The organism is Paenibacillus sp. JT31N17 (assembly GCF_056269255.1).
Genome location: NZ_JBWDNP010000026.1, coordinates 1 through 55,121, shown reverse-complemented (window position 1 = coordinate 55,121; position 55,121 = coordinate 1). Strand labels below are relative to the sequence as shown.

The following is a 55,121-nucleotide window of genomic DNA, read 5'->3' as shown; positions in this document are numbered from 1 at the left end:
AGAGGGGGAAGATGATGAAGGAGCCGAATCAACTAGAAGTTATGAATCAACTGCTGCAAATGGTCGCACCAGGCACGGCTTTTCGGGAAGGACTGGACAATGTGCTGCGGGCAAAAACGGGCGCGCTGATCGTTGTCGGATACAGTCCTGAGGTTATGGAGGTCGTTGATGGCGGATTTTCGATCAATTGCGACTTCTCCCCTTATTATCTGTATGAGCTTGCCAAAATGGACGGCGCCATTATTTTGAGTGAGGACCGCAAGCGGGTTTTGTATGCCAATACTCAGCTGATTCCCAACAGTTCCATTTCATCGGTTGAGACGGGAATCCGGCACCGGACGGCCGAACGGGTCGCGAAGCAGACCGGCAAGCTGGTGGTTTCCATTTCGCAAAGGCGCAATATTATTACTTTGTATCAGGGTCAGCTTCGCTATTCGCTCAAAGAGATGGGCGTTATTCTGACCAAGGCGAACCAAGCCATACAAACGCTGGAAAAATATAAAACGGTGCTCAATCAGGCGTTTACGAATTTATCAGCTCTTGAGTTTGAAGAATTGGTTACGCTGCATGAGGTGGCTCATGTCGTCAAACGGATGGAGATGCTCATTCGTGTGAAGATGGAGATTAAACGATACGTCAATGAGCTGGGGACAGAAGGCCGGCTTATCAGCATGCAGATGGAAGAATTGGTTGGCGGCGTTGAGGAAGAAGCCTGGTTTTTAATAAAGGATTATGCGAAAAATCCCCATGAGGACAAGATTCGGGAAATTCGCGCAGGCATCCATAAATTGAATTCAGAGGAATTGTTTGATAATAGTTCAATTATTAAACTGCTGGGATACACGGGTACCAGTGTGGCCTCTGAAGAAATGATAGCCCCTCGGGGCTATAGGCTGCTCAGCCGTATCCCGCGCCTGCCTACCGTTATTATGAATAATCTGGTGGACCGTTTCGAGCGGCTGCCCCATATTTTGATGGCCACTATTGAGGAATTGGACTCCGTGGATGGCATTGGGGAAGTGCGGGCGCGCGCGATTAAAGAAGGGCTGAAGCGGATTCAGGAACAGATGTTCATTGACAGACATATTTAAATCACATACAATGTTAGAATGTGGATAACCATGTAAATCGCTAATAACTGTAAAAAATGGTTTTGGGGCATAGTAAAGATGAGGTGGAACAAAATGATCACGAAGTCGATACCGAGTCTTTTTACGGTGGCGAATTTATTTTTGGGTATCGTCGCCATTATTCTCGTTTTTCCAGAAAATTCAAAACCGGAAATCGCTGCGATGATGGTTATCATTGCGATGCTGATGGATGGCGTGGATGGCCGGGTGGCCCGCGCCCTGAATGCACAAAGTGAATTCGGCAAGGAGCTGGATTCCCTTTCGGATGTGATCTCGTTCGGCGTTGCTCCGGCTTTTATTATGTATAGTGTAGCCTTCCAGGAGCTGAGCTCGGCGGCCGCGTGGATTATTACCGCGCTGTTTCCCATATGCGGTGCTCTGCGGTTGGCCAGATTTAATGTCATATCCAGCATGCCCGGATATTTTATCGGATTGCCCATTCCGGCGGCAGGAGGCGTGCTTGCAACACTCGCGCTGTTTCACAAGGATATATCGGTTGCAGTATTGATGGGAAGCACGCTGGTGCTTTCCTTTCTCATGGTGAGTACGATTAAATACCCCAGCTTCAAAAAAATGGGCATTCCCAAAAGTGCGATTTGGGTCGTCCCTATCATCATTGTCGTCACGGTTGTTCTGGGCATCCTGTTTCATAACCAGTTGTCCAAGATCCTCTTTATACCTTTGGTTCTTTACGCGCTGTATGGCCTAAAAAAAAACGTTGACCGGCGTCTCCCTTTTTCAGGGCGAAATCGCAAGCGCCGGAAACAAGCCGAATTGCTTGAAGAGATCATACCTACTGAGCATGGTGCTTAGAGCTGCCTGTAAAAACAAACCGCCTGCTCATCCCGCAAAGGATGAGTCAGGCGGTTTGTTTTTATATGATCCTGTTCGCTGCTCTGCGATGCGATTACTTTAGGTCAGGTTGAAGAGTCCTAATGTCGAGCACTTGTCAGATTCCTGGGCAACTACATCGTCAAGCTGAATGTCGAGGAGATTGCACATGGCTGACATATAGAACAGGTTCCGGCCAAGTTCGCCTTTAATGGCATCTCTGCAATGCTCGCACAATTCACCGCTGACGTGGTAATGAAGAGTGTTTTTGGCTTGTTCCAAATTGATTTCATCTGTGTATTCTTGCCTTTTAGCATTTAACTCGATACAACCGCATTCCGTCACCGATTTAGCAACAGCTCGATTAACGGAGGCACCGGATTGGCCGTATTTCGATAAAACATCAAGCAAACTGCGATGACGCAAAAGCAGTTCAGACACTTGTTGCTGAAATTGATCCAATGTTGGGGCGCTCATCGATTCCACCTCGTTTCGGGATTGGCAGTGCTCCTCTTATTATAAGCTTCGACCGCCAGTAATTCAAAACCGATTTGCGTAATTTGTCTGCTTTATCGACCAAGGTTAATAATTTCTAATACTTTCATCCTTCCCTACGATTAACCTCCGAGAAATTGGAACATAATTGTAAAGGAGGTGGAATTATGATGAAACGAATGATTCAATTGTTTGGTTTATGTTTTGGCGGGGTCCTGGGCGCTCAGATGCACAGCTGGATGAATATAGGGACACTGTGGACGGAGTCTTCCTACGGGATGATGCAGCGGTCCGGCAGCTATTATATGAATGTCGGTATTGGAGCTTTGTGCGGCTTGGTGCTGGCCTCGATGCTTGCAGTACCGCTGATCCGGTGGATTCAGCAGGGAGCTGACCGTATATCCTCGATGCCCACCGGGGATCTGTTTTCCGGGGTATTGGGGCTTATGATCGGTCTGGGACTGTCGGCGCTGCTATATCCTGCAGTGGCCGGATTGACGGGCGCCGGGCAATTCATTCCCATAGCAGCCATGCTGGTGCTCGGTTACGCGGGTATGCGGATCGGGCTCAGCAAACGGGAGGAACTGACCGAACGGATGAGTTTGATTATGGAACGCGGCAAAAGTAACAATGGCGAAGATGACAGCAGCTATGAAGAGCATAAAATTTTGGATACAAGTGTCATTATCGACGGCCGAATCGCCGATATTTGCAAAACCGGATTTATTGAAGGGACACTCGTAATTCCAGAGTTTGTGCTTGAAGAGCTGCAGCATATTGCCGATTCCTCGGATCTGCTCAAACGAAACCGCGGTCGACGCGGACTCGACATTCTGAATAAAATTCAGAAGGAACTGGATGTGAGAGTCCTTATTTATGAAGGGGACATGGAAGAGGGAGAAGTGGACAGCAAATTGGTCAAGCTCGCCAAGGTGCTTCATGGCAAGGTGGTCACGAATGATTTTAACCTGAACAAGGTATGCGAGCTTCAAGGTGTTTCTGTACTTAATATTAATGATTTGGCCAACGCGGTGAAGCCGGTCGTTCTTCCCGGCGAAGAAATTGTGGTTCAGGTGATCAAGGATGGCAAGGAGCATGGTCAGGGAGTCGCCTATTTGGACGATGGAACCATGATCGTGGTAGAGGGCGGCCGGGAATACATCGGAACAACGATGGAGGTGCTCGTGACGAGCGTTCTTCAAACCTCGGCGGGCCGGATGATTTTTGCCAAGCCAAAGCTGTTGGAAAAAGCGCAGTAACACGTTATGATAGTAAACGGATGATGTCCCCATCAAGCGGGAGCATCGAGGTTTACAGTTTATAGCGAGGCGGTTGAAGGGCATGCAGGCAGGACAGGCAAATTGGGGCGTCGTCGTCGTGGCGGCTGGACGCGGAACACGGATGGGAACGAAGGAGAGCAAGCAGTATTTGCTCTTGCAGGACAAGCCTATCATTGTCCATACGCTGGAACGATTTGAGATGTTGGATGAGGTCAGCGAGGTTGTCCTGGTTGTAGGCCCTGATGATACGGCCCGCGTCGAATCGATTGTACGGGATAACTTGCTGGTTAAGGTCAAGGCCGTGCTGGCTGGCGGCAGTGAGCGTCAGCACTCGGTTCGGACCGGACTGCAGTCGCTGAGCAAGGAATTGGAATGGGTCATGGTGCATGATGGTGTGCGTCCATTGGTAACTGCCGAAGCCGTACGCTCTTGTATGGCTCAAGCTGTAAAAACCGGGGCCGCTGTGCTTGCTGTGCCCGTTAAAGATACAATCAAGCAGGTTGGTGAAGCCGGTGTGATCGTGGCGACACCAGACCGCCGGAGCTTGTGGGCGATACAAACGCCGCAGGCTTTTCGGCGTTCCCTGCTTCTGGAAGCGCATGAGAGGGCGGCGGCGGACGGCTTTGTCGGAACGGATGATGCCATGGTCGTAGAACGTCTTGGTGTACCCGTTGCAGTTGCAGAAGGCGATTACACCAATATAAAAATTACGACACCTGACGATTTGCCATGGGCGGAATTTCTGCTTGCGGCCCATTTGAACAAAGACAATCAGGGAAATGAATAGAGGGGGAAAGCGGGAATGATTCGAGTTGGACAAGGCTTTGATGTGCATCAACTGGTGGAAGGGCGGCCATGTATTATCGGCGGAGTGACGATTCCCTATGAGAAGGGACTGCTCGGCCATTCCGATGCCGACGTGCTGCTGCATGCAATCAGCGATGCAGTACTGGGCGCCCTTGGACTCGGTGATATCGGCAAGCATTTCCCCGATACTGATCCAGCCTTTAAGGACGCGGACAGCCTGAAGCTTCTGGAGCATATCTGGCAGCTCGTGAAAGAGCGCGGCTATAAATTGGGCAATATTGATTCGACTATTATTGCGCAGCGTCCCAAGATGGCGTCTTTTATTCCTCAGATGGTAGAAGTCATTGCACGTGCCCTGGAGGCGGATGAGCTGTCTCAGGTAAATGTGAAGGCAACCACAACGGAGCAGCTTGGTTTTACCGGACGAGGCGAAGGGATTGCTGCCCAATCAGTTGTCTGCCTTGTCAAGATTATGCTATGATCTGTTGAAAACGGAACATCATGGAAGGAGTATTGGATACCATGTCAGAGAATATTCGGGTGCGGTATGCGCCATCACCTACAGGGCATCTGCATATCGGCAACGCGAGAACGGCCTTATTCAACTATTTGTTCGCACGCAGTCTGGGCGGGAAGTTTATTATACGTATCGAAGATACTGACCTGAAACGGAATATCGAGGGCGGCGAGGAAAGTCAGCTTACCTATCTCAAGTGGCTGGGCATCGACTGGGACGAGAGCGTGGATGTCGGTGGTGGATACGGGCCTTACCGCCAGACGGAGAGACTCGACATTTACCGGGAATATTGGCAGGATTTGATTGCCAAAGGCCTGGCCTACAAGTGCTACTGCACGGAGGAAGAGCTGGAAGCGGAGCGGGAAGAGCAAACAGCGCGCGGAGAAATGCCGCGTTATTCCGGCAAGCATCGCGATTTAACCGAAGAGCAGCGGCAGTCATTTGAGGCGGAAGGCCGTGTACCCAGTATCCGCTTTCGCGTTCCGGAAGGCCGAACCTTGGCGTTCAGTGACATCGTAAAGGGAGAAATCAGCTTTGAATCCGATGGAATCGGCGATTTCGTTATTGTGAAGAAGGACGGCATTCCCACTTATAATTTCGCGGTTGCCCTTGATGATCATCTGATGGCAATCAGTCATGTGCTCCGCGGAGAAGACCATATCTCAAATACGCCAAGGCAGCTGCTGATTTATGAGGCATTCGGCTGGACGCCGCCAGTATTCGGACATATGACGCTTATTGTGAATGAACAGCGCAAGAAGCTGAGCAAACGCGACGAATCCATTATTCAATTTATTGAGCAATATGATAAGTTGGGCTACCTGCCGGAGGCCATGTTCAACTTTATTACACTGCTCGGCTGGTCTCCGGAGGGCGAGCAGGAGATTTTCACACGCGATGAGCTTATTGAAGCCTTTGATTCCGCCAGACTGAGCAAAAGCCCGGCCTTCTTCGATACAGCCAAACTGAGCTGGATGAACAATGAGTACCTGAAAAAGACGGAGCTGACTCGCGTAGTTGATCTTTGTCTCCCTCATTTACAGAATGCCGGCCGGCTCCCGGAGGTTCTTGATGAGAGCGGGAGGGAATGGGCAAGCGACCTGATTGGGCTGTATCAGGATAAACTGCACTGCGCTGCAGATATCGTTCCGCTGACAAGCTTATTCTTTGAGGATGAAATGAACGATGAAGAGGAAGCGAAGCTTGTGCTTGCCGAGGAGCAGGTCCCCGCGGTGCTGCAGGGCTTCGCCGGGCAGTTAGCGCCAATGGGGACCCTGGATGCTGATGGCATCAAGGCGGCAATCAAAGCGGTACAGCAGGCTACAGGCTTCAAAGGAAAGCAGCTGTTTATGCCTATACGTGCCGCGCTGACCGGACAGACCCATGGACCGGATCTTAATCGTACAATCGCTCTGCTGGGCAAAGTCAAAGTGGAGAAACGTTTGCGCTTCCGGTTAAATTAATTCATCTTTTGCCGATAACCGGGCTCGTCTTGAATGCAAGGGCACTTGTCAGTTAATCGGCAGTCCGCTATACTTGTAGTACCTAATTATCAAGTTGTATCGGTTTAAAGGCTTGGAACAGGATTGTTCATTTCCGAGAGGAATCCAGAGAGAGCGACCTTTCAAATTGGAACAGCTGCACATGAATGCAGGATGTCTGCCATTTTGAATAGGCTGGGAGTCGTTCATTCCTTGAAATGCAGCATTGCGCCTGGGAGCCGCTCTTTCGATCCGCGCATGCGGGAGGAATTTCTTTTGTTGTCCGTAACAGGTGCAGCAGGAGAATTTAGCTTGCAGAGTGCGGGGTAGAACGTGACGATTTGTCCGCGTTATGGACTTTAAGATGGGGGTCTTTATACGGATCTCCAAGCAGAGTGGAACCGCGTCCACACGCCTCTGCAGCCCTCGGGCTGCAGGGGCTTTTCTTTATGCCCAGGGTTGCACGGCCAATTCATGCGATCGGTACAGTTTTGATGGCAATGCCTTTCCGAGAGGAGTCTTGACCATGTTTCGCCATATAAAATCCGATATAGATACGGTGCTTTATAATGATCCGGCAGCACGCAGCAAATTCGAGGTCGTATTCACCTATTCGGGTTTGCATGCCATATGGTCTCATCGTATTGCCCATCGCCTGTATAAGCTGCGCTGGTATACGGTTGCGCGCCTGATCTCTCAAATCTGCCGTTTCTTTACGGGCATTGAAATCCATCCGGGTGCAACGATCGGAGACCGCTTGTTCATTGACCACGGTATGGGCGTCGTAATTGGCGAAACATGCGAGATTGGCGATAATGTCGTCATTTATCAGGGTGTGACTCTTGGGGGAACCGGTAAGGAAAAAGGAAAACGGCATCCGACAATCGGCAATAATGTAGTCATCGCATCGGGGGCCAAAGTGCTTGGATCGTTCAAGGTCGGGGATAATGTAAATATTGGCGCTAATTCGGTTGTACTCCGGGAGGTGCCGTCTAACAGTACTGTTGTCGGAATTCCCGGAAGAATAGTCAGGAAGAACGGCGAGCGGGTGAAGGACCGGCTGGATCATGCCCAGCTGCCTGACCCGGTCATTGAAATGCTTCGGGAGATGCACAAGGAAATTGAGAATTTAAGGTCCGAGCTTGAGCGCGAGAGGCAAAAGCAACCTATTGCTGGAGGAGATCCGAGAATATGACTTTGCAAATTTATAATACGATGCATCGAAACAAGGAAGACTTCATACCCCAGGAGCCTGGGCAGGTGAAAATGTATGTATGCGGTCCGACCGTGTATGATTATATTCATATCGGCAACGCACGGCCTGTGATCTTTTTTGATGTAGTAAGACGGTATTTGGAAGCTGTTGGATATCAGGTGAATTATGTCGTTAATTTTACCGATGTGGATGATAAGCTGATACGCAAGGCCGAACAGCTCGATATGACCGTTGCGGAAGTGGCGGAGAAATTTATCCATGCATTCAACAGCAATATCGAAGGACTGGGCGTGCATAGGGCGACCATTAATCCGCGTGTGACCGATCATATTCCGGAAATATTGGCTTTAATTGAGGGTTTGGTCAACACCGGCTACGCTTATGAAAGTGGCGGTGATGTTTTCTTCCGTACGAGCAAATTCCAGGATTATGGGAAGTTGTCGCATCAAAATATGCAGGAGCTGCAACTGGGTATCCGGATCGAAGTGGACCGCCGCAAGGAGAACGGCCAGGACTTCGTCCTGTGGAAAGCGGCGAAGCCAGGAGAAGTGTATTGGGAAAGCCCTTGGGGAGCAGGGCGCCCGGGATGGCATATTGAATGCTCCGCAATGGCACGCAAATATCTGGGCGATACGCTGGATATTCACGGCGGCGGCCACGATTTGCAATTTCCGCATCATGAGTGCGAAATTGCGCAGTCTGAGTCCTTCACAGGGAAGCCGCTCGCCAGGTATTGGATGCATAATGGATATATTCACATTAATAATGAAAAAATGTCGAAATCCCTCGGCAATGGAATTACGGTCAATGAGCTGTTGAACCGGGTAAAACCGGAAGCAATCCGCTATTTCATGCTGTCGGCCCATTACCGCAGTCCCCTGAACTTTAGCGATGAGACGCTTGCGCAGGCAGAGAACAGCGTGGAGCGGATTGCCAACTGCTACAGCAACCTGCATCACCGTTTGGCTATCGCGGTAAGCGAGAAGGATGAAGAGGCAGCTGCGCTTCAAATCCGAATAGAGGCTATTCAGAACGAGTTTCACGCAAAAATGGATGATGATTTTAATACCCCGGATGCAATAACGGCTGTATTTGAGCTTGTCAGTGAGGCGAATCAATATTTGCAGCGTCCGGTTGCATCAACTGAAGGCTTGCAGCTGCTGATCAAGGCGTTTGAATCCTTTGACCGCGTTCTTGGGCTGTTGTCGGCTTCAGGTGCTGCAGAATTGCTCGATTCGGATATTGATGCGTTAATTGTCGAACGGACGAACGCGAGATCGGCGAAAAATTGGAAGCGTGCGGATGAGATCCGCGATTTGCTGGCGGATCAAGGGATTATTCTGGAGGATACCCCTCAGGGCATTCGCTGGCGGCGCAAATGATGGAGGATCGAAATCAGGGACTTTGGTTCCATCCCCCGGCTAAACAGCCCGATCAAATAAATCCGGTCGTACTGGCCTATTTGGGAGACGCGGTTTTTGAGATGATGGTTCGACAATATTTGATTGCACAGCCGAATCACAAGTCGAATCATCTGCATCGCCTGGCAACCGGCTTCGTTTCTGCAAAAGCGCAGTGCGCGCTTCTTGAGCGGTGGCAGCCGCTGCTCACGGAGCAGGAAGCGGACATCGTCCGCCGCGGCAGGAACGCCAAATCGGGTGCCCCCCCGAAAAATGCCAATCTTGCAGATTACCGTCAGGCGACGGCGTTGGAATGTTTGGTCGGCTATTTGTATTATGAGAAACAGACAGAGCGGCTTCGTGAGCTAATGGCAGTTGCCTTTGACGAACCAGCTGCAGCGATCGGCAAATTCGAGGAGGACAACAGATGACTGAGCAAGAATCGCAACAGGATTCACAAGAAGAATGGATTGCAGGCAAGCATCCGGTCATGGAGGCGCTGCGCTCCGGGCGGGAAATCAATAAAATATGGATTGCCGAGCAATCTCAGAAAAATGCGGCGCCTATCATAGCCGAGGCGAAAAAGGCGGGAATTATCGTTCAGTTTGCCGATAAACGCAAGCTTGATCAAATGGCCGAAGGCACTACCCATCAAGGCGTTGTCGCGCAAGCCGCTGCCTACCGCTATTTTGAGCTGGATGAGCTGCTGGAGAGGGCTCGTTCAAGCGGAGAAATGCCCTTTCTGCTGCTGCTTGATGAAATCGAGGATCCCCACAATTTGGGGTCGATTCTCAGGACGGCGGAGTGTACGGGAGTGCATGGCGTGATTATTCCCAAACGCCGGTCCGCATCGCTTACGGCAACAGTGTCGAAAACCTCCGCGGGTGCTGTGGAATACGTTGCCGTTTCCCGGGTCACCAATATTGCACAAACGATCGATAAGCTGAAAGAAGCGGGAATTTGGGTTGCGGGTGCGGACGTTGGCGCACATCAGGATGTGTATGCCTCGTCCACAAAGTTTGATATGCCGCTCGCGCTTGTCATTGGCAATGAGAGCAAAGGCATCGGCAGGCTGATCCGTGAAAAATGCGATTTTCTGATCAAGCTGCCGATGAACGGGCATCTGAATTCTTTGAATGCTTCGGTGGCTGCTGGTGTGCTGATGTACGAAGTGCTGCGGCAGCGCCGGAGCCTCTAGGCAATGCGACGGCGTGATGATGTACTGCTTGTGGACGGCTACAACATGATTGGAGCATGGCCGGTACTCGCTGCAATGCGCGACACTGATTTGGAGGGCGCACGCGATAAGCTGCTGGAGATGCTCGCTGACTATCAGGGATTCACAGGCATGTCCGTCACGGTCGTATTTGATGCGCATCAAGTTCCGGGCACAGGATCGGCTTTTAACCAGTTCAGGGTCTCTGTAGTCTATACAAAAGAGAAGGAAACGGCCGATTCATGTATTGAACGGCTGGCTTCCGAGCTTGCGCTGCGCAGCCGCAATCTCTATGTGGCGACTTCCGATCTGGTTGAGCAGCATGTCGCTTTTGGCAAAGGCGCTCTCAGGATATCCGCACGGGAGCTGCTGATCGATATCGAGCAGAACCGCAAGGCGATCGAACGCACGATAGAGGACAAGTCCCATCAGCGTAATGAGCTGGATACCAATCTAAGTCTGGAAGTGCGGACAAAGCTTGAACGTTGGCGCCGAGGGCAGAATTAAGTCTGTTTGCCTTTCATTCACGTTCATTAATGTCATAAAACTTGACGCGAATCTCGCTTAAAACGGGACTAACTTCCAATTTTTCTATTTAATTAAAGTTTTATCGGTAGGAAGTTGATTGACGGCCCAAGGTTACATAATGTATACTGATTCTATGTTTCTGAACGGATCTGGTAGAAGTTAGTTATGGCTTGGTATCGTTTCCTGTAGTGGCATAGTGTTACACGTAACCTAATCAACGAAAATGATTGCGTTCGGTTAAATTTTGCGCAATGCACGCCTTTCGAGCCGGAGGGATTGTTCGTGAGCATCGACCTCAAAGAGTGGAAACCGCTGGACTATGACTGCAGAACGGACGAAGATATTGTAGAAGCGGTTCGTGAGGGTGACGGCGAAGCGCTGGAATATTTAATTAATAAGTATAAGAATTTTGTGCGTGCCAAGGCCAGATCCTACTTTCTGATCGGGGCTGACCGCGAGGATATCGTACAAGAGGGCATGATCGGGCTTTACAAGTCAATCCGCGATTTCAAAGGGGACAAGCTTGCATCCTTCAAGGCGTTTGCGGAGCTTTGCATCACGCGTCAGATCATTACAGCGATCAAGACGGCTACCCGCCAGAAGCATATCCCGCTCAATTCCTATGTCTCGCTGGACAAACCTATCTACGATGAAGATTCCGACCGCACACTGCTTGACGTCATCTGCGGAACCCGTGTTTCCGACCCCGAAGAGCTTATTATCAACCAGGAAGAGTTTGTTGGTTTGGAAGACAAGATGTCCGAGATTTTAAGTGATCTGGAACGCAAGGTGCTGATGCTATATTTGGACGGGCGCTCCTATCAGGAGATCGCTGTGGATTTGGATCGGCATGTAAAGTCAATTGATAATGCTTTGCAGCGTGTCAAGCGTAAGCTGGAGCGGTATCTGGAAATCCGTAACATCAGCAACTGATTGATGGGGTAAATGACTTGCGCCGTCTTGTACGGCGAAGCAGACTTTTTCTGATCGACGTGTCTAGAAAGTGCGGTATGTAGGCTTATAAATTCTAAACGATGGACAGAGGAGCCGGCCAGGCTCTTTTTTTAATTTTTACAGACCCTCTGTCAAACTGGCATCCGTTATATGAAAGTATGGCGGGGAAGGTTTGAAACTCTCACATGCCGCGCATAATGGGAGTAACAGAACATCTTCAATTCAGCTGTGGACGCTTGGGCATTGTATGGGTGTTTCAAGGTTTACTCCCGTTCTGGAGATGCGTTTTTCTTGACACGGCATATTGCATATGATAAAGTATTTCAGGTAGCCCTGAAATAGGTCTTTTTTTTGATGGGCTTTGAATCTTGAATCTTGCTTGTTCCACATACAATCGGGGTTTAATGGATTCGAACTTTTTTTATTTATGGTAATTCGGGAGGTGTACAGCAATGCGGGTAATTATTACGTTGGCTTGCACAAACTGCAAACAAAGAAACTACGCTTCCAGCAAGAACAAACGGAATCACCCCGACCGCATCGAGATGAAGAAGTTTTGTAAGTTCTGTAACGAACATACTCCTCATCGCGAGACAAGATAGGTCAATTGGGAGGTGTGGAAGTGACATTTTTTGCTAAGATGAGGCAAAGTTTCGGGTCGACTTTTTCCTTTTTTTCTGACAGCGTCGCGGAACTGAAGAAGGTTCGTTGGCCAAGCCGTAAAGAGTTGACAAGCTATACTCTCGTTGTAGTAATAACGATTATAGTGGTTACCATTTACTTCTGGGTTCTTGACATCGGCATTTCCGCATTGGTCGAACTGATCGTTTAAGAAGGGGCCAAGGGTGGCTAGTTATGGAAATGGAAAAAAGATGGTATGTTGTGCATACCTACTCAGGGTACGAAAACAAGGTAAAAGCGAACTTGGAGAAGCGTGTTGAATCTATGGGCATGGAAGATAAAATCTTCCGCGTTCTGGTTCCTATGGAAGAAGAAGTGGTAAACAAAGACGGTAAGCAAAAGATCGTCATGCGTAAAGTTTATCCCGGCTACGTTCTTGTGGAAATGGTTCAAACCGATGATTCCTGGTATGTGGTTCGTAATACTCCTGGCGTGACCGGGTTTGTCGGATCCACTGGTTCCGGCTCAAAGCCGACTGCACTTCTGCCTGATGAGGTGGAGCAAATCTTGCGCCACATGGGTATTGATGAGCCTAAACCGAAAATCGAATTCGATTTGAAGGAAACGGTTCGGGTGAAGGTTGGACCTTTTGCCGATTTTGTCGGTACGGTGGAAGAAATTCTGCTGGACAAAAGCAAACTCAAGGTGCACGTCAACATGTTTGGACGGGAAACCCCGCTTGAGCTGGACTATACTCAGGTGGAGAAGATCTGATCTTCGTTTTCCTACGTTGTCTTCAGGCAATACAGGTTGCGTGATGATTCCATCACCGCGGCCAAATGGATTATTTGAGCAAGGAGGTGTGCATCATGGCAAAAAAGGTCATCAAGATGGTAAAATTGCAAGTCCCAGCAGGTAAAGCGAACCCGGCTCCGCCGATCGGTCCTGCACTCGGTCAAGCAGGCGTGAACATCATGGCGTTCTGTAAAGAATTCAACGCCCGCACAGCTGACCAAGCCGGTTTGATTATTCCGGTTGAAATCTCCGTATTTGAAGATCGTTCATTCACTTTTATCACCAAGACTCCACCGGCAGCCGTTTTATTGCGCGTTGCAGCAGGAATCGAAAAAGGTTCAGGTGAACCGAACAAGAAGAAAGTAGCTACCGTTAAACGTTCGAAAGTTCGTGAAATTGCGGAGCAAAAAATGCCTGACCTTAACGCGGCTTCAGTTGAAGCGGCAATGCTCATGGTTGAAGGTACGGCGCGCAGTATGGGCGTTGTCATCGAAGACTAATAGAGCCTGCGATGCTTAAGGAACAGCAAAAGATATTCTTTTGTTGTAAGTGGGAGGATCTCCTACAGGGAGGATTTTCCGTTATAACCACATGAGGAGGAAATTTTCAATGGCTAAGCACGGTAAGAAATACCAAGAAGCTGCCAAGCTGATTGACAGCGAAGCAACCTACGAAGCCTCAGAGGCGATTGAACTCGTTAAAAAGGCGGCGACAGCTAAATTCGATGAGTCTGTTGAAGTTGCTGTTCGTTTGGGTGTAGACCCAAGAAAGCAGGACCAAGCGGTTCGTGGCGTAGTTGTTCTTCCCCACGGTACTGGTAAAACCAAACGTGTGCTTGTTTTCGCAAAAGGCGATAAAGCCAAAGAAGCGGAAGCGGCAGGCGCGGATTTTGTTGGCGATGCTGACATGATCACCAAAATCCAACAAGGCTGGTTCGAATTCGACGTTTGCGTCGCTACTCCGGACATGATGGCTGAGGTTGGTAAACTGGGTCGTATTCTCGGTGGTAAAGGTCTTATGCCTAACCCGAAAGCGGGTACCGTAACGTTTGACGTAACGAAGGCTGTTCAAGAGATCAAAGCCGGTAAAATCGAGTATCGTCTTGATAAAGCAGGTCAAATCCATGCTCCGATCGGTAAAGTATCGTTCGACGCAGAGAAGCTGAACGAGAACTTTCGTGCGCTTATCGACGCGCTGAACCGTGCAAAACCGGCAGCTGCAAAAGGTATTTACCTGAAAAATATTGCTGTTTCCTCGACAATGGGTCCTGGCGCACGCGTTAACGCGTCCGTATACCGCTAAGAGGAGCAACATTTAACAATCGCATACGCATACCGTAGACAGTAGGTGCTGCTGAAGCTTAATTTCCTACCGAGGTGTTATGATAAAAGTGTTTGTTCATTTCAATCTTTTTGGCTGAAATGTTGACGGACCATCATGGCCTTCGCTATAGCTGCGGGGGCTTTTCTCATGCATCGAGGAAGAAATCCTTCGCTGGAAGCGGGATGCCCGAGAACATAACGGGAGGTGTACGAAAATGGCAAACGTTAAGACTATCGAAAGAAAACAACAATCGGTTAACGAAATCTCGTCGAAACTTCGCGAGTCTTCCTGCACGGTGGTTGCAGATTACCGCGGATTGAACGTGAAGCAAATTACCGAGCTCCGCAAACAGCTTCGCGAAGCGAACATCGAGTTTCAAGTGCTGAAAAATTCACTTGTGCGTCGTGCTACCGCCGGTGCGGAATTGTCTGAACTGGATGCAGTTCTTACAGGCCCAACCGCTGTTGCATTTAGCAAAGACGATGCAGTTGCTCCTGCTAAGCTGTTGAATGATTTCGCTAAAAAGAATGACGCTTTGAAACTAAAAGGCGGCGTTGTTGAAGGCCAAGTCATGAATGCTGATCAAATCAAAGCGCTGGCGGATCTTCCATCACGCGAAGGTTTGCTCTCCATGCTCCTCAGCGTCCTGCAGGCTCCTATGCGGAACTTCGCCCTTGCGGTTAAAGCAGTGGCAGAGAAGCAAGAAGCGTAAAAAACGGGTCCGGCTCAGCCGGGCACAGATATAGATATTTTAAAAAAAACAAAAAACATTTGGAGGTTCAACCATGAGTAAAGAGCAAATCCTGGAAGCCATTAAAGGCATGAACGTTCTTGAACTGAACGATCTCGTTAAAGCAATTGAAGAAGAATTCGGCGTAACTGCTGCTGCACCAGTAGCAATGGGCGGCGGAGCTGCGGTTGCAGAAGTTGCAGAACAAACTGAATTCGACGTTATCCTTAACGGTGCTGGCGCATCCAAAATCAACGTTATCAAAGTCGTTCGCGAAATTACAGGTCTTGGCCTGAAAGAAGCGAAAGATCTTGTTGACAATGCACCAAAAGCCGTTAAAGAAAAAGTAGCAAAAGAAGAAGCCGAAGCGGTTAAAGCGAAGCTTGAAGAAGCAGGCGCTTCCGTAGAAGTGAAGTAGTAGCAAGCTTGTTTATAGCGGCGAACCCCTTGAGGCTTTGGCTTCAAGGGGTTCGTTTTATTGATTAGCAGTACATACAAGCTTTAGAGTGGAGGGATATGATGTCGGATCACTACTTCACACAAACCCCCGATGTCAAACATGATCGCCAGTTCCATGAAACCGTGCTGCGCGGACAAAAGCTGAAATTTGTGACAGATGCTGGCGTATTTTCAAAAGGCGCTGTCGATTATGGGAGCCGCGTACTCATTGAGGCGCTTGAACTGGCAAGCAATGCGAGGGTGCTGGATGTAGGCTGCGGTTATGGACCGATTGGATTGTCGGCAGCCAGACTCGCGGATCAGGGACATGTAACAATGGTTGATGTGAATGAACGGGCTGTACAATTGGCAGCAGAGAATGCAAAGCTTAACGCTCTGACCAATGTGACCGTTCTGCAGAGTGATCTGTTCGGGGCGGTCTTGGGGCAAACCTTCGATACCATCATAACCAATCCGCCAATCAGAGCCGGCAAAACGGTAGTTCACCGGATATTCGAGGAAGGTGCGCATCTGCTTGAGCCCGGGGGGGCGATGTGGGTGGTAATTCAAAAAAAACAAGGAGCACCTTCGGCTGAATTGAAGCTGGAATCCATTTTCGGCAATGTTGAAGAGGTAACAAAAGACAAGGGCTACCGGGTATTTCGGGCAGTCAAAAAAACATAACCAGGCAAGGAAGAATTTGTTGACTTCATTTGCTTGATGTGATATCATTATAAAATGTCAGTATTAAAATGGGCTCTTTCTCTTTAGTCAACTAAAATGTCAAGCGCTATTTTATGAGAGTAAAAGAGCGGTTTTGACATAAATTGTTCACATTTTGGGCAAAATTACTTGATATGAGACTTTCCGTTTTTATACCCGGAAAGCGCCTGACGGAAACATGCTCTTTTTTCGAACTTTCGATAAGGGCTTTTCTTTATTCATTCGAGAAAGTTTGGGGAATTCCTTCTTTCTTGAAAGAAAGTATCACAAGATCGGCGTCTCAAACAAGACGAACGGTCGGTTTTTGCTGGTTTCCAACAGAATTTGCCTGCTGAGCACAGTGATTTATTGAAGGGTGTACGTTCACTTTCTGTGAAGCAGACATGAGGGGTGAGGTTAAGTTGGCAGGACAACTTGTTCAGTATGGTCGACGCACGCGCAGAAGCTATGCTCGTATTCGCGAGGTGCTTGAAGTTCCGAACCTGATTGAAATCCAACAAAAATCGTACGAGAAATTTTTGGAGAAAGATCTTCTTGAGCTTTTCCAGGATATCTCGCCGATTCAGGATTTTACAGGTAATTTGATGCTTGAATTCATCGATTACTCGCTGGGCGAGCCGAAATATTCGGTCGATGAATCGAAAGAGCGTGACGTAACCTATGCGGCTCCGCTGCGGGTTAAGGTCCGGCTTATCAACAAGGAAACCGGCGAAGTGAAAGAGCAAGAAGTGTTCATGGGCGATTTTCCGCTGATGACCGAGACAGGAACGTTCATAATCAATGGCGCGGAACGTGTCATCGTCAGTCAATTGGTTCGCTCACCTAGCGTCTACTTCAGCACGAAGGTGGACAAAAACGGTAAGAAAAACTACACGGCTACGGTGATCCCGAACCGCGGAGCATGGCTGGAGCTTGAAACCGACGCGAAGGACATCGTTTATGTCCGTATCGATCGGACCCGGAAGATACCGGTTACGGTTCTTCTTCGCTCGCTGGGCTTTGGAACAGACGCGGAAATCCTGGATTTGCTTGGGCATGACGAATATATTCGCAACACGCTTGATAAAGACAACACCGACTCAACCGAGAAGGCGCTTATTGAAATTTACGAACGTCTTCGTCCAGGTGAGCCGCCGACACTCGATAATGCCAAGAGTTTGCTGGTAGCTCGTTTCTTTGACCCAAAACGTTATGACTTGGCAAATGTCGGACGTTACAAAATCAACAAAAAGCTTCATATCAAAAACCGTTTGTTTAATCAACGTTTGGCTGAAACGCTTGTAGATCCAACAACGGGAGAGATTCTCGCGGAAACCGGACAAATGATTGACCGGCGTTTGCTTGACGAATTGATTCCTCATTTGGAGAAGAATGTTGGCTTCAAGACTTACCATGTCGCTAATGGTGTGCTTGATGCAGATAGTATTCCTCTACAAACTATAAGTGTATTCTCGCCTAATGATGACGGAAAAGTTCTTAAAGTAATTGCCAACGGCTTGATTGACAAAGCCGTCAAGCATATTACGCCGGCCGACATCATTTCGTCGATTAACTATTTTATTGATTTGCTTCACGGAGTCGGCAGCACGGATGATATTGACCATCTGGGTAACCGGCGTTTGCGTTCGGTTGGCGAATTGCTGCAGAATCAGTTCCGCATCGGATTGTCCCGTATGGAACGTGTGGTTCGCGAGCGGATGTCCATCCAGGATGCCAATGCCATTACACCGCAGGCGCTCATCAATATACGTCCTGTCATCGCGTCCATTAAAGAGTTCTTTGGGTCTTCCCAACTGTCGCAATTTATGGATCAGACGAACCCGCTTGCTGAGCTTACGCACAAACGCCGTTTGTCTGCTTTGGGACCCGGCGGTTTGACAAGGGAACGCGCGGGCTTTGAGGTCCGTGACGTTCATAACTCTCACTACGGCCGTATGTGTCCGATCGAGACGCCGGAGGGACCGAACATCGGGTTGATCAACTCCTTGTCGAGCTTTGCCAGAATCAACGAATATGGGTTTATTGAAGCTCCATACCGTTGGGTTGATGCGAAGACGGCCATCGTTACCGAACAGATCGCATATCTGACGGCAGATGAGGAAGACAACTATGTTATCGCTCAGGCGAATGCACAGTTGACCGAAGGCGGTAAATTCGCCGAGGACTCCGTTATTGTGCGCTACAACAAACAGGCTGACAATATCCTGACCATGCCAACCGACCGTGTTGACTATATGGATGTTTCGCCGAAGCAGGTTGTTTCCGTTGCAACGGCTTTGATTCCGTTCCTTGAGAACGATGACTCCAACCGTGCGCTTATGGGATCCAACATGCAGAGGCAAGCCGTTCCGCTTCTCATTCCGAAGTCACCGCTTGTCGGAACAGGAATGGAGCATAAATCCGCCAAGGATTCAGGCGTTTGTATTGTCGCTAAGTATGACGGCGTTATTGAGCGCGTGTCCGCTAACGAGATCTGGCTGCGCCGCGTCGAATTGATTGACGGCAAGCCGGTTACAGGCGATCTGATCAAGCAAAAGCTGCATAAATTTATGCGTTCCAACCAAGGTACCTGCATCAACCAGAGACCGCTTTGCCGCAAAGGCGATATTGTGAAAAAAGGCGATATTCTTGCAGACGGACCTTCTACGGAAATGGGTGAACTTGCGCTTGGACGCAACGTGGTCGTCGCGTTCATGACGTGGGAAGGCTACAACTATGAGGATGCCATCCTGCTCAGCGAGAAGCTGGTTAAAGAAGATGTGTATACTTCGATCCACATTGAAGAATATGAATCGGAAGCCCGCGATACCAAGCTTGGACCGGAAGAAATCACCCGCGATATACCAAACGTAGGGGAAGAAGCGCTCCGCAACCTTGACGAGCGTGGAATCATCCGGGTTGGTGCCGAGATCAGTGCAGGAGACATTCTGGTCGGTAAAGTTACCCCTAAAGGTGTAACGGAGCTTACGGCTGAAGAAAGATTGCTGCACGCGATTTTCGGAGAAAAAGCCCGTGAAGTTCGGGATACCAGCCTTCGGGTGCCGCATGGTACAGATGGTATCGTTGTAGATGTAAAAGTGTTTACCCGTGAAAATGGCGACGAACTGCCGCCTGGCGTTAACCAGCTCGTTCGTGCTTACATTGCCCAGAAACGGAAAATTTCCGAAGGCGATAAAATGGCCGGACGCCATGGTAACAAAGGGGTAATCGCACGTATTCTCCCTGAAGAGGATATGCCGTTCCTGCCGGACGGAACACCGGTAGAGGTTGTTCTTAACCCGCTTGGTGTACCTTCGCGGATGAACATCGGTCAAGTTCTTGAGGTTCATCTTGGCATGGCTTGTAAAATTCTCGGTATGCACGCGGCCACTCCGGTATTTGATGGAGCGCGTGAGGATGATGTATTTAACGCCATGGAAGAAGCCGGCATGCAGCGCAATGGTAAAACCGTGCTTTATGATGGACGCACCGGTGAGGAGTTTGAGCGTGAGGTAACAGTTGGCGTCATGTACATGATCAAGCTGGCTCACATGGTTGACGATAAAATCCATGCCCGTTCAACAGGTCCATACTCGCTGGTTACACAGCAGCCGCTGGGTGGTAAAGCTCAATTCGGCGGACAGCGTTTCGGGGAGATGGAGGTATGGGCGCTTGAGGCTTACGGAGCAGCCTATACGCTTCAAGAGATCTTGACCGTCAAATCCGATGATGTCGTCGGCCGTGTTAAGACTTACGAGTCGATTGTCAAGGGTGAGAATGTGCCGGAGCCGGGTGTTCCGGAATCGTTCAAGGTTCTGATCAAAGAGCTGCAAAGTCTCGGGATGGACGTTAAGATCCTCAGCGAGAACGAAGAAGAGATTGAAATGAAAGAAATGGACGACGAGGATGACGGTCAAAGCGACAAGCTCAATCTCAACCTCGAAGGCACGGAAGTTGGCGTGGAGTAACCGTTGATCGGTACGATCGGATAAGATAACAGGCCATAGCGTCCTCACGGCGTTGCAGAGCCGGGCTGCGCGATCAATGCGTCAGTCCGGCTTGAACGGGCAAATTGATTGCGTAACACACAAGTGAATCATGACGAAGGAGGGTTGCTCCTTGTTGGACGTGAACAACTTCGAGTATATGAAAATTGGTTTGGCATCACCGGATAAAATCCGCTCTTGGTCCCGCGGAGAAGTTAAAAAACCGGAAACAATCAACTACAGAACATTGAAGCCTGAGAAAGAAGGGCTGTTCTGCGAGAAAATTTTCGGGCCAACCAAGGACTGGGAATGTCATTGCGGCAAATACAAACGGGTTCGTTATAAAGGCGTCGTTTGCGATCGCTGCGGCGTTGAAGTAACCCGTGCGAAGGTTCGTCGCGAGCGTATGGGACATATCGAGCTTGCAGCGCCTGTATCGCATATCTGGTATTTCAAAGGAATTCCAAGCCGCATGGGTCTTGCCTTGGATATGTCTCCTCGTTCACTCGAGGAAATTATCTATTTCGCATCTTATGTTGTAACGGATCCAGGGGATACGCCGCTTGAGAAAAAGCAGCTACTTTCCGAGAAAGAATACCGCAGCTACCGTGAGAAGTATGGATATGGATTCCACGCTGGCATGGGTGCGGAAGCTGTCAAAAAGCTGCTTCAGGATATCGATGTCGAACGCGAGCTTGAAACGCTGAAGGAAGATCTTCGTTCGGCACAAGGTCAGCGTCGTAACCGGGCCATTAAACGTCTCGAAGTCATTGAAGCCTTCCGCAACTCCGGCAATATGCCGGAATGGATGATTCTTGATGTTCTTCCGGTTATTCCTCCTGAGCTTCGCCCGATGGTCCAGCTGGATGGCGGACGTTTTGCCACCTCTGACCTTAATGATCTGTACCGTCGCGTTATTAACCGCAACAACCGTCTGAAACGTCTCCTTGATTTGGGCGCGCCCGATATTATCGTGCAAAATGAGAAGAGAATGCTTCAAGAAGCGGTTGATGCACTGATTGATAATGGCCGTCGCGGCCGTCCGGTAACCGGTCCCGGTAACCGTCCTTTGAAATCGCTCAGCCATATGCTTAAAGGTAAACAAGGCCGTTTCCGTCAGAACTTGCTCGGTAAACGTGTCGATTACTCCGGCCGTTCGGTTATTGTTGTCGGACCAAGCCTGAAAATGTTCCAATGCGGACTTCCCAAGGAAATGGCGCTTGAGCTGTTTAAGCCGTTTGTTATGAAAGAGCTGGTCAATAAAGGCCTGGCTCATAATATCAAAAGTGCCAAACGCAAAGTCGAGCGTGTCAGCCCTGAGGTGTGGGATGTTCTTGAAGAAGTCATTAAGGAGCATCCGGTTCTCTTGAACCGTGCCCCTACGCTTCACCGTTTGGGTATCCAAGCGTTTGAACCGATTCTCGTTGAAGGCCGCGCCATCAAGCTTCATCCACTCGTATGTACCGCGTACAATGCGGATTTCGATGGTGACCAAATGGCTGTTCACGTTCCGCTCTCTGCTGAAGCGCAAGCTGAAGCACGGCTGCTTATGCTGGCATCGGGTAACATTTTGAATCCGAAAGACGGAAAACCGGTTGTAACACCTTCACAGGATATGGTTCTTGGCAGCTACTATTTGACTATGGATAATAAAGAAGCCAAAGGAAGCGGTTCGGTTTTCGCTTCTGTGAACGAAGCGATCTCCTCTTATCAACGGGGAATTGTTTCCCTTCATGCGCGGATCTTTATACCGGTTAAAGTGCTGAACAAGACGATCTTCACCGAAGCGCAGCAGAAATCACTGATTTCCACTACGGTCGGTAAGATTATCTTTAATGAAATATTCCCGGACACGTTCCCGTATATCAACGAGCCGACGAAAGTCAACCTGCTGCAGGGAACGCCTGATCGATATTTTGTTTATGAAAAAGGCACCGATCTGCATAAATTCATGGAAGAAGTTCCACAGATGGGCGCAGTCGGTAAAGAGTATCTTGGTTTGATTATTGCTGAATGCTTCAGACAGTATCACACCACCAAAACATCGGTAACGCTTGACCGGATCAAAGAACTCGGATTTACGTATTCAACTCGTGCAGGGATTACGGTTGCGGTATCTGATGTAATCGTTCCTGAAGAGAAGAAAGCGATCCTCGCCGATTCGGAAGAGAAAGTCAAGGTTGTATCGAATCAGTATCGCCGTGGTTTGATTACGAACGAAGAGCGGTATGACAGAGTTATTGAAATTTGGAGCAAAACGAAGGATACCATCACGGATGTTCTCATGAAATCAATGGACCGCTACAATTCCATTATGCTCATGGTGGACTCCAAGGCTCGGGGTAATAAATCGCAAATCACCCAATTGGGCGGGATGCGGGGGCTGATGGCGAATCCATCGGGACGTATCATTGAGTTACCGATCAAATCGAATTTCCGTGAAGGACTTACTGTTCTCGAGTACTTTATCTCGACTCACGGAGCGCGTAAAGGTCTTGCCGATACAGCACTTCGTACGGCTGACTCGGGATACTTGACCCGTCGTTTGGTTGACGTCGCACAGGATGTTATCGTTCGTGAGGATGACTGTGGGACGGATAAAGGATTTACCGTCAGCAAAATTCAAGACGGCAAAGAGGTTATCGAGGATCTGTACGACCGTATTGAAGGACGTTACTCCTTCGAAACTGTCCGCAATCCATCTACAGGCGAAGTCATCCTGAATCGCAACGAATTGATTGATTCCAACAAGGCGGAAGAAATTATTGCCGCTGGAGTTGAAAAGCTGCAAATTCGTTCAGTTCTAAGCTGCCGCGCCCGTCATGGTGTATGCAAAATTTGTTACGGACGCAACCTGGCAACAGGTAAGTTTGTTGAGATCGGGGAAGCTGTAGGGATCATCGCAGCTCAATCTATCGGTGAGCCAGGAACGCAGCTGACGATGCGTACCTTCCATACCGGTGGTGTTGCCGGTGATGATATTACACAAGGTTTGCCGCGTATCCAGGAGTTGTTTGAGGCTCGTAACCCTAAAGGTCAAGCGATTATTTCCGAGCTCGACGGTGTTATCAAAGACATCCGCGAGACAAAAGATCGTCGTGAGATTGAAGTGCAGGGTGAAGCGGAATCCAAAGTCTATGCAGTCACGTATGGTTCCCGTATCCGCGTTGCCAAAGGCAAGCATATTGAAGCGGGAGACGAGCTGACAGATGGTTCGATCGATCCTAAAGATATGCTTCGCATCAAAGGTATCCGCGGCGTGCAGAACTACATTCTGCAAGAGGTTCAACGTGTTTATCGGAATCAGGGTGTTGAGATCAACGATAAACATATTGAAGTTATGATCAAGCAGATGCTGCGTAAAATTCGTATTGTCGATGCAGGCGAGACTACTTTGCTCCCTGGTGCATTCGTCGATATTCACGAATACGAAGCAGCTAACCGTGATGCCTTGCTTTCTGGCCGCGAGCCTGCTGTTGCAAAGCCAGTTCTGCTCGGTATTACCAAAGCGTCGCTTGAGACAGATTCCTTCTTGTCCGCCGCTTCCTTCCAGGAGACTACTCGTGTCCTGACTGATGCCGCGATAAAAGGAAAAGTGGATCAGCTGCTTGGCCTGAAAGAGAATGTTATTATCGGTAAGCTGATTCCGGCAGGTACTGGGATGCAGCGCTATCGGGGCATTCGTCTTAAAGGTTACGATGATGATATCGAAACTGCAATCGAAAAAACCGAGGATGAGATCGTACCGGTTGAGTCGTAATATTCAACCGCTGCGGGATACAAACTACACAAAATAGGTTTGAAGTAGGGCTGACGGTGGCATCGCCGATTGGACGGTGCCACCGTCGCTTTTTGCCCTGTTTTATTCCAAAGGATCGATGTCCGAAGCCTTCTGCGAAATATGCTGCTAGTTGCTTGACATAAAGCAGCTTGAAGTGCTAATATGTCGTAGTGTGCCTACTTGCATAACCCCTGTATTTGAACCATACCGTTTTTGTGTTATCTCTTAATTGAGTATCGCAATTGGGTTTGGCTTGGAAGGACGGGATACGATGCAATTTATAATCGGCAGTAAACAGACGACTAAGATGGTGGAGCAAGGCAAAGCCGTTCTTGTCTATGTTGCGCAAGATACAGATCCACGAATGAAGGATGATATTGTACGGCTTTGTACGACGGCAGGCGTGCCTATCTCATGGGTGGACACGATGAAGGGTCTCGGGGAAACCTGCGGCATTGAAGTCGGCGCTGCAATGGCGGCAGTAATACCAGAAATTGAATAAGGAAATAACGTTTTTGCCCGAAAGCTGTGCGGCAAGAACTTTCATTTGTTTCTTTATGAACCGCCTGGATCTGTGGGCTTAGAATAAGCCGAAATATTCTAATCTGTTTTATTATTTTGGGAAGGAGGTGGCAGCATGCCAACAATTAATCAACTAGTCCGCAAGGGCCGCGAAGCGAAAGTCGTTAAATCGAAATCGCCGGCACTTCAAAGAGGATTCAATGCACTGAAACGTGAAGAAACAAACATAAGCGCGCCTCAAAAACGTGGTGTATGTACACGTGTCGGTACGATGACACCAAAAAAACCGAACTCTGCACTTCGTAAATATGCACGTGTGCGTTTGACGAACCGCGTAGAGATCACGGCTTACATCGGTGGTATCGGTCACAACTTGCAGGAGCATAGCGTCGTATTGGTTCGTGGCGGCCGGGTTAAAGATCTACCGGGGGTACGTTATCATATCGTTCGCGGAGCGCTCGATACTGCAGGGGTTAACAACCGGAAGCAAGCTCGTTCCAAATATGGCACGAAGCGCGCGAAAGTAAAAAAATAAGAATTGATTTATGAATGTTATTTCATGAATACTTGAAGAAAGGGGGATCTGCATATGCCACGCAAAGGTCCAGTTACAAAACGTGACGTTTTACCGGATCCGCTATATAACAGCAAGCTGGTAACTCGTTTAATTAACCGTATTATGCTTGATGGTAAACGTGGGGTTGCCGCAACCATTCTGTATGATGCATTCAAGCTTATCAACGAACGCACAGGCTCGGAACCGATGGAAGTTTTCGAAGCGGCCATCAAAAATATCATGCCTGTTCTTGAAGTTAAAGCCCGCCGTGTTGGTGGTTCTAACTATCAAGTACCGATTGAGGTTAAACCAGAGCGTCGTACAGCGCTTGGTCTCCGTTGGCTCGTGAACTACTCACGCAACCGCGGCGAGAAAACGATGGAAGAACGTCTGGCTGCTGAAATCATCGATGCATCGAACAATACAGGTGCATCCGTGAAGAAGCGCGAAGATACACACAAAATGGCTGAAGCGAATAAAGCATTCGCCCACTACCGTTGGTAGGATTCGCATAATCGGAAGGAGACGAAATCATGGCAAGAGAGTTCTCCTTGAAAAATACGCGTAATATTGGGATCATGGCGCATATTGATGCCGGTAAAACAACCACGACAGAGCGGATCCTGTTCTACACAGGCCGTACCCACAAAATCGGTGAAGTGCACGAAGGTGCAGCAACGATGGACTGGATGGAGCAGGAACAGGAGCGCGGAATTACGATTACTTCCGCTGCTACAACTGCACAATGGAATGGTCACCGCATCAATATTATCGACACCCCGGGACACGTTGACTTCACAGTTGAGGTTGAACGTTCCCTTCGTGTATTGGACGGGGCCGTAGGGGTTTTCAGTGCGAAAGAAGGCGTTGAGCCGCAGTCCGAAACGGTATGGCGTCAAGCTGACCGTTACAATGTACCGCGGATTGCCTATGTGAACAAAATGGATATCATCGGCGCAGACTTTTTGAATGTTATCAGAGATATGCGTCTTCGTCTCAACGCAAATGCCGTCGCTATTCAACTGCCAATCGGTGCGGAGAATGACTTTATCGGCGTAATCGACTTGATTGAACGTGTCGCTTACACATATAAAGACGATCTTGGTAAAGATCCGGAGCAAGTTGAAATACCGGCAGCATACAAGGATCAAGTTGAAGAACTTCGTCTGGAACTCGTTGAGAAAATCGCTGAGCTCGATGAAGAGCTCACGATGAAATACCTCGAGGGTGAGGAAATCAGCGTTGCCGAGCTGAAAACGACATTGCGCAAAGGTGTTTGCGATGTGAAGATCTTCCCGGTAATCTGTGGTTCCTCTTACCGCAACAAAGGCGTTCAATTAATGCTTGATGCCGTTGTCGACTATCTGCCAGCTCCTATCGATGTACCTGATATCAAGGGTCACCTTGAAGATGGAACCGAGACAGTTCGCAGATCTGCAGATGACGAGCCTTTTGCAGCATTGGCGTTCAAAATCATGACTGACCCATTCGTAGGTAAACTGACGTTCTTCCGCGTATATTCCGGTGTCCTTAATTCCGGATCCTATGTTGTGAATGCAACGAAAGGCAAACGCGAACGGATCGGCCGCATTCTTCAGATGCATGCTAATGCCCGTCAAGAGATCAGCGAAGTTTACTCCGGTGACATTGCGGCTGCAGTAGGTCTGAAAGATACAACAACTGGCGATACGCTTTGTGATGAGAAAAACCCTGTTATTCTGGAGTCGATGAACTTCCCTGAGCCGGTTATCCAGCTTGCGGTTGAACCAAAGACAAAGGCTGACCAAGATAAAATGGGTATCGCTCTTCAGAAGCTGTCAGAGGAAGATCCTACGTTCCGTGCACATACGGACGAAGAGACCGGCCAAACGATTATCGCTGGTATGGGTGAGCTTCACCTTGAAATTCTTGTAGACCGTATGCTTCGTGAATTCAAAGTCGAAACGAATGTCGGTAAACCGCAGGTTGCTTACCGTGAAACCTTCAAAACGCCTGCAAGGGTAGAAGGTAAATTCGTTCGTCAATCCGGTGGCCGCGGTCAATACGGACATTGCTGGGTTGAATTCTCGCCGCTTGAGCCAGGAACAGGCTTTATCTTTGAAAACAAAACCGTCGGTGGTTCCATTCCGCGGGAATATATTGGTCCTGTTCAAGCCGGTATCGAAGAAACAATGAAGAGCGGTGTCCTTGCAGGCTTCCCGCTTGTTGACATCAAAGCTGTTGTCGTCGACGGTTCTTACCATGACGTTGACTCCTCGGAGATGGCGTTCAAAATTGCCGGATCGATGGCGCTTAAAGCAGCCAAGGACAAATGTAGTCCTGTTTTGCTTGAGCCAATCATGAAGGTTGAAGTAACCGTTCCTGAAGAATACATGGGCGATGTTATGGGTATGCTTAGCTCCCGTCGTGGCCGTATCGAAGGATCGGACGCCCGTCACGGCGCCCTCATCATCCGTGCCAAGGTGCCTCTATCCGAAATGTTTGGATATTCCACAACATTGCGTTCAGGTACACAAGGCCGTGGTGTTTTCTCCATGGAGCTTTCGCACTATGAAGAAGTGCCAAGATCGATTTCGGAAGAGATCATCTCCAAATCCAAAGGCGCATCCTAGTAGGATCGCTTTTACAACTTAAGTCTTACAAGTTGTACTTTGGCCAAATGATGACCTGCCCAATAGGCTCGCTCATTATGGCCGATCACATATACAATCTTTTCATATTAAGGAGGAATTAGTTCAATGGCTAAGGCAAAATTTGAACGTAATAAACCGCACGTTAATATCGGTACAATCGGTCACGTTGACCATGGTAAAACAACGCTGACAGCAGCCATCACGACCGTTCTTTCCAAAAAATATGGTGGTGCAGCAATTGCATTTGACCAAATCGACAAAGCACCGGAAGAGCGCGAGCGCGGTATCACAATCTCCACAGCTCACGTTGAGTATGAAACGCCAGCTCGTCACTATGCTCACGTTGACTGTCCTGGACATGCCGACTATGTTAAGAACATGATCACAGGTGCTGCACAAATGGATGGAGCGATCCTCGTTGTATCCGCATCTGACGGTCCAATGCCGCAAACGCGCGAGCACATTCTGCTCTCCCGCCAAGTAGGCGTTCCTTACATCGTCGTTTTCCTGAACAAATGCGATATGGTTGAAGACGAAGAGCTGCTGGAGCTTGTTGAGATGGAAGTTCGCGACCTGCTCAATGAATATGAGTTCCCAGGCGACGACACACCGATTATCCGCGGCGCTGCTCGTGAAGCTCTGCAAAACCCAGAAGGTCCTTGGGCTGACAAAATCATCGAACTGTTCGAGCAAGTTGACACGTACATCCCGACTCCTGAGCGTGACGTATCCAAACCGTTCCTTATGCCGGTTGAGGATGTATTCACAATCACAGGCCGTGGTACAGTTGCAACTGGCCGTGTAGAGCGTGGCGTTGTTAAAGTATCTGATGAGGTTGAAATCATCGGACTTGCTGAAGAAAGCCGCAAATGTGTTGTTACGGGCGTAGAAATGTTCCGTAAACTGCTTGATTCTGCTCAAGCTGGTGACAACATCGGCGCATTGCTTCGTGGTGTTGAGCGTAAAGATATCGAGCGCGGACAAGTACTGGCTAAACCGGGTTCGGTTAAGCCACACACAAACTTCACTGCTCAAATCTACGTTCTTACTAAAGAAGAGGGTGGCCGTCACAAACCTTTCTTCACTGGTTACCGTCCACAGTTCTACTTCCGTACAACGGACGTAACTGGCATCATCAACCTGCCAGAAGGAACTGAAATGGTTATGCCTGGCGACAACATCACCGTAACGGTTGAGCTGATTGCTCCAATAGCTCTGGAAGATGGAACTCGCTTCTCGATCCGTGAAGGTGGCCGTACTGTAGGCGCCGGCGCAGTAGCAAGCATCCAAAAATAAGACGATGCGGCATTAGCCGCAAGTCTTGGATCAAGCCCTCACCTCGGTGGGGGCTTTTTTATATCAATTATCCACAGGTGAGTAATTAATGAACTATAGAATATCAAAGAGGCACAATGATGAATGTGTTAGCTTGAAATCAGGAGATTGAATCGTAAATCCCTCCAATTAAGATGTATATTATAGAAGAAACCCAACTGATTGAAATATGTCTGCAATTTACTAAAAATAATGTTGCATTCGCCTAACGATTCAGATATAATAGTGAACGTTGGTCTGCGACGTTGCGATGATGCGAGAGGTTGCCGACACACACGGCTCCTTTGCCATGAGGGGCGTGCCGGGTTTTTCTCGTGGAGTATGTCCGATACTAAATTGGGCGATAGAAGGAGGGACTTATATGGCAAAGCAAAAGATTCGTATACGCTTGAAAGCGTACGATCACAGGATTCTTGACCAGTCTGCGGAGAAAATCGTAGAAACTGCGAAACGTTCCGGGGCAGGTGTATCTGGGCCGATTCCGCTTCCGACAGAGAAGCAAATCATCACCATTCTGCGTGCGGTACACAAGTACAAGGATTCAAGGGAGCAATTCGAAATGCGCACTCACAAGCGTTTGATCGATATTGTTAACCCAACGCCGCAAACGGTCGATGCATTGATGCGCTTAGATCTGCCATCCGGTGTCGATATTGAAATTAAACTGTAATTTTTGCATAACGGAAACAAGAGAGGAAATGAGGTGTCAACATGAAAGGTATCTTAGGTAAAAAACTTGGTATGACGCAAGTGTTTACTCCTGAAGGTAACGTGATCGCGGTTACGGTTATCGAAGCAGGACCTTGTGTTGTTCTACAGAAGAAAGACCAAGAAAATGACGGCTACGAAGCGGTACAACTTGGTTTCTCAGACAAGAAAGAAAAAAGAGCGACTAAGCCGGAAATCGGCCACGCTAAAAAAGCCGATTCGGCTCCTAAGCGCTACGTTCGTGAAATTCGCGGCATTACCATTGGCGAATATGAAGTTGGCCAACAGTTGAAAGCTGACTTGTTCGCTGAGGGCGAATTTGTTGACGTAACAGGTATTTCCAAGGGTAAAGGATTCCAAGGTAACATCAAACGTTGGGGCCAAACCCGCGGTCCAATGGCTCACGGATCGCGTTACCATCGTGGACCGGGTTCGATGGGTTCGATTCAAGCGAACCGCGTACCAAAGGGCAAACGCCTTCCAGGTCACATGGGACATGAAACGATCACGATTCAGAATCTTGAAGTCGTGCGCGTTGATGCCGAACGCAATGTACTGCTCATTAAAGGTTCCATTCCGGGCCCTAAAAATAGCTTTGTAAAAGTAAAACTCACGGTTAAGAAATAAATAACCCTTTAAGAAAGGAGGAACATGAAATGCCGAAAGTAGCAATTTTTAGCGTGAACGGTTCACAAGTTGGCGATATCGAATTATCCGAAACGATATTCGGAATCAAGCCAAACGTTCACGTCCTGCATAGTGCGGTACTGCTTCAGCAAGCTTCGGTTCGCAGAGGCACGCATAAGACGAAAGGCCGCTCGGAAGTACGTGGCGGCGGTCGTAAGCCTTGGAAACAAAAAGGTACGGGCCGTGCGCGTCAAGGTAGCACACGCTCACCACAATGGGTAGGCGGTGGAACGGTTTTTGGACCGACTCCTCGCAGCTACAGCTTCAAACTGCCGAAGAAAGTTCGTCGTCTGGCGATCAAATCGGCTCTATCTTCGAAAGTAATCGACAATGATATCATTGTTCTGGATCAATTGGCGTTTGCTCAACCGAAGACAAAGGAATTCACAACGATCCTTGGCAACCTCAAGGTAGCTCGCAAAGCACTTGTTGTAACAGCTAACTACGAAGACAATGTTGCATTGTCTGCCCGTAACATTCCGGGCATCAAATTCGTTGCAGCCGATGGCATTAATGTTCTGGATGTCATGACTTATGACAAACTGATTATTACCAAAGAGGCAGTTGAGAAAGTACAGGAGGTGCTTGCGTAATGAAAAATCCTCGCGATCTTATCAAGCGCCCGATTATCACGGAACAAACAAGTGACTTTATGGCAAATAAACGTTATGTTTTCGAAGTGGATATCCGCGCTAACAAAACAGAAATCAAAGATGCCATCCAACAAATTTTCAAAGTTAAAGTTACTAGTGTTAACACTATGCGCGTTCCGGGTAAACCGAAACGTCAAGGTCGCCACAGCGGATACACATCCGAGTGGAAAAAAGCTATCGTGCAATTGAGCGCGGAAAGCAATGAACTGGAATTTTTTGAATCGGTATAAGCCAATTGCTGAGGCTAATAGTCCTCGGGCAAGCAGCTTTGCCGTAAGATAACGGTTAAGGAGGGAATCGAAGTGCCAGTTAAGAAGTATAAACCGACATCTCCAGCTCGTCGTGCTATGTCCGTATCGACGTTTGAAGAAATCACGACAAGCACACCGGAGAAATCGTTGCTTGCTCCGCTTTTCAAAAAAGCCGGACGCAATAATCAAGGTAAAATTACGGTTCGTCACCATGGTGGCGGCCATAAACGTAAATACCGGATTATCGACTTTAAGCGCAACAAAGATGGTGTAATAGGTAATGTTGCGACGATCGAATACGATCCGAACCGTACCTCGAACATAGCACTTATCCACTATGCGGATGGTGCAAAAAGCTACATTATCGCTCCAAAAGGTCTGAAAGTCGGCTCGCAAATCGTGTCCGGCGCAGATGCAGATATCAAAGTCGGTAACGCATTACCGCTGGAGAACATTCCGGTTGGTACGGTTATCCACAATATCGAGATGAAGCCTGGCAAAGGCGGACAGCTGGTTCGTGCTGCTGGAACAGAAGCTCAACTTCTTGGTAAAGAGGAAAGCTATGCGGTTATCCGTTTGTCCTCTGGTGAAGTTCGCCGTATTCTGAAAACCTGCCGTGCAACAATCGGATCTGTTGGCAACGAGGATCACGAGCTCGTGAAAATCGGTAAAGCCGGCCGTTCCCGTTGGCTGGGCAAACGCCCTGAAGTTCGTGGTGTTGTTATGAACCCGAACGATCACCCGCATGGTGGTGGTGAAGGCCGTGCACCAATCGGACGTAAATCGCCAATGTCTCCATGGGGCAAACCAACCCTTGGCTACAAAACGCGTAAGAAGAAAAAAGCATCGAGCCAATACATTGTTCGTCGTCGTACGAAGTAATAGGTGCATGAGCGCCGCCGCGTGACGCGCTGCGTCACGCAAAGCCAGCGTGAAGGGAGGATCATCTATGGGTCGCAGTTTGAAGAAGGGTCCGTTTATCGACGGCTACCTGCTGAAAAAAGTTGAAGTGCTGAATGAGGCGGACAAGAAGACGGTTGTTAAAACCTGGTCTCGCCGTTCAACCATTTTCCCTCAATTCATCGGTCATACATTCGCTGTTTATGACGGTCGTAAGCATGTACCGGTTTATGTAACGGAAGATATGGTTGGTCACAAACTCGGTGAGTTCGCGCCGACACGTGTATACAAAGGACATGGTGACGACGACAAGAAGACAGGCCGTCGTTAATCAATAACAAGTTTCGAATGATCGATCGAGAGGAGGTTCAACGATGCAAGAAGCTAAAGCGAGCGCTAACCACGTCCGCATTGCACCTCGCAAAGCACAGCTGGTTGTGGATTTGATTCGCGGCAAGCAAGTCGGCGAAGCAATCGCGATTTTGCGCCATACGCCAAGATCCGCTTCCCCAATCGTGGAGAAGCTGCTTAACTCCGCTATTGCAAATGCGGAACACAATTACCAATTGGATATAAACAAGCTGGTCGTTGCTCAGGTTTTTGTAAACCAAGGACCAACAATGAAACGTTTCCGTCCGCGCGCCATGGGTCGTGCAAGTCGGATTAATAAAAGAACCAGCCACATTACTTTGGTGGTATCCGAAAAATAAGGAGGGACAACGTGTGGGACAAAAGGTAAATCCGGTTGGTCTACGTATCGGTATTATCCGTGACTGGGAATCCAAATGGTTCGCAGGCAAGGATTTCGGCGAGCTGCTTATGGAAGATGTCAAAATCCGTGAGTATCTCAAGAACAAATTGAGAGATGCGGCTGTATCCCGCTTTGAAATCGAGCGTGCTGCAAATCGCGTTAACGTAACAATCTATACAGCCAAGCCTGGTATGGTTATTGGTAAAGGCGGTTCCGAGGTTGAAAACCTTCGCTCCGAGCTTGCTAAAATCTCCAAAGGCAAAAAAGTACACATCAACATTTCTGAAATCAAGCATCCGGAGCTGGACGCAATTCTTGTTGCTGAAAGCATTGCCCAACAGCTTGAGCGTCGTGTATCGTTCCGTCGTGCTATGAAACAATCCATTCAACGGACTATTCGTTCCGGAGCAAAAGGAATTAAAACAGCAGTCAGCGGTCGTCTGGGCGGTGCGGAAATCGCGCGTTCGGAAGGATACAGCGAAGGCACAGTGCCGCTTCATACGCTTCGTGCCGATATTGACTACGGTACAGCTGAAGCACATACCACTTACGGCCTCATCGGCGTAAAAGTATGGATCTATCGTGGCGAAGTCCTTCCTACGAAGAAGAAAGCTGCTGCTCCCCAGGAAGGAGGCAACTAATCAATGTTGGTGCCAAAACGTGTCAAACACCGTAAACAACAACGTGGTCACATGAAAGGTCGCGCTAAAGGCGGTACTGAAGTTCATTTCGGTGAATTCGGCCTCCAAGCGCTGGAGCCATCATGGATTACCAACCGCCAAATCGAAGCTGCCCGTATTGCAATGACTCGTTATATCAAACGTGGCGGTAAAGTTTGGATTAAAATTTTCCCTGCTAAGCCAATTACACAAAAGCCGCTTGAAGTTCGGATGGGTAGCGGTAAAGGTAACGTTGAGAAGTGGGTAGCTGTTGTAAAACCAGGCAAAGTATTGTTTGAACTTGCAGGTGTTTCGGAAGAAATCGCTCGCGAAGCAATGCGTCTTGCCGCTCACAAGCTTCCAATCAAAACGAAGTTCGTGAAACGTGAAGAAGTGGGTGGTGAAGCAAATGAAAGCTAATGAATTTCGCAACCTAACCTCTGCTGAGCTTGAACAAAAAGTGAATGGTTTTAAAGAGGAGCTTTTTAACCTTCGTTTTCAGTTGGCCACTGGTCAATTGGAAAACCCGACACGTATTCGTGATGTGCGGAAGGATATCGCTCGTGCCAAAACCATTCTTCATGAAAGAGAACTCGGAATTAGCAGCTAATTGCTCCTATCCCGGGAACGATATGCAGGTTCTATCGTAAGAAAGGAGGATGAACAATGAGCGAACGTAATGCGCGCAAAGTTCAAATCGGAAAAGTCGTGAGCGACAAAATGGATAAAACCATCGTGATTGCTGTAGAAACCTACAAAAAGCATGATCTTTACCATAAACGCATCAAATACACGAAGAAATTCAAAGCACATGATGAGAACAACCAAGCTAAGATTGGCGATACTGTCAAGGTTATGGAGACTCGTCCGCTTTCAAAAGACAAACGGTTCCGCCTTGTCGAAATCGTTGAAGCAGCTATTATTTTGTAAAAATGCTTGTTTTTAAGCATTTGGACGGAAGGAGGACGTTGAAATGATTCAACCATTTACGCGTTTGGCCGTTGCTGACAACTCTGGCGCGAAAGAATTGATGTGTATTCGTGTACTGGGCGGTACTGGACGTCGTGTAGGCCATATCGGCGATTTGATCGTTTGTTCCGTTAAACAAGCAACACCAGGTGGCGTTGTCAAAAAAGGTGATGTTGTTAAAGCGGTTATCGTACGTACGAAGCGTGCGGTTCGCCGTAAAGACGGTTCATATATCTCATTTGATGAGAATGCAGCGGTTATCGTAAAGGAAGACAAAAGCCCGCGCGGTACACGTATTTTTGGACCAGTTGCTCGTGAACTTCGCGATCGTGACTTTATGAAAATCGTATCGCTTGCACCGGAAGTTATCTAAGAAATCATCTTGCGAACCATACGCAAGAATGCAGGAGGTGTAACTCATGCCACGCTTGAAAAAAGTGTTAGAGTCCCATAACAATAAATTGCACGTCAAAAAAGATGACACGATCATGGTCATTACCGGTAAAGACAAAGGCAAGAAAGGCCGCGTCATTGCTGCGTATCCACGAGAAAATCGTGTTCTCATCGAAGGCGTCAACATGGTGAAGAAGCATACTCGTCCTTCCCAGCTTAACCCGCAGGGTGGAATTATCGAGCAGGAAGCGCCAATTCACGTTTCAAATGTTATGCACATTGATCCAAAGAGCGGTAAAGTAACCCGTATCGGATACAAAACGCTCAACAATGGTAAAAAAGTCCGGGTCGCTAAAAAATCCGGTGAGGTAATCGATTAATTGACCGATAGCGGAAAGGAGGTCCACGTTACATGGCTACAACAAGATTGAAAGATCGTTTCCTGAATGACATTACGCCTGCTCTGATGCAGAAATTTGATTACACCACCGTCATGCAAGTGCCGAAAATCGAGAAAATTGTTATCAACATGGGTGTTGGTGAAGCTGTTTCCAACTCCAAAGTGCTTGACACTGCTGTTGAAGACCTTCGCTTGATTTCCGGACAGAAGCCGGTAGTCACACGCGCGAAGAAATCCATCGCTGGTTTCAAACTTCGCGAAAATATGCCAATCGGGGTTAAAGTTACATTGCGCGGCGAGCGCATGTACTATTTCCTTGATAAACTGTTTAACGTAACGCTCCCACGCGTTCGCGACTTCCGCGGCGTATCGAACAAAGCGTTTGATGGTCGTGGTAACTATACACTCGGCTTGAAAGAACAACTTATCTTCCCGGAGATCGAGTATGATAAAGTTGATAAAGTGCGTGGTATGGACGTCGTCATCGTCACGACGGCAAAAACGGACGAAGAGGCTCGTGAACTGCTGACCCAAATGGGCATGCCGTTTGCGAAGTAATCCACAGGAGGTACTACCAAGTGGCAAAAACTTCGATGAAGATCAAGCAACAGCGCACACCGAAATTCAAAGTGCAAGCTTATACACGCTGTGAGCGTTGCGGCCGTCCGCATTCCGTTTTGCAAAAGTTTAAAATTTGCCGGATTTGTTTCCGTGAATTAGCATACAAAGGCCAGATTCCTGGCGTTAAAAAAGCAAGCTGGTAATCAGCTTAAGTATCGGGAAGGAGGTTCTCACAATGGTTATGTCTGATCCGATTGCAGATATGCTCACGCGTATCCGAAACGCAAACGTTGTGCGTCATGAGACGGTTGAAATGCCTGCTTCGAAGGTGAAGAAGCAAATCGCAGAAATTTTGAAACGCGAGGGCTTTATCCGCGACGCTGAGTATATCGAAGATAGCAAACAAGGGATTATCCGTATCTTTTTGAAATACGGTCCCAATCAAGAACGTGTCATTACCGGGCTGAAACGTATCAGCAAACCGGGACTGCGCGTATACACGAAAAGCACTGAAGTCCCTCGTGTTCTAGGCGGCCTTGGAATGGCAATCATTTCAACGTCTAAAGGGGTTATGACCGATAAAGAAGCACGCCAAGTGAAATCGGGCGGCGAAGTCGTCTGCTACGTTTGGTAAGAAACTGTCACAACGATTGGAGGTGTAACAATGTCTCGTATTGGCCGTAAACCGATCCAAGTACCAGGTGGCGTAAACATCGACTTGGACAACAGCTTTATTACAATTAAAGGACCGAAAGGTTCGCTGAGCCGCACGATTCACAAGGACATGAAAGTGGTTGTGGAGGACAGCGTAATCACAATCGAACGTCCGACAGACAATAAATTGCACCGCTCCCTGCATGGCACAACGCGCAGCGTTATCGCTAATATGGTGAGTGGCGTAACTGAAGGTTTCACGAAATCACTGGAGCTCGTGGGCGTTGGTTACCGTGCAAGCAAGGCCGGTGACAAAGTTGTCCTTAACGTTGGATACTCCCATCCGGTTGAAATCACGCCTGAGGGCGGCATCGAGTTTGACGTTCCTTCGAACACCAAGATCATCGTTCGTGGTATCGACAAAGAACTCGTTGGCGCAACTGCTGCAAAAATCCGTTCTGTACGTGAACCAGAGCCGTATAAAGGCAAAGGGATCAAGTACGAAGGTGAGCGCATTATTCGTAAAGAAGGTAAAGCCGGTAAGAAAAAATAAACAGCTTTTGCAGCTGTTTATTCGGATAGCATCATAAAGGACAGTAAGAAAGGAGTGTACAACGAATGATTACAAAAGGCGATAAAAACAAAGCGCGTTTAAAACGTCACCTGCGTGTTCGCAAGAAAATCAATGGAACCGTGCAGCGTCCGCGTCTTGCTGTATTCCGTTCCTCCAAACACATCTATGCACAACTGATTGATGATGTTCAAGGGGTAACGATTGCATCGGCTTCTACGCTGGATAAAGAAGTTACTGACGTAGGCAACGGCGGCAACGTTGAATCGGCTCGAAAAATCGGTGAGCTCATCGCTGAACGCGCGAAAGCGAAAGGCGTTGAGAAAGTCGTTTTCGATCGCGGTGGATACTTGTACCATGGTAGAATACAGGCTCTGGCTGATGCGGCTCGCGAAGCTGGACTTCAATTCTAATTGAGAAACCTTAATAAGGAGGTAAAACGACTTGCGTATAGATCCGAATACTTTAGAACTGACTGAGAAAGTAGTTCAAATCAACCGCGTATCCAAAGTTGTAAAAGGCGGACGCCGTTTCAGCTTTAGCGCGCTTGTAGTTGTCGGAGACGGCAAAGGATATGTGGGCGCAGGAATCGGCAAAGCGGGCGAAGTTCCGGATGCCATCCGCAAAGGCATCGACGATGCCAAGAAAAACCTGATCCATGTACCACTTGTTAAGACAACGATCCCGCATCTGGTTCTTGGACATTTTGGCGCAGGACGCGTATTGCTCAAACCGGCATCGGAAGGTACCGGAGTGATTGCAGGCGGTCCTGTTCGTGCCGTTCTTGAGCTTGCAGGAGTAGGCGACATTCTTACAAAATCACTGGGTTCTTCGAACTCCATGAATATGGTTAACGCAACGCTTGAAGGGCTTTCCCGCCTGAAACGCGCTGAAGATGTTGCCAAACTGCGTGGAAAAACCGTACAAGAGCTTTTAGGTTAAGGAGGGGAACACGATGGCAAAATTGCAGATCACCCTCGTTCGCAGCCTGATTGGTCGTAACGAGAAGCAACGTGCAACGATTCAATCGCTGGGACTGCGTAAAATTCGTCAATCGGTTGTCCATAATGATAACCCGGCAGTCCGTGGTATGGTGAACACTGTCAGCCATATGGTCAAAGTTGAAGAAGTATAAGATAAAGTGCCGCTTGCGGCACAAGAAATTATAAGGAGGTGCAACCTACGATGAAATTGCATGAGCTCACACCAGCACCAGGATCCCGCAAAGAAGCTTTCCGCAAAGGGCGGGGTATCGGCAGCGGTAACGGCAAAACAGCTGGTCGTGGTCATAAAGGTCAGAACGCCCGTTCCGGCGGTGGTGTTCGTCCAGGTTTCGAAGGCGGACAAAACCCGTTGTATCGTCGTGTTCCTAAACGCGGCTTTAACAACCCATTCCGTAAAGAGTATGCGATTGTGAACATCGATGAGTTGAACAATTTTGCAGCCGGCACTGAAATCACGCCAGAGTTGCTTATCGAGCAAGGAATTGTCAAAAACCCGCAGAGTGGTATTAAAGTTCTCGGCAATGGCGATATCACTGTTCAACTTACGGTAAAAGCAAACAAATTCTCTCAATCTGCGGTAGAGAAAATCCAGGCTGCCGGCGGTAAAACCGAGGTGATCTAATTGTTCAAGACCGTGTCCAACATTTGGAAAGTGGAAGACCTTCGCAAGCGGATTTTGTTCACATTGTTCATCTTGCTCGTTTACCGGATTGGTTCCTTTATTCCGGTGCCAGGCGTCAATAAAGATGTATTTAAGAGTGTTGACCAGTCCGGAGCTGATTTGTTTGGTTTGCTGAATACATTCTCAGGTGGAGCATTGTTCCAGTTCTCGATTTTCGCGATTGGAATTATGCCTTACATTACGGCTTCCATCATCGTGCAATTATTGTCGATGGATGTCATTCCTAAATTTGCCGAGTGGGCAAAAGAAGGAGAAAATGGAAAACGCAAGCTTGCACAAATTACACGTTATGGTACGATCGTACTAGGGTTAATTCAAGGTTTCGGTACGGCGATTGGATTTAACCGTCAATACCAGTACGAAATGATTCCAGGTGCAGCGTTTGGTGACTATCTGATGATAGCCATCGTCCTGACAGCAGGTACAGCCTTCCTTATGTGGCTCGGTGAGCAGATAACGGAGAAAGGTATCGGCAACGGGATCTCGGTCCTGATCTTTGCCGGTATCGTTGCTTCCATTCCGCGGCACATTCGATCTATCTATACACAAGAGTTTGTAGATGCTGGAGACACCCTTTTTCTTAACATCATAAAAGTGGTTGTTCTTCTCATCGTTATAGTCGCGATCGTGGTTGGGGTTATCTTTGTCCAACAGGGAATTAGAAAAATACCGGTTCAGTATGCTAAACGCGTAGTTGGACGTAAAATGTACGGTGGTCAATCTACACACATTCCGCTGAAAGTGAACGGGGCAGGCGTTATTCCGGTCATCTTCGCGTCATCGCTTTTGTTATTTCCCGTTACCATCTCACAGTTTTGGTCAACACATGGCTGGGCGGTATGGGTAAAGGATAATTTGACATATGACGCGCCTCTGGGTATGGTACTGTATGTAATATTGATTCTGGCATTCACGTTCTTCTATACCTTTGTACAAATTAATCCGGTACAAATGGCTGACCAGATGAAGAAAAATGGAGGCTACATTCCAGGCATACGCCCTGGTAAGCCAACCTCTTCTTATATCACACGAGTCATGTCCAGAATCACACTGAGTGGTGCGATATTCTTGGCACTCATCTCAATTTTGCCGGTTATATTCGGTAAAATGGCTGGCTTGCCGGCAGATGTCAGACTCGGCGGAACCTCGCTGCTTATCGTTATCGGCGTTGCGCTTGATACGATGAAACAAATCGAGACCCAATTGATCAAGCGCCACTATAAAGGGTTTATCAATAAATAACGATAGGTTCAAAATCGGGCTTCCGTTCAAGTTATAGCGTAACGGAACCCGCTTAGAGCCTATTGTGCTTAAAGCGAGGAACACGCTAATGAACATTTTATTCATGGGCCCTCCAGGCGCCGGTAAAGGTACGCAGGCCGAGAGAATAGTGGATACCTTCGGAATTCCCCATATCTCTACGGGTGACGCGTTCCGACTGGCCATGAAACAAGGCACGCCTCTGGGACAGAAGGCTAAAGAATACGTCGATCAAGGTCTTCTCGTACCGGACGAAATTACGAACGGAATCGTTCGTGAACGTCTGCAGCTTGAAGATTGCCAAAAAGGATTCCTGCTAGACGGCTTTCCACGGACACTACAGCAAGCCGAGGCTTTGGATGGTATGCTTGCTGAAATGGGTCGAAGCATTGACCATGTTGTTAACTTAAAAGTTGACCGCGGTCTGCTGCTTGCGCGTCTGACCGGTCGCCGCATTTGTAAATCTTGTGGTGCGACCTACCACATTATGTTCAATCCGCCAAAGCAAGAAGGCATTTGCGATAAATGCGGCGGCGAGCTGTATCAGAGGTCAGACGATACGGAAGCGAAAGTCGGTACTCGTCTTGACGAGTACATTTCAAAAACAGCTCCTCTTCTGGATTATTACTCGGGCAAAGGGATCCTGCGCGAGGTGGACGGAGAGAGAGAGATTGATGAAGTAACGACGGAGATTGTTTCTGCTCTACGGGGAACAGCCGAATGATTATATGCAAATCCGAGTCGGAATTGCAATATATGAGAGAAGCTGGCCGAATCGTTGCCGAAACGCACCGGTTGTTGAAACAATCCATTCGTCCTGGTATTACGACCAAGGAATTGGACGGGATCGCGGAAACTTACATCCGCAGTCAAAATGCCATTCCATCTTTTAAAGGATACAATCAATTTCCTGCCAGCATTTGCGCTTCTGTCAATGAAGAGCTGGTACATGGAATTCCGGGCTCACGCAAGCTGAATGATGGCGACATTATCAGCATCGATATTGGTGCGCAGTACAAAGGATACCATGGTGATTCCGCCTGGACCTACGGCGTAGGCAGTATCAGTGAGCAGACGAACAGGCTGTTGGAAGTGACGGAAGAGTCACTTTATGCTGGTCTGGCGCTCGTTAAACCGGATGTTCGGTTGTTTACGATCTCGCATGCGATTCAACAAGTGATCGAAGCTGCTGGCTTCTCCGTTGTTCGTGAATATGTTGGTCACGGCATTGGAGCCAGCCTCCATGAAGAGCCACAGATTCCGAATTACGGCATGCCCAATCATGGGCCTAGGCTCAAACCGGGCATGGTGCTCGCGATTGAACCGATGGTCAACATCGGGGAGCGTTACGTACGTACGCTGGAGGATAATTGGACGGTCGTTACCGAAGACGGTTCATGGTGCGCTCATTTTGAGCATACTGTGGCCGTGACGGCAGATGGCTGTGAAATATTAACCCTACCAAGGGAGCAGGCAGGTTGAACGCATTGGAACATATGCCGGAAATCGGCCGCATAGTCCAGATACTGCGTGGTAAGGAAGAAGGCGGCTATGCTGTTATTATCGGCATCGTCGATGAGAAATTCGTCCTTATCGCAGACGGTGACAAGCGGCGCTTCGATCAACCGAAGAAGAAGAACGTACTGCATCTTAGGATGCAGCCGGTCGTCAGTCATGAAGTGACGGACAGCATGCGGGAAACCGGCCGTGTTACGAATGCCAAGCTGCGTTTTGCGATTCAGAAAGCAGCGCAAGGGAAAGGAGATTGACTGTGGCTAAAGAAGATGTCATTGAAGTTGAAGGTACGGTAATTGAACCGCTGCCTAACGCCATGTTCAAGGTTGAACTGGAGAATGGACACCAAATTCTGGCTCATGTATCGGGTAAACTCAGAATGCATTTTATCCGTATCCTGACAGGAGATAAAGTGGTCATCCAGTTGTCGCCTTATGATCTATCTAGAGGACGCATTACCTATCGGAAGTAAGCCGGTATACGGTTTTGCTAACGAAAGAATTCGGGAGGTAATCACAATGAAGGTTAGACCTTCGGTCAAGCCGATCTGCGAAAAATGCAAAGTCATTCGCCGCAAAGGCAATGTAATGGTGATTTGTGAAAATCCGAAACACAAACAAAAACAAGGATAAAGGAGGGATAACGGTACATGGCACGTATTGCTGGTGTAGACTTACCGCGTGATAAACGCGTCGTCATTGCTCTGACCTACATTTTTGGTATCGGCACAACAACTGCCCACAAGATTCTGAGTACTACTGGGATCAGTGAACAGACACGCGTTCGCGACCTGACTGAAGATGAAGTCAGCAAACTCCGCGAAACGATTGATAAATCCGTTAAGGTGGAAGGCGACCTTCGTCGTGAAATTTCTCTTAACATCAAACGTCTGATCGAAATTGGCTGCTACCGCGGTGTTCGTCACCGTCGTGGTCTTCCGGTTCGTGGTCAACGGACGAAAACCAATGCTCGTACGCGTAAAGGTCCTCGTCGGACTGTAGCGAACAAGAAGAAATAACAAGGGGGGATAACTCAAATGGCAAAACCGAAAAAAGCGGTTCGTACAAAACGTCGTGACCGTAAAAATATTGAATCGGGCGTGGCACACATCCGTTCAACGTTCAATAACACGATTGTTACTATCACTGATCCGCACGGCAACGCGATCTCCTGGGCAAGCTCAGGCAACCTTGGTTTCAAAGGTTCCCGTAAAAGCACGCCTTTCGCAGCTCAAATGGCTGCCGAATCCGCTGCCAAAGCTGCAATGGAGCATGGTATGAAAGCTGTTGAAGTCATGGTTAAGGGTCCAGGTGCAGGTCGTGAAGCGGCAATCCGCTCCCTGCAGGCAGCTGGTCTTGAAGTTAACCTCATTAAGGACGTAACGCCTGTTCCGCATAACGGATGCCGTCCGCCGAAACGTCGTCGCGTATAGTCTAGTCGGGTGTGGTATCAAATATCGACAACTTGTGAATAATGGTTGTGAAGGTTTGGCATACTACATGATTAGACTTCAATTGCGATCATGGTAACGGAGCGACGTTTTGAAGGAGGGGACTATTAGTGATTGAGATCGAAAAGCCGAAAATCGAAACCGTAGAGCTGAACGAGGAAGGCACTTACGGACGTTTCGTAGTTGAACCGTTGGAACGCGGATACGGGACGACGCTCGGGAACTCGCTACGCAGAATCCTGTTGTCGTCATTGCCGGGTGCTGCTGTAACATCAGTTCAGATCGACGGCGTGCTTCATGAATTCTCGACGGTTCCAGGTGTGATGGAGGACGTAACCGAGATCATTCTGAACCTCAAAGGGCTTTCACTCAAAATCCATTCCGACGAAGAGAAGGTATTGGAAATTGACGCTGAAGGCGATGGCAACGTTACGGCGGGCGATATTCGCGCTGATAGCGATGTCGAAATTTTAAACCCTGATCTTCATGTCGCTACTCTGGCTTCCGGTGCACGGCTTCATATGCGTGTATTCGCCAATCGCGGACGCGGTTACGTTCAAGCGGATCGTAACAAACGGGAAGATCAGCCGATTGGTGTAATCCCGGTCGATTCGATCTATACGCCAATTACGCGCGTCAACTATACAGTTGAGAACACCCGCGTTGGCCAAGTAACGAACTATGATAAGCTGACATTGGAAGTTTGGACCGATGGCAGCATCAGGCCGGAAGAGGCAGTTAGCCTCGGCGCCAAAATTTTGACCGAGCATCTTGATTTGTTCGTGGGACTTACGGATGAAGCCAAGGATGCCGAAATCATGGTGGAAAAAGAAGAAGACAAAAAAGAAAAAGTACTAGAGATGACGATTGAAGAACTCGATCTCTCCGTACGTTCTTACAATTGTCTCAAGCGTGCAGGCATCAACACCGTTCAAGAGCTGATAACGAAAACCGAAGAAGACATGATGAAAGTCCGCAACCTTGGACGCAAGTCTTTAGAGGAAGTTCAAGAGAAGCTCGAAGAACTCGGTCTTGGCCTCCGTATGGAAGAATAAAGGAGGGAAAATCGATGGCATATTCAAAATTGAGCCGTGACGCTAGTTCGCGTAAAGCATTATTCCGCGATCTTTGCACTGACTTGTTCCTGTATGAGCGGATTCAAACGACTGAAGCGAAAGCGAAAGAGCTTCGCCCGATCGCAGAAAAGCTGATCACGCTTGCTAAACGCGGTGATCTTCACGCTCGTCGTCAAGTGGCTGCTTTTGTACGTCGCGAATCAATCGATGGCGAACAAGATGCAATACAAAAACTGTTTTCCGAGCTGGCTACCCGTTACTCGGAACGTCCGGGCGGATACACACGTATTTTGAAATTGGGACCTCGTCGCGGAGACGCGGCACCAATGGTTTATTTGGAACTCGTGGACCGCGCGTAAACAAACGAAAGGGTGGACCTTGCGGCCACCTTTTTTTTGTGCCATTAAATGCGGCTCGGCTCGGACGAACCTTCGGTACGAGCTAAAGAAGGGGCGGCGGATGCTGTTGTCCACGTATGATATTGAATTGATAAGGTAATCACATGTGGACAAAGGCAGGAAGTAAGCTCTTCGGCCCTTCTGGGCTCTACCCTACGGCTCTTCTCGCTGCACCAGTATGTCTGGAAATTATACTGACTATCGGTGGTATGGTTGGAGAAGTCTCTTTATAGCTGTTGAACTCGCTGCCGTGTCTTTAAAGGCTTGCAGCCTTTATGGCAAAGATACAGAGCAGTTTGTTTGTTGCAGACCGACAAGCAATAGAGCAGACAAGCAATAGAGTAACAAGACAAACATAAGCAACAGCTGATCAACAAAAGACAACACATCTAGTAACAACGACTGACCTGCCAGCAGTTCAAGCTGGAGCAAGAACAGATTTAGTAACAAACAGAGCACTGAACAATCGCCATACGCGCAATATCAACTGAGCAATTTGTCGGAGAGGAGGTGTGGGATGCGGAATCTGAGGGTGGTCGTCAGCTATGACGGAACCCGCTATTATGGCTTTCAAACGCAGCCTGGCGGAAATACGATCCAGGATGTGATTCAGGATACCATCAAGAAGCTAAGCGGCGAAGAGGTTCAGATCATCGGTTCAGGAAGAACGGATGCTGGCGTTCACGCGCGTGGGCAAGTATTTAATTTTCACACAGCAGTGGCAATACCGGTTGAGCGGTGGGCGATCGCTCTTAATACGAGACTGCCGAAAGACATCGTTATCCGCAGCGTGGATGAAGTGGAGCCGGAGTTTCATTCCAGCTATTCCGCCAAGCGCAAGACGTATCGTTATTCAATAGATATGAATAAGTTCCCGGACGTGTTCGAACGGCGTTACCGGTTTCATCATCCTACACCTCTACGTGTTGACGAGATGCGAAAAGGCTTGGCTGCCCTTGTAGGCACACATGACTTCAGTTCCTTTACATCCAGACGTTCAACCAAGACAACGCATATACGTACCGTATATGAAGCGCGTATTGACGAGGAAGACGGCAAGCTGGATCTTTTTATCTCAGGCGGCGGGTTCTTATACAACATGGTACGGGTCATTACAGGGACGCTGCTGCTTGTAGGAGAAGGCAAACTCACAGCGGATGATGTCTCAACCATTCTTGAAGCCCGGGACCGTTCTGCTGCCGGACCGACCGCCATGGCACATGGTCTGAATTTGTGGGAAGTGGAGTACTTGGAATAGCTGCAATCATACCGAAAAATAGCCCAAACATTATGCTTGCGCTTATGTTCTGTATATAGTAAAATATAACTTGTGCTTTCTTAGTGGCTCTCCCACAGCCCCGACTAAGTTGGCCATCCAAATTGTATATCAAACAAGTTAATGAATCGATGAAACGACATCGTTTCTTCATACATGAGAACGGTTGTTTTAATGAAGAAGGAGGATCATCCATGCGCACCACCTATATGGCTAAGCCAAATGAAGTTGAACGCAAATGGTACGTCATTGATGCGGAAGGTAAAACACTGGGTCGTCTTGCAAGCGAAGCTGCTGCATTAATCCGCGGCAAGCACAAACCAGAATTCACACCGCACGTTGACACAGGCGACTTCGTTGTAGTAATCAACGCTGAGAAAATTCATCTGACAGGTAAAAAGCTTCAAAACAAGCTGTACTACCGTCACTCCATGTATCCGGGCGGATTGAGAATAACTAATGCTCAGGATATGATCAACAAAACTCCAGAACGTGTACTGGAATTTGCCATTCACGGCATGCTTCCTAAGAACCGTCTGGGTGACAAAATGAAGCTTAAACTTAAAGTTTATGCCGGATCGGAACACCCACATCAAGCACAAAACCCGGAAGTCTATGAACTTCGCGGATAATTAGAGGGAGGACAGTTTCATGGCTCAAGTACAATACTATGGAACCGGTCGTCGCAAACACTCTGTTGCACGTGTACGCCTTGTGCCGGGTGAAGGACGAATCATTATCAATAAACGTGACCTCAATGAGTATTTTGGTCTCGAAACACTTAAACTGATCGTGAAACAACCGCTTAATCTTACAGATACAACGGACAAGTACGATGTATTGGTACTTGCTCATGGCGGCGGTATTTCCGGTCAAGCGGGAGCCATCCGTCATGGTATTTCACGCGCTCTGCTCAAAGCAGACCCTGAATTCCGTCCAGCTCTGAAGCGTGCAGGCTTCCTGACACGTGACCCACGTATGAAAGAACGTAAGAAATATGGACTTAAAGCGGCTCGTCGCGCGCCTCAGTTCTCGAAACGTTAAACGAATCAACGAAAAATGCCCCTTCTGCTGGCCAGAGGGGGTATTTTTCTTCATATTGGCTCATTTAAGTCATTGAACAATACCATCATTAGACGTATAATTTAAAGTAGATCACTTTACTAGGAATTCGTTAATGGAGGCATTAGATATGAACCTTTTTGAGAAAGAAGCACTTATAACGCAAAAAGCAGTGGAATTGGAAAACGCATCGCCGCAGGAAATTATTAAATTTGCCATCGAAACCTTTCCGAACATTACGTTTGCCTGCAGTTTTGGTGCGGAGGATGTAGTTATCGTCGATATGCTGCAAAAAATCAGTCCAAGTACAGACGTATTTTACTTGGATACAGATTTTCACTTCAAAGAAACTTATGAAACAAGAGATAAGATGAAAGAAATTTACGGCATGAACTTTGTTGAAGTTAAGCCTGAGATTACACCAGAGCAGCAGGCCGAACAATTCGGGGATGAGCTTTGGAAAAGTGATGCCAATCAATGCTGCAATATTCGCAAAGTTCAGCCTCTGACCAAAATTTTGTCCAAATACGAAGCTTGGATTACCGGTATTCGCCGCGATCAGGCGCCGACGCGTGCCAATTCAAAAAAAGTGGAATATGACACCAAGTTTGGTCTGGTGAAGTTCAACCCAATCGCAAGCTGGACTTCCGAGGACGTTTGGGAGTATATCCGCACGAATAATGTTTATTACAACCCGCTGCATGATAATAATTATCCAAGCATTGGCTGCGAGCATTGCACGCGTCAGGTCATGCCGGGTGAGGACCCGCGTGCCGGTCGTTGGGCGGGACAAGAAAAAACAGAATGCGGATTGCATAAATAAGGGAGGCACTTGCATAAATGAGCAGCATAAAGCCGCATGGCGGCGAACTCATCAATCGAATCGCCACTGGAGCACAGCGTGATGCGTTAGTTGCGGAAGCGGCAACCTTGTCATCCATTGTTATTAATACCTGGGCTGTATCTGATCTTGATTTAATAGGTGTTGGAGCTTTTTCACCGCTCACGGGTTTCCTGAACGAAGCCGATTATCAATCTGTTGTAGAGAAAATGCGTCTTGCTAACGGCATTGTGTGGAGTATTCCGATCACTTTATCCGTTGAGGATGAGAAGGCGGCAGAGCTCTCTGTAGGGAGTCGTGCGGCACTGACAGGTGAAGATGGCGTGCTTTACGGTGTTATCGATATCGAGAGCATCTACAAAGTGGATCAGAACCTTGAGGCCATTAATGTTTTCAAAACCGATGATCAAGAACATCCCGGAGTAGCCAAATTGTTTGGTCGTCCTTCCACTTATGTTGGTGGACCCATAACCGTAATCAACCGGCCTCAGCCGGAAAAGTTTAATGAGTTTTATTTCGATCCTGCCGAGACCCGTAAGATCTTTGCAGATAACGGCTGGAAAACCATCGTGGGATTCCAGACTCGAAATCCCGTCCACCGGGCTCATGAATATATCCAAAAATGTGCAATGGAAATTGTCGATGCACTTTTTCTGAATCCGCTGGTAGGAGAAACCAAATCGGATGACGTGCCGGCTAATGTGCGGATGAAGAGCTACGTTGCCTTGCTTGAGAATTATTATCCGAAGGATCGTGTTTTTCTTGGTGTTTTTCCAGCGGCGATGCGTTATGCGGGACCAAGGGAAGCTATCTTTCATGCAATGGTTCGTAAAAACTACGGCTGCACGCATTTCATTGTAGGCCGTGATCATGCGGGTGTTGGTGATTACTACGGGACTTACGAGGCGCAGGAGTTGCTTCGCACATTTTCTGCGGAGGAGCTTGGCATAACGCCGCTATTTTTTGAGCACAGCTTCTTCTGTAAGAAATGCGGCAACATGGCATCCAGCAAAACATGTCCGCATGATAAAGAGCATCACCTAACGCTGTCAGGCACCAAGGTTCGCGCTTTGCTTCGTGACGGAATATGTCCGCCTCCAGAGTTCTCTCGTCCGGAAGTGGCTCAAATTCTGATCGAAGGCATGTCAGAACAGCCTGTGAACTAGTTAGTAACAATTTGTATCGGACAACTGATATTCGCATAACCGACCACCTCGTCCCATAAGATGATAAGAGAGCAGGCAAGACATGCCTCTTGCGTTATCATTGTTGGGGATTGGGGTGGTTTTTTGTATGCGCGGTTTTCGTAACCGATTCGTTGTCTGGATTACATACCGTGGAGCCTTACGCATCGTGGCTGGCATGGCGGTTGTATTGTTGACGGTTATTTTGCTGACACAGGAAGTGCCTGCGACCCGTACTTGGACGTACTGGACCATGCCGCTTTCCGGGAAAATTATTGCCATTGATGCAGGGCACGGCGGTGTAGACGGCGGAGCGGTCAGTAAACAGGGAGCGGTTGAAAAGGATCTTAATCTGGCGATAGCACTGCAGCTTCGCGACTACTTGCAGCAATCCGGCGCGGTTGTCGTCATGACGCGTGAAGGTGATTATGATCTGGCTAATGAAGGAACCCAGAAAATCAGCAAAAGAAAAACAGAGGATCTCCTGAGGCGCGCTCAATTCGTGAAGGACCAGAACGCCTCAATGCTTATCAGCATCCATATGAACAGCATACCTTCACCAAAATGGTCGGGAGCTCAAACCTTCTTTTATCCCAATCATCCTGATAATGCGGTTTTGGCTTCTTTCATCCAGGAGGAGATTAAACGCAATCTGGACAATACCCAACGGGTGGCCGCCAAGGTCAATACGGTTTACCTGTTGAAGGCTACCGAAGAGATTCCCAGTGCTCTGGTCGAAGTTGGATTTCTTTCAAATCCGGGCGAAGCAAGTCGTCTTGCGGATTCCAATTATCAAAAGATGGTTGCGGCCTCCGTGTATCAAGGTATACTTCGCTATTCCTCAGGAGAAAAATGGGGGAAAGGAACTCCTAATGGATCGTAACGAGATGGCCAGCTTCTCCGCAAGGAGGAGTTGGTTTTTTAAATACAAGTTATATGCGTCCACCGTACTTGGCTTATAATATTTCACCGCAAAAAACAGCACAGGGCATCTCCTCTGGCGATAGCTGGTTCTTCTTGTGATATAATCAATAATGTACATATCGTTATGATCGGTATTGCGTATATATTTGAATATGAGGTGACGATGAACTTATGTTGACTCGTGAGGAAGCCATTTCAGCTGCTGAAGCTGTAGCGGTGCGATATAGCAAGGATGGCAAAGTGAACATCCGTGATGTAATGGTGAAGGAGGGTCAGGTTTCTTTGACCGTTCAAGGCGTCGAGTCTGAGGCTCAGCCGGCGTTTGAGGCGGCTCTGCGCGAGGCTATGGCACGTTTGGGAGTAGAAACGGTACACAGCCGCTTCCGCGCGGCTGCAGCATCGGAGGCGGGCGCTGCAGGCGCGGACGGATCGAAGAGTACATCAGCCGGCTCGGAAGGGAACCGTGCACCCTTACGCGGCCATTCGGCTGGTCTTGAAGCCCACCCACTGCTGCATGCGGGAAGCGGAGTGCAATTTATCGCAGTTGCCAGCGGCAAGGGCGGTGTAGGCAAGTCTACGGTCACCGTTAATTTAGCCGTTGCGCTTGCTCGCCAAGGGAAGAGAGTCGGAATCGTCGATGCCGATATTTACGGGTTTAGCGTTCCGGATATGATGGGAATTGAGGAGAGACCTGAAGTGATAAACGAAAGGGTCATTCCAATTGAAAAATTCGGTGTTCGTGTCATGTCGATGGGATTTTTTGTTGAGGACAATGCACCGATCGTCTGGCGCGGGCCCATGCTCGGCAAAATGCTGCGCAATTTCTTTGCAGAGATCGAGTGGGGCGAGTTGGACTATCTGCTGCTTGATCTGCCCCCGGGCACCGGAGATGTCGCGCTTGATGTTCATCAAATGATTCCGCAAAGCAAAGAAATCATTGTTACTACCCCTCATGCAACAGCCGCCTTTGTAGCTGCACGGGCTGGTGCCATGGCGATTAAAACAGAGCATGAAATTCTTGGCATTGTGGAGAACATGTCTTATTTTGAAAGTAAAAGCGGTGAGAAGGAGTACGTGTTCGGGCGCGGCGGAGGAGCACGTTTGGCGGAATCGCTGAATGCGGAGTTAATGGCTCAAATCCCGTTGGGTGCACCAGATAATCATCCTTCCGAGAAAGACTTCTCTCCGTCTGTCTATAAAGCGGATACGGAGATTGGCCGTTTATATTCGGAGATAGCCCAGAAAGTTATTGCCAAATGTGAAGCATAAAGAAACAGAAGCCAAGCCATACCTGGATTTTAAATATAAAACCCGCTTATATGGAAACCGGTGGAAGAACCGGATCCCGTACAAGCGGGTTTTTATTTTTCACTAAAAGTTAGCCCCCGCCTTGATCGGACATATCGCCGCCGCCAGAGTCCTCTTCGCTTTGGCCTTCCTTCTCGGAAGGTTTCTGCACCTTCTCATCCGGTTTAGGTTTAAGTTCTTCCTTGACCGCCTTCTTCAGCAGATCCAGAATCTCCAAGCGGAAAATTGGACTGGACATCGATTCCTGCATAATCGTCATCACCTGAGAACGATATTGAGTGCTCTGCAGTACTTCGAGAATCATTTTATCCATTTCCGGATTTTTTAAAACTTGAATGAGATCCTTCTGATAGGATGGATCCTTCAGCAGATCCTTGTGGATTTGTTTGTTTTGCTTGTTTACAGCATTGGCAAATTCGCCAGCAAACCGGGTATCAAGCATCAACCGCTCAATGACTTTATTATAATCGGGAGAGACTAATGTTTCCTTGACAGCCAATCTGACCTGTTCCTGATCCTGGACAGACAACAGTTTTGACGTAAAGCCCGAGCTTCCGGATCCTGTGGCGATTGCGGATTCCTGAAGTGCTTTTTGGGCATCTTCGGTCTTCAGTATGTCAATAACCATTGATTTCATATCTTTATAACTGACCGCCTCGCTTGATCCGCCACCTGAAGGCTCGGATCCGCAGCTCGTTATGATGAGTGTCAATGCAATCATGTAACCAATCAACGCGAAGCGTTTGAGCATGCTAACCCCATCTCCTTTCTGACTAAGAATTCATTGGCTTCTGAAGGCTTCATTGCTGAATTGTCATGTGGTAGTTCATCAATAGTATGCGACAATGTTCAAGGTATTATCATGGACACGACATAGCTTTTTGTTGTGAACGTGGTAAAATAAAGGTTGACATGGTTTTGCATGAACCTTCCGAGGAGTGAACGAAAGAGTGAATTTACGCAAATGGTTTTTCCTGTTCTGGAGCACGATGGCGGTTGGCGGTGTCGTGACCATGATAGTTGGAAGTATTATGCAATGGACCGACCAATCCTTTGGTTTTTTGGGACTTCAGGCAGCAGGATTTAATGCGCTTATGATGCTTTTGGTAGGATTATTATTTGGCGCATTTAGTCAAATGGGCTTTTTTGCTTATTTGACGCTTAATTACATCGCACTAAGCGTTCTTCGCAAAAGTTACTTATGGAATGCACTGCAGGCCTACACAACATTGTTTGCGCTGGGCGGACTTGGATACATTTTGTATGGCAATCGCGAGCTTTTGAATAATTGGATATTCTGGTCGCTGCCGGTAGCTCTTGGTTTGGCTGCGTGGCTTGTGGCCTATTTTAAAGTGAAACAAACCAATAATCATGCATTTATTCCAACTGTTTTTTTATTGGTCGTGGTAACCATATTGGAATCCTGGCCGGCCCTGACAGGAGACGAAAGCAATCCGAGCGCTATCGTCTTTATGGTGATTCCGATGTTTGTTTGCAATGCATACCAAATTATGTGGCTTCACCGACTTGTGGGCAAACGAACAGCCGACCCCGCAATAAATGCGAAATCGGCTGTATAATTCTTTTAAATTTGTTCTTTAAAAACCGGTAGAAGCAGCCATTTGCTGCAGCATGGTCGGTTTATCCTGTACCGTCTTGCCCTGCACTTCGGTTTGAGCGATCAGTTCGGAGACAGTTACGAATTCATACCCCTTCTCACGAAGCTGATCAATAATTGCAGGGAGCGCTTCATGGGTTTGTTTGACCGAATCGCTGGCATGCATCAGAACGATATCTCCCGGATGAGCTTTGCTGACGACGCGGTTTACAATTTTGTCTGTACCGATGTTCATCCAATCCAGTGAATCGGTGTCCCATTGAATGACTTTATAATTCATTTGTTCGGCAATGGACAGCACCCTTTTATCAAAATCTCCGTTAGGTAAACGAATCAAGGTTGGTGTTTTGCCGGTTACTTGTGTGAGAACCGAATGAGCGGTTTCGATTTGCTTGCGGATTTCATCATCATTAAGTGTACTGTAGTTCTCATGCTTGTTTCCATGACTGCCAATTTCGTATCCGGCGTCAACGATTTTCTTCACGATCTCCGGATGTGATTGACTCCAGGGAGCAGACAGGAAAAATGTAGCATCCGTTACATTTTTCTGTTTCAATATTTCGAGAATAGGCTCGGTCCGCTTCTCCCCCCAACTGATGTCAAAAGTAAGTGCAATTACTTTCTTATCTGTTGGTACGCTGTAGATAGCGGCTGGCTGCTGTGGAGAAAATACCGTGATATTGTCCTTTTCCGCATAAATGACGCCGACTGCAAATATGATGCCGATCGCGATGAAAAAATAACGTTTCAACCTTTGGCCGTTTATTACATAAAACATGTTCATTGGATTGGGCGCTCCTTTCTGGATTGAGGCTTGTTCTAGTACAATCTATGCTCGTACCACCAACTTATTCGTCACAGATGCGAAAATAGATGTAAAAAAGGAGTTGGCACTATGTTTGGCTTGCGCGAAATTTTTCGTCATTTGGGTACGATGCGCCATTATTTGATTTTCAGCTGTGTCATTATGTTGGCCGGTATTGTCGTAGGAGCTACCAATCCCGGTTTTGATTCCTTCATCCAGGGACAAATGGCGGGTCTCCAGCAGATGGCGGATACCATTGATAACAGCAGCAACCCCACTCTATGGTTTATGGTGTTTATTTTCTTCAATAATGCCATCAAGTCCATTATCGTGATGTATCTGGGAGCGATTCTGGGTATCGTTCCTTTTATATTCTTGGCCATCAACGGCATGATGATTGGATATATTGCAAGCATTACGGCTTCTCAGGGTGGAGATGCCATGCTCACGTTAATGAAAGGCCTTCTCCCACATGGGATTATAGAAATTCCCGCCATCATTATCGCTTGCGCTTATGGCTTCCGATTTGGTGCAATGATGTTCAAGGGGATAGGATCATTGGCCATCAAACGCCCTGGCTGGGGCAAAGATTTGGAGCAGTTTGTCATGCGGACGCTGCCTGCCATGGTTTTCATTGTAGGTCTGCTGCTTATTGCGGCGATTATCGAGAGCACCTTTACACTTTGGCTGCTCGGAAAGTAATAAAATTCCCAAAATCTGAGCATAACAATAAAGCGGCGTCTTTCGCGACATGCGTAAGGCGCCGTTTTAAGTAACACCGATATAAGGGGGCTGCTTAACGGTTATGCTCGGAATATTGTTCAACGACAAAGAATGCAAAGAATATGACTATGTCCTGCGCAAAGAACTTGATGAAATGCTGCTCGATTTGAACGATTCCCGGCTGGATGGCGATATTAAGGCAGCGATTGCCAAGCGGTACAAAGTTATTTTCCGCATGTATGCCCGTATTGCCTCTTCAAAAGAACTGTCCCGTTACGCTCTAAATATGCGAACATACCGCTAAAAACGGGCCATTATCCACATGTGCATAATATTTCAAAAAAAATGCTTGCATTGTGGATAGTGCCTATGGTATCTTATAAAAGTCGCCGCTGAGGCAGCCGACATAAGCTTACTAAGAGAGGGCGCCAAGTTACATAGTGCCTAACTGAAGAAGCATTTGTTCTTTGAAAACTGAACAATGAGCGACCTGTCAAACAGGTTTTAAAGAATGAGCGGTTTTAGCTTATCTGTAAGTCACGAGATCTTCGGATCTCTTTT

At 48.1% G+C, this 55,121-nt stretch carries 72 protein-coding genes and 1 other annotated feature (1 of these 73 running past the window's edge); of the genes, 69 read left to right on the top strand and 3 right to left on the bottom strand.

The genetic code is table 11. The annotated features are described in order from the left end of the window. The 3 genes from radA to pssA all read left to right on the top strand — a co-directional run. Position 1: a 1-nt sliver of a DNA repair protein RadA gene (gene radA, locus AC0YOB_RS37120; RefSeq protein WP_475797027.1), read on the top strand. It extends 1,367 nt beyond the left edge of the window; a 1-nt sliver of its 1,368-nt coding sequence is all that appears in the window; the start codon falls outside the window, past its left edge; the stop codon is cut by the window's left edge — 1 of its three bases falls inside, at position 1. A 13-nt stretch (positions 2-14) separates the two neighbouring features. Further along, positions 15-1,091: a DNA integrity scanning diadenylate cyclase DisA gene (gene disA / locus AC0YOB_RS37115; protein ID WP_210046707.1), complete on the top strand. Its 1,077-nt coding sequence runs from the start codon at positions 15-17 to the stop codon at positions 1,089-1,091. Between the two features lie 93 nt (positions 1,092-1,184). After that, positions 1,185-1,943: a CDP-diacylglycerol--serine O-phosphatidyltransferase gene (pssA, locus tag AC0YOB_RS37110; protein WP_475797030.1), complete on the top strand. Its 759-nt coding sequence runs from the start codon at positions 1,185-1,187 to the stop codon at positions 1,941-1,943. A 99-nt stretch (positions 1,944-2,042) separates the two neighbouring features. Here pssA and AC0YOB_RS37105 read toward each other — a convergent pair whose 3' ends face one another. Further along, positions 2,043-2,438, bottom strand: coding sequence for a nucleoside triphosphate pyrophosphohydrolase family protein (locus tag AC0YOB_RS37105; RefSeq protein ID WP_210046695.1), 396 nt, complete (start codon positions 2,436-2,438; stop codon positions 2,043-2,045). A 185-nt stretch (positions 2,439-2,623) separates the two neighbouring features. Between AC0YOB_RS37105 and AC0YOB_RS37100 the strand changes: the two genes are divergently transcribed. From AC0YOB_RS37100 to AC0YOB_RS36790, 63 genes are all read left to right on the top strand, one after another. Beyond that, positions 2,624-3,715: a PIN/TRAM domain-containing protein gene (locus AC0YOB_RS37100; RefSeq protein WP_475790675.1), complete on the top strand. Its 1,092-nt coding sequence runs from the start codon at positions 2,624-2,626 to the stop codon at positions 3,713-3,715. Positions 3,716-3,797: 82 nt separating this feature from the next. Then, positions 3,798-4,523 carry a 2-C-methyl-D-erythritol 4-phosphate cytidylyltransferase gene (ispD, locus tag AC0YOB_RS37095; RefSeq protein ID WP_475797026.1) on the top strand — a complete coding sequence of 242 codons (726 nt, stop codon included), beginning with the start codon at positions 3,798-3,800 and terminating at the stop codon, positions 4,521-4,523. Between the two features lie 15 nt (positions 4,524-4,538). Beyond that, on the top strand, positions 4,539-5,024 hold the full coding sequence (gene ispF / locus AC0YOB_RS37090; protein ID WP_475797025.1) for a 2-C-methyl-D-erythritol 2,4-cyclodiphosphate synthase: 486 nt from the start codon (positions 4,539-4,541) through the stop codon (positions 5,022-5,024). A gap of 41 nt (positions 5,025-5,065) precedes the next feature. Further along, positions 5,066-6,523, top strand: coding sequence for a glutamate--tRNA ligase (gene gltX / locus AC0YOB_RS37085; RefSeq protein WP_475797024.1), 1,458 nt, complete (start codon positions 5,066-5,068; stop codon positions 6,521-6,523). Positions 6,524-7,067: 544 nt separating this feature from the next. Next, positions 7,068-7,736, top strand: coding sequence for a serine O-acetyltransferase (gene cysE / locus AC0YOB_RS37080; RefSeq protein WP_475790671.1), 669 nt, complete (start codon positions 7,068-7,070; stop codon positions 7,734-7,736). Beyond that, positions 7,733-9,139, top strand: a complete 1,407-nt coding sequence (cysS, locus tag AC0YOB_RS37075) for a cysteine--tRNA ligase (protein ID WP_475797023.1) — start codon at positions 7,733-7,735, stop codon at positions 9,137-9,139. The genes cysE and cysS overlap by 4 nt, the downstream gene beginning before the upstream one ends. Continuing rightward, a complete protein-coding gene (locus tag AC0YOB_RS37070; protein ID WP_475797029.1) occupies positions 9,139-9,588 on the top strand; it encodes a Mini-ribonuclease 3 in 450 nt (149 codons plus the stop codon). The genes cysS and AC0YOB_RS37070 overlap by 1 nt, the downstream gene beginning before the upstream one ends. Next, a complete protein-coding gene (gene rlmB, locus AC0YOB_RS37065; RefSeq protein WP_475797022.1) occupies positions 9,585-10,355 on the top strand; it encodes a 23S rRNA (guanosine(2251)-2'-O)-methyltransferase RlmB in 771 nt (256 codons plus the stop codon). The genes AC0YOB_RS37070 and rlmB overlap by 4 nt, the downstream gene beginning before the upstream one ends. Positions 10,356-10,358: 3 nt before the next feature. After that, complete coding sequence (locus AC0YOB_RS37060) at positions 10,359-10,880, top strand: NYN domain-containing protein (RefSeq protein ID WP_475797021.1); 522 nt, start codon at positions 10,359-10,361, stop codon at positions 10,878-10,880. Between the two features lie 303 nt (positions 10,881-11,183). Further along, positions 11,184-11,834: an RNA polymerase sporulation sigma factor SigH gene (gene sigH / locus AC0YOB_RS37055; RefSeq protein ID WP_210046685.1), complete on the top strand. Its 651-nt coding sequence runs from the start codon at positions 11,184-11,186 to the stop codon at positions 11,832-11,834. Positions 11,835-12,307: 473 nt separating this feature from the next. Next, positions 12,308-12,457: a 50S ribosomal protein L33 gene (gene rpmG / locus AC0YOB_RS37050; protein ID WP_183604319.1), complete on the top strand. Its 150-nt coding sequence runs from the start codon at positions 12,308-12,310 to the stop codon at positions 12,455-12,457. A 20-nt stretch (positions 12,458-12,477) separates the two neighbouring features. Then, the gene (gene secE, locus AC0YOB_RS37045; RefSeq protein ID WP_210046684.1) at positions 12,478-12,687 is read left to right on the top strand and encodes a preprotein translocase subunit SecE; all 210 of its coding nucleotides are present in this window, start codon (positions 12,478-12,480) and stop codon (positions 12,685-12,687) included. 29 nt (positions 12,688-12,716) lie between these two features. Continuing rightward, a complete protein-coding gene (gene nusG / locus AC0YOB_RS37040) occupies positions 12,717-13,250 on the top strand; it encodes a transcription termination/antitermination protein NusG (protein ID WP_210046705.1) in 534 nt (177 codons plus the stop codon). A 95-nt stretch (positions 13,251-13,345) separates the two neighbouring features. After that, positions 13,346-13,771 carry a 50S ribosomal protein L11 gene (rplK, locus tag AC0YOB_RS37035; RefSeq protein ID WP_210046683.1) on the top strand — a complete coding sequence of 142 codons (426 nt, stop codon included), beginning with the start codon at positions 13,346-13,348 and terminating at the stop codon, positions 13,769-13,771. A 109-nt stretch (positions 13,772-13,880) separates the two neighbouring features. After that, positions 13,881-14,573, top strand: a complete 693-nt coding sequence (gene rplA / locus AC0YOB_RS37030; RefSeq protein WP_475797020.1) for a 50S ribosomal protein L1 — start codon at positions 13,881-13,883, stop codon at positions 14,571-14,573. Positions 14,574-14,587: 14 nt separating this feature from the next. Next, positions 14,588-14,749, top strand: a sequence feature (ribosomal protein L10 leader region). Positions 14,750-14,808: 59 nt separating this feature from the next. Beyond that, the gene (rplJ, locus tag AC0YOB_RS37025; protein WP_210046681.1) at positions 14,809-15,306 is read left to right on the top strand and encodes a 50S ribosomal protein L10; all 498 of its coding nucleotides are present in this window, start codon (positions 14,809-14,811) and stop codon (positions 15,304-15,306) included. A 73-nt stretch (positions 15,307-15,379) separates the two neighbouring features. Next, complete coding sequence (rplL, locus tag AC0YOB_RS37020; protein WP_475797019.1) at positions 15,380-15,742, top strand: 50S ribosomal protein L7/L12; 363 nt, start codon at positions 15,380-15,382, stop codon at positions 15,740-15,742. Positions 15,743-15,843: 101 nt separating this feature from the next. Beyond that, positions 15,844-16,446: a class I SAM-dependent methyltransferase gene (locus AC0YOB_RS37015; protein WP_475797018.1), complete on the top strand. Its 603-nt coding sequence runs from the start codon at positions 15,844-15,846 to the stop codon at positions 16,444-16,446. A gap of 422 nt (positions 16,447-16,868) precedes the next feature. Beyond that, entirely contained in the window at positions 16,869-20,432 is a 3,564-nt protein-coding gene (rpoB, locus tag AC0YOB_RS37010; protein WP_475772678.1) for a DNA-directed RNA polymerase subunit beta, read from the top strand. Between the two features lie 151 nt (positions 20,433-20,583). Further along, positions 20,584-24,210, top strand: a complete 3,627-nt coding sequence (rpoC, locus tag AC0YOB_RS37005) for a DNA-directed RNA polymerase subunit beta' (protein ID WP_475790666.1) — start codon at positions 20,584-20,586, stop codon at positions 24,208-24,210. Between the two features lie 292 nt (positions 24,211-24,502). Continuing rightward, the gene (locus AC0YOB_RS37000; protein ID WP_475797017.1) at positions 24,503-24,733 is read left to right on the top strand and encodes a ribosomal L7Ae/L30e/S12e/Gadd45 family protein; all 231 of its coding nucleotides are present in this window, start codon (positions 24,503-24,505) and stop codon (positions 24,731-24,733) included. A gap of 135 nt (positions 24,734-24,868) precedes the next feature. Next, positions 24,869-25,288, top strand: coding sequence for a 30S ribosomal protein S12 (gene rpsL / locus AC0YOB_RS36995; RefSeq protein ID WP_210046676.1), 420 nt, complete (start codon positions 24,869-24,871; stop codon positions 25,286-25,288). 54 nt (positions 25,289-25,342) lie between these two features. Further along, complete coding sequence (gene rpsG, locus AC0YOB_RS36990; RefSeq protein WP_189000494.1) at positions 25,343-25,813, top strand: 30S ribosomal protein S7; 471 nt, start codon at positions 25,343-25,345, stop codon at positions 25,811-25,813. A gap of 29 nt (positions 25,814-25,842) precedes the next feature. Then, positions 25,843-27,921 carry an elongation factor G gene (gene fusA, locus AC0YOB_RS36985; protein ID WP_475797016.1) on the top strand — a complete coding sequence of 693 codons (2,079 nt, stop codon included), beginning with the start codon at positions 25,843-25,845 and terminating at the stop codon, positions 27,919-27,921. Positions 27,922-28,047: 126 nt separating this feature from the next. After that, positions 28,048-29,238, top strand: coding sequence for an elongation factor Tu (tuf, locus tag AC0YOB_RS36980; protein ID WP_210046674.1), 1,191 nt, complete (start codon positions 28,048-28,050; stop codon positions 29,236-29,238). A gap of 400 nt (positions 29,239-29,638) precedes the next feature. Beyond that, positions 29,639-29,947 carry a 30S ribosomal protein S10 gene (gene rpsJ, locus AC0YOB_RS36975; protein ID WP_005544556.1) on the top strand — a complete coding sequence of 103 codons (309 nt, stop codon included), beginning with the start codon at positions 29,639-29,641 and terminating at the stop codon, positions 29,945-29,947. 41 nt (positions 29,948-29,988) lie between these two features. Further along, entirely contained in the window at positions 29,989-30,612 is a 624-nt protein-coding gene (gene rplC / locus AC0YOB_RS36970; RefSeq protein ID WP_210046673.1) for a 50S ribosomal protein L3, read from the top strand. A 29-nt stretch (positions 30,613-30,641) separates the two neighbouring features. Next, the gene (gene rplD / locus AC0YOB_RS36965) at positions 30,642-31,265 is read left to right on the top strand and encodes a 50S ribosomal protein L4 (RefSeq protein WP_210046672.1); all 624 of its coding nucleotides are present in this window, start codon (positions 30,642-30,644) and stop codon (positions 31,263-31,265) included. After that, complete coding sequence (rplW, locus tag AC0YOB_RS36960) at positions 31,265-31,555, top strand: 50S ribosomal protein L23 (RefSeq protein ID WP_210046671.1); 291 nt, start codon at positions 31,265-31,267, stop codon at positions 31,553-31,555. The genes rplD and rplW overlap by 1 nt, the downstream gene beginning before the upstream one ends. Positions 31,556-31,627: 72 nt before the next feature. Then, positions 31,628-32,458 (top strand): 50S ribosomal protein L2, encoded by an 831-nt coding sequence (gene rplB / locus AC0YOB_RS36955; RefSeq protein WP_475790665.1) that lies wholly within the window; start codon positions 31,628-31,630, stop codon positions 32,456-32,458. 67 nt (positions 32,459-32,525) lie between these two features. Then, positions 32,526-32,807, top strand: coding sequence for a 30S ribosomal protein S19 (gene rpsS, locus AC0YOB_RS36950; RefSeq protein WP_189000472.1), 282 nt, complete (start codon positions 32,526-32,528; stop codon positions 32,805-32,807). A 43-nt stretch (positions 32,808-32,850) separates the two neighbouring features. After that, positions 32,851-33,186: a 50S ribosomal protein L22 gene (gene rplV / locus AC0YOB_RS36945; protein ID WP_210046669.1), complete on the top strand. Its 336-nt coding sequence runs from the start codon at positions 32,851-32,853 to the stop codon at positions 33,184-33,186. Positions 33,187-33,199: 13 nt separating this feature from the next. Next, the gene (gene rpsC, locus AC0YOB_RS36940; RefSeq protein WP_210046668.1) at positions 33,200-33,868 is read left to right on the top strand and encodes a 30S ribosomal protein S3; all 669 of its coding nucleotides are present in this window, start codon (positions 33,200-33,202) and stop codon (positions 33,866-33,868) included. 3 nt (positions 33,869-33,871) lie between these two features. After that, a complete protein-coding gene (gene rplP, locus AC0YOB_RS36935; RefSeq protein WP_210046667.1) occupies positions 33,872-34,306 on the top strand; it encodes a 50S ribosomal protein L16 in 435 nt (144 codons plus the stop codon). Continuing rightward, entirely contained in the window at positions 34,296-34,496 is a 201-nt protein-coding gene (rpmC, locus tag AC0YOB_RS36930) for a 50S ribosomal protein L29 (RefSeq protein ID WP_210046666.1), read from the top strand. The genes rplP and rpmC overlap by 11 nt, the downstream gene beginning before the upstream one ends. A gap of 56 nt (positions 34,497-34,552) precedes the next feature. Next, positions 34,553-34,816, top strand: coding sequence for a 30S ribosomal protein S17 (rpsQ, locus tag AC0YOB_RS36925; RefSeq protein ID WP_189000461.1), 264 nt, complete (start codon positions 34,553-34,555; stop codon positions 34,814-34,816). 43 nt (positions 34,817-34,859) lie between these two features. Further along, positions 34,860-35,228 carry a 50S ribosomal protein L14 gene (gene rplN, locus AC0YOB_RS36920; RefSeq protein ID WP_210046665.1) on the top strand — a complete coding sequence of 123 codons (369 nt, stop codon included), beginning with the start codon at positions 34,860-34,862 and terminating at the stop codon, positions 35,226-35,228. A gap of 46 nt (positions 35,229-35,274) precedes the next feature. After that, positions 35,275-35,628 carry a 50S ribosomal protein L24 gene (rplX, locus tag AC0YOB_RS36915; RefSeq protein WP_210046664.1) on the top strand — a complete coding sequence of 118 codons (354 nt, stop codon included), beginning with the start codon at positions 35,275-35,277 and terminating at the stop codon, positions 35,626-35,628. Between the two features lie 32 nt (positions 35,629-35,660). Beyond that, complete coding sequence (gene rplE / locus AC0YOB_RS36910) at positions 35,661-36,206, top strand: 50S ribosomal protein L5 (protein WP_210046663.1); 546 nt, start codon at positions 35,661-35,663, stop codon at positions 36,204-36,206. Between the two features lie 20 nt (positions 36,207-36,226). After that, complete coding sequence (locus AC0YOB_RS36905) at positions 36,227-36,412, top strand: type Z 30S ribosomal protein S14 (RefSeq protein ID WP_169281342.1); 186 nt, start codon at positions 36,227-36,229, stop codon at positions 36,410-36,412. A gap of 32 nt (positions 36,413-36,444) precedes the next feature. Continuing rightward, entirely contained in the window at positions 36,445-36,843 is a 399-nt protein-coding gene (gene rpsH / locus AC0YOB_RS36900; protein ID WP_189000457.1) for a 30S ribosomal protein S8, read from the top strand. A gap of 30 nt (positions 36,844-36,873) precedes the next feature. Then, positions 36,874-37,416 (top strand): 50S ribosomal protein L6, encoded by a 543-nt coding sequence (rplF, locus tag AC0YOB_RS36895; RefSeq protein ID WP_210046662.1) that lies wholly within the window; start codon positions 36,874-36,876, stop codon positions 37,414-37,416. Positions 37,417-37,481: 65 nt separating this feature from the next. After that, the gene (gene rplR, locus AC0YOB_RS36890) at positions 37,482-37,847 is read left to right on the top strand and encodes a 50S ribosomal protein L18 (RefSeq protein ID WP_210046661.1); all 366 of its coding nucleotides are present in this window, start codon (positions 37,482-37,484) and stop codon (positions 37,845-37,847) included. 31 nt (positions 37,848-37,878) lie between these two features. Beyond that, complete coding sequence (gene rpsE / locus AC0YOB_RS36885; protein WP_210046660.1) at positions 37,879-38,376, top strand: 30S ribosomal protein S5; 498 nt, start codon at positions 37,879-37,881, stop codon at positions 38,374-38,376. Positions 38,377-38,389: 13 nt separating this feature from the next. Further along, entirely contained in the window at positions 38,390-38,569 is a 180-nt protein-coding gene (gene rpmD, locus AC0YOB_RS36880; RefSeq protein ID WP_189000446.1) for a 50S ribosomal protein L30, read from the top strand. 50 nt (positions 38,570-38,619) lie between these two features. Continuing rightward, complete coding sequence (rplO, locus tag AC0YOB_RS36875) at positions 38,620-39,060, top strand: 50S ribosomal protein L15 (protein ID WP_210046659.1); 441 nt, start codon at positions 38,620-38,622, stop codon at positions 39,058-39,060. Continuing rightward, on the top strand, positions 39,061-40,362 hold the full coding sequence (gene secY, locus AC0YOB_RS36870; RefSeq protein WP_210046658.1) for a preprotein translocase subunit SecY: 1,302 nt from the start codon (positions 39,061-39,063) through the stop codon (positions 40,360-40,362). 88 nt (positions 40,363-40,450) lie between these two features. Further along, the gene (locus AC0YOB_RS36865) at positions 40,451-41,104 is read left to right on the top strand and encodes an adenylate kinase (protein WP_210046657.1); all 654 of its coding nucleotides are present in this window, start codon (positions 40,451-40,453) and stop codon (positions 41,102-41,104) included. Continuing rightward, positions 41,101-41,862 carry a type I methionyl aminopeptidase gene (gene map, locus AC0YOB_RS36860; protein ID WP_210046656.1) on the top strand — a complete coding sequence of 254 codons (762 nt, stop codon included), beginning with the start codon at positions 41,101-41,103 and terminating at the stop codon, positions 41,860-41,862. Before AC0YOB_RS36865 ends, map begins: the two co-directional genes overlap by 4 nt. A gap of 14 nt (positions 41,863-41,876) precedes the next feature. Continuing rightward, the gene (locus AC0YOB_RS36855; RefSeq protein ID WP_210046703.1) at positions 41,877-42,149 is read left to right on the top strand and encodes a KOW domain-containing RNA-binding protein; all 273 of its coding nucleotides are present in this window, start codon (positions 41,877-41,879) and stop codon (positions 42,147-42,149) included. Positions 42,150-42,151: 2 nt separating this feature from the next. After that, a complete protein-coding gene (infA, locus tag AC0YOB_RS36850) occupies positions 42,152-42,367 on the top strand; it encodes a translation initiation factor IF-1 (RefSeq protein WP_015847200.1) in 216 nt (71 codons plus the stop codon). A gap of 46 nt (positions 42,368-42,413) precedes the next feature. Then, complete coding sequence (gene rpmJ, locus AC0YOB_RS36845; RefSeq protein ID WP_003333770.1) at positions 42,414-42,527, top strand: 50S ribosomal protein L36; 114 nt, start codon at positions 42,414-42,416, stop codon at positions 42,525-42,527. Between the two features lie 17 nt (positions 42,528-42,544). Then, positions 42,545-42,913: a 30S ribosomal protein S13 gene (gene rpsM, locus AC0YOB_RS36840; RefSeq protein WP_210046655.1), complete on the top strand. Its 369-nt coding sequence runs from the start codon at positions 42,545-42,547 to the stop codon at positions 42,911-42,913. Positions 42,914-42,931: 18 nt separating this feature from the next. Continuing rightward, a complete protein-coding gene (rpsK, locus tag AC0YOB_RS36835) occupies positions 42,932-43,327 on the top strand; it encodes a 30S ribosomal protein S11 (protein ID WP_125663943.1) in 396 nt (131 codons plus the stop codon). A gap of 128 nt (positions 43,328-43,455) precedes the next feature. Then, the gene (locus AC0YOB_RS36830) at positions 43,456-44,400 is read left to right on the top strand and encodes a DNA-directed RNA polymerase subunit alpha (RefSeq protein ID WP_210046654.1); all 945 of its coding nucleotides are present in this window, start codon (positions 43,456-43,458) and stop codon (positions 44,398-44,400) included. A 14-nt stretch (positions 44,401-44,414) separates the two neighbouring features. Next, positions 44,415-44,780, top strand: coding sequence for a 50S ribosomal protein L17 (gene rplQ / locus AC0YOB_RS36825; protein ID WP_189000425.1), 366 nt, complete (start codon positions 44,415-44,417; stop codon positions 44,778-44,780). 556 nt (positions 44,781-45,336) lie between these two features. Further along, a complete protein-coding gene (gene truA / locus AC0YOB_RS36820) occupies positions 45,337-46,077 on the top strand; it encodes a tRNA pseudouridine(38-40) synthase TruA (protein ID WP_475797015.1) in 741 nt (246 codons plus the stop codon). A gap of 212 nt (positions 46,078-46,289) precedes the next feature. Beyond that, positions 46,290-46,727, top strand: a complete 438-nt coding sequence (rplM, locus tag AC0YOB_RS36815) for a 50S ribosomal protein L13 (RefSeq protein ID WP_210046652.1) — start codon at positions 46,290-46,292, stop codon at positions 46,725-46,727. 19 nt (positions 46,728-46,746) lie between these two features. Next, positions 46,747-47,139 carry a 30S ribosomal protein S9 gene (rpsI, locus tag AC0YOB_RS36810; protein WP_210046651.1) on the top strand — a complete coding sequence of 131 codons (393 nt, stop codon included), beginning with the start codon at positions 46,747-46,749 and terminating at the stop codon, positions 47,137-47,139. Between the two features lie 148 nt (positions 47,140-47,287). Further along, positions 47,288-47,980 carry a phosphoadenylyl-sulfate reductase gene (locus AC0YOB_RS36805; RefSeq protein ID WP_475797014.1) on the top strand — a complete coding sequence of 231 codons (693 nt, stop codon included), beginning with the start codon at positions 47,288-47,290 and terminating at the stop codon, positions 47,978-47,980. A gap of 17 nt (positions 47,981-47,997) precedes the next feature. Further along, positions 47,998-49,164 carry a sulfate adenylyltransferase gene (sat, locus tag AC0YOB_RS36800; protein WP_475797013.1) on the top strand — a complete coding sequence of 389 codons (1,167 nt, stop codon included), beginning with the start codon at positions 47,998-48,000 and terminating at the stop codon, positions 49,162-49,164. 127 nt (positions 49,165-49,291) lie between these two features. Next, positions 49,292-50,065: an N-acetylmuramoyl-L-alanine amidase CwlD gene (gene cwlD / locus AC0YOB_RS36795; protein ID WP_475797012.1), complete on the top strand. Its 774-nt coding sequence runs from the start codon at positions 49,292-49,294 to the stop codon at positions 50,063-50,065. Positions 50,066-50,277: 212 nt separating this feature from the next. Continuing rightward, positions 50,278-51,375, top strand: a complete 1,098-nt coding sequence (locus AC0YOB_RS36790; RefSeq protein WP_475797011.1) for an Mrp/NBP35 family ATP-binding protein — start codon at positions 50,278-50,280, stop codon at positions 51,373-51,375. A gap of 109 nt (positions 51,376-51,484) precedes the next feature. Here the strand turns inward: AC0YOB_RS36790 and gerD are convergent, their stop codons facing one another. Next, a complete protein-coding gene (gene gerD / locus AC0YOB_RS36785; RefSeq protein WP_475790658.1) occupies positions 51,485-52,165 on the bottom strand; it encodes a spore germination lipoprotein GerD in 681 nt (226 codons plus the stop codon). A 199-nt stretch (positions 52,166-52,364) separates the two neighbouring features. Here gerD and AC0YOB_RS36780 point away from each other — a divergent pair, with 199 nt between their 5' ends. Further along, positions 52,365-52,994: a KinB-signaling pathway activation protein gene (locus AC0YOB_RS36780; RefSeq protein ID WP_475797010.1), complete on the top strand. Its 630-nt coding sequence runs from the start codon at positions 52,365-52,367 to the stop codon at positions 52,992-52,994. An 18-nt stretch (positions 52,995-53,012) separates the two neighbouring features. Here the strand turns inward: AC0YOB_RS36780 and pdaB are convergent, their stop codons facing one another. Then, entirely contained in the window at positions 53,013-53,816 is an 804-nt protein-coding gene (gene pdaB / locus AC0YOB_RS36775) for a polysaccharide deacetylase family sporulation protein PdaB (protein ID WP_210046644.1), read from the bottom strand. Between the two features lie 111 nt (positions 53,817-53,927). On the opposite strand from pdaB, the gene AC0YOB_RS36770 reads away from it, so the two are divergent. Both AC0YOB_RS36770 and AC0YOB_RS36765 read left to right on the top strand, forming a co-directional pair. Then, positions 53,928-54,539 carry a stage II sporulation protein M gene (locus tag AC0YOB_RS36770; protein ID WP_475797009.1) on the top strand — a complete coding sequence of 204 codons (612 nt, stop codon included), beginning with the start codon at positions 53,928-53,930 and terminating at the stop codon, positions 54,537-54,539. Positions 54,540-54,642: 103 nt separating this feature from the next. Beyond that, positions 54,643-54,864, top strand: a complete 222-nt coding sequence (locus AC0YOB_RS36765; protein WP_210046642.1) for a hypothetical protein — start codon at positions 54,643-54,645, stop codon at positions 54,862-54,864. The last annotated feature ends 257 nt before the right edge of the window (positions 54,865-55,121 follow it).

Coding starts and splice junctions, on each gene's coding strand:
- disA (WP_210046707.1), top strand. CDS start 15: ATGAAGGAGCCGAATCAACTAGAAGTTATGAATCAACTGCTGCAAATG.
- pssA (WP_475797030.1), top strand. CDS start 1,185: ATGATCACGAAGTCGATACCGAGTCTTTTTACGGTGGCGAATTTATTT.
- AC0YOB_RS37105 (WP_210046695.1), bottom strand. CDS start 2,438: ATGAGCGCCCCAACATTGGATCAATTTCAGCAACAAGTGTCTGAACTG.
- AC0YOB_RS37100 (WP_475790675.1), top strand. CDS start 2,624: ATGATGAAACGAATGATTCAATTGTTTGGTTTATGTTTTGGCGGGGTC.
- ispD (WP_475797026.1), top strand. CDS start 3,798: ATGCAGGCAGGACAGGCAAATTGGGGCGTCGTCGTCGTGGCGGCTGGA.
- ispF (WP_475797025.1), top strand. CDS start 4,539: ATGATTCGAGTTGGACAAGGCTTTGATGTGCATCAACTGGTGGAAGGG.
- gltX (WP_475797024.1), top strand. CDS start 5,066: ATGTCAGAGAATATTCGGGTGCGGTATGCGCCATCACCTACAGGGCAT.
- cysE (WP_475790671.1), top strand. CDS start 7,068: ATGTTTCGCCATATAAAATCCGATATAGATACGGTGCTTTATAATGAT.
- cysS (WP_475797023.1), top strand. CDS start 7,733: ATGACTTTGCAAATTTATAATACGATGCATCGAAACAAGGAAGACTTC.
- AC0YOB_RS37070 (WP_475797029.1), top strand. CDS start 9,139: ATGGAGGATCGAAATCAGGGACTTTGGTTCCATCCCCCGGCTAAACAG.
- rlmB (WP_475797022.1), top strand. CDS start 9,585: ATGACTGAGCAAGAATCGCAACAGGATTCACAAGAAGAATGGATTGCA.
- AC0YOB_RS37060 (WP_475797021.1), top strand. CDS start 10,359: ATGCGACGGCGTGATGATGTACTGCTTGTGGACGGCTACAACATGATT.
- rpmG (WP_183604319.1), top strand. CDS start 12,308: ATGCGGGTAATTATTACGTTGGCTTGCACAAACTGCAAACAAAGAAAC.
- nusG (WP_210046705.1), top strand. CDS start 12,717: ATGGAAAAAAGATGGTATGTTGTGCATACCTACTCAGGGTACGAAAAC.
- rplK (WP_210046683.1), top strand. CDS start 13,346: ATGGCAAAAAAGGTCATCAAGATGGTAAAATTGCAAGTCCCAGCAGGT.
- rplA (WP_475797020.1), top strand. CDS start 13,881: ATGGCTAAGCACGGTAAGAAATACCAAGAAGCTGCCAAGCTGATTGAC.
- rplJ (WP_210046681.1), top strand. CDS start 14,809: ATGGCAAACGTTAAGACTATCGAAAGAAAACAACAATCGGTTAACGAA.
- rplL (WP_475797019.1), top strand. CDS start 15,380: ATGAGTAAAGAGCAAATCCTGGAAGCCATTAAAGGCATGAACGTTCTT.
- AC0YOB_RS37015 (WP_475797018.1), top strand. CDS start 15,844: ATGTCGGATCACTACTTCACACAAACCCCCGATGTCAAACATGATCGC.
- rpoB (WP_475772678.1), top strand. CDS start 16,869: ATGAGGGGTGAGGTTAAGTTGGCAGGACAACTTGTTCAGTATGGTCGA.
- AC0YOB_RS37000 (WP_475797017.1), top strand. CDS start 24,503: ATGCAATTTATAATCGGCAGTAAACAGACGACTAAGATGGTGGAGCAA.
- rpsL (WP_210046676.1), top strand. CDS start 24,869: ATGCCAACAATTAATCAACTAGTCCGCAAGGGCCGCGAAGCGAAAGTC.
- rpsG (WP_189000494.1), top strand. CDS start 25,343: ATGCCACGCAAAGGTCCAGTTACAAAACGTGACGTTTTACCGGATCCG.
- fusA (WP_475797016.1), top strand. CDS start 25,843: ATGGCAAGAGAGTTCTCCTTGAAAAATACGCGTAATATTGGGATCATG.
- tuf (WP_210046674.1), top strand. CDS start 28,048: ATGGCTAAGGCAAAATTTGAACGTAATAAACCGCACGTTAATATCGGT.
- rpsJ (WP_005544556.1), top strand. CDS start 29,639: ATGGCAAAGCAAAAGATTCGTATACGCTTGAAAGCGTACGATCACAGG.
- rplC (WP_210046673.1), top strand. CDS start 29,989: ATGAAAGGTATCTTAGGTAAAAAACTTGGTATGACGCAAGTGTTTACT.
- rplD (WP_210046672.1), top strand. CDS start 30,642: ATGCCGAAAGTAGCAATTTTTAGCGTGAACGGTTCACAAGTTGGCGAT.
- rplW (WP_210046671.1), top strand. CDS start 31,265: ATGAAAAATCCTCGCGATCTTATCAAGCGCCCGATTATCACGGAACAA.
- rpsS (WP_189000472.1), top strand. CDS start 32,526: ATGGGTCGCAGTTTGAAGAAGGGTCCGTTTATCGACGGCTACCTGCTG.
- rplV (WP_210046669.1), top strand. CDS start 32,851: ATGCAAGAAGCTAAAGCGAGCGCTAACCACGTCCGCATTGCACCTCGC.
- rplP (WP_210046667.1), top strand. CDS start 33,872: ATGTTGGTGCCAAAACGTGTCAAACACCGTAAACAACAACGTGGTCAC.
- rpmC (WP_210046666.1), top strand. CDS start 34,296: ATGAAAGCTAATGAATTTCGCAACCTAACCTCTGCTGAGCTTGAACAA.
- rpsQ (WP_189000461.1), top strand. CDS start 34,553: ATGAGCGAACGTAATGCGCGCAAAGTTCAAATCGGAAAAGTCGTGAGC.
- rplN (WP_210046665.1), top strand. CDS start 34,860: ATGATTCAACCATTTACGCGTTTGGCCGTTGCTGACAACTCTGGCGCG.
- rplX (WP_210046664.1), top strand. CDS start 35,275: ATGCCACGCTTGAAAAAAGTGTTAGAGTCCCATAACAATAAATTGCAC.
- rplE (WP_210046663.1), top strand. CDS start 35,661: ATGGCTACAACAAGATTGAAAGATCGTTTCCTGAATGACATTACGCCT.
- rpsH (WP_189000457.1), top strand. CDS start 36,445: ATGGTTATGTCTGATCCGATTGCAGATATGCTCACGCGTATCCGAAAC.
- rplF (WP_210046662.1), top strand. CDS start 36,874: ATGTCTCGTATTGGCCGTAAACCGATCCAAGTACCAGGTGGCGTAAAC.
- rplR (WP_210046661.1), top strand. CDS start 37,482: ATGATTACAAAAGGCGATAAAAACAAAGCGCGTTTAAAACGTCACCTG.
- rpmD (WP_189000446.1), top strand. CDS start 38,390: ATGGCAAAATTGCAGATCACCCTCGTTCGCAGCCTGATTGGTCGTAAC.
- rplO (WP_210046659.1), top strand. CDS start 38,620: ATGAAATTGCATGAGCTCACACCAGCACCAGGATCCCGCAAAGAAGCT.
- AC0YOB_RS36865 (WP_210046657.1), top strand. CDS start 40,451: ATGAACATTTTATTCATGGGCCCTCCAGGCGCCGGTAAAGGTACGCAG.
- map (WP_210046656.1), top strand. CDS start 41,101: ATGATTATATGCAAATCCGAGTCGGAATTGCAATATATGAGAGAAGCT.
- AC0YOB_RS36855 (WP_210046703.1), top strand. CDS start 41,877: ATGCCGGAAATCGGCCGCATAGTCCAGATACTGCGTGGTAAGGAAGAA.
- rpmJ (WP_003333770.1), top strand. CDS start 42,414: ATGAAGGTTAGACCTTCGGTCAAGCCGATCTGCGAAAAATGCAAAGTC.
- rpsM (WP_210046655.1), top strand. CDS start 42,545: ATGGCACGTATTGCTGGTGTAGACTTACCGCGTGATAAACGCGTCGTC.
- rpsK (WP_125663943.1), top strand. CDS start 42,932: ATGGCAAAACCGAAAAAAGCGGTTCGTACAAAACGTCGTGACCGTAAA.
- rplQ (WP_189000425.1), top strand. CDS start 44,415: ATGGCATATTCAAAATTGAGCCGTGACGCTAGTTCGCGTAAAGCATTA.
- truA (WP_475797015.1), top strand. CDS start 45,337: ATGCGGAATCTGAGGGTGGTCGTCAGCTATGACGGAACCCGCTATTAT.
- rplM (WP_210046652.1), top strand. CDS start 46,290: ATGCGCACCACCTATATGGCTAAGCCAAATGAAGTTGAACGCAAATGG.
- rpsI (WP_210046651.1), top strand. CDS start 46,747: ATGGCTCAAGTACAATACTATGGAACCGGTCGTCGCAAACACTCTGTT.
- AC0YOB_RS36805 (WP_475797014.1), top strand. CDS start 47,288: ATGAACCTTTTTGAGAAAGAAGCACTTATAACGCAAAAAGCAGTGGAA.
- sat (WP_475797013.1), top strand. CDS start 47,998: ATGAGCAGCATAAAGCCGCATGGCGGCGAACTCATCAATCGAATCGCC.
- cwlD (WP_475797012.1), top strand. CDS start 49,292: ATGCGCGGTTTTCGTAACCGATTCGTTGTCTGGATTACATACCGTGGA.
- AC0YOB_RS36790 (WP_475797011.1), top strand. CDS start 50,278: ATGTTGACTCGTGAGGAAGCCATTTCAGCTGCTGAAGCTGTAGCGGTG.
- gerD (WP_475790658.1), bottom strand. CDS start 52,165: ATGCTCAAACGCTTCGCGTTGATTGGTTACATGATTGCATTGACACTC.
- pdaB (WP_210046644.1), bottom strand. CDS start 53,816: ATGAACATGTTTTATGTAATAAACGGCCAAAGGTTGAAACGTTATTTT.
- AC0YOB_RS36770 (WP_475797009.1), top strand. CDS start 53,928: ATGTTTGGCTTGCGCGAAATTTTTCGTCATTTGGGTACGATGCGCCAT.
- AC0YOB_RS36765 (WP_210046642.1), top strand. CDS start 54,643: ATGCTCGGAATATTGTTCAACGACAAAGAATGCAAAGAATATGACTAT.